Annotated in this window: 40 protein-coding genes and 1 riboswitch; of the genes, 27 read left to right on the top strand and 13 right to left on the bottom strand. The window is 73.6% G+C overall.

Features of this window, described 5'->3' with window-relative positions; all coding sequences use genetic code 11:
* Positions 1-73: 73 nt before the first annotated feature.
* The 4 genes from ACR9ZK_RS05015 to ACR9ZK_RS05000 form a co-directional block, all read right to left on the bottom strand.
* Positions 74-1,792: a DUF885 domain-containing protein gene (locus ACR9ZK_RS05015; protein WP_481340780.1), complete on the bottom strand. Its 1,719-nt coding sequence runs from the start codon at positions 1,790-1,792 to the stop codon at positions 74-76.
* 60 nt (positions 1,793-1,852) lie between these two features.
* Complete coding sequence (locus ACR9ZK_RS05010; protein ID WP_481340779.1) at positions 1,853-3,475, bottom strand: protein kinase domain-containing protein; 1,623 nt, start codon at positions 3,473-3,475, stop codon at positions 1,853-1,855.
* A 137-nt stretch (positions 3,476-3,612) separates the two neighbouring features.
* Positions 3,613-3,888, bottom strand: coding sequence for an acyl-CoA carboxylase subunit epsilon (locus tag ACR9ZK_RS05005; protein WP_481340778.1), 276 nt, complete (start codon positions 3,886-3,888; stop codon positions 3,613-3,615).
* On the bottom strand, positions 3,885-5,561 hold the full coding sequence (locus tag ACR9ZK_RS05000) for an acyl-CoA carboxylase subunit beta (RefSeq protein ID WP_481340777.1): 1,677 nt from the start codon (positions 5,559-5,561) through the stop codon (positions 3,885-3,887). Before ACR9ZK_RS05000 ends, ACR9ZK_RS05005 begins: the two co-directional genes overlap by 4 nt.
* 23 nt (positions 5,562-5,584) lie before the next feature.
* Between ACR9ZK_RS05000 and ACR9ZK_RS04995 the strand changes: the two genes are divergently transcribed.
* The 8 genes from ACR9ZK_RS04995 to purE all read left to right on the top strand — a co-directional run bounded on the left by ACR9ZK_RS04995 (position 5,585) and on the right by purE (position 13,030).
* Positions 5,585-6,496 carry a biotin--[acetyl-CoA-carboxylase] ligase gene (locus ACR9ZK_RS04995; RefSeq protein WP_481340776.1) on the top strand — a complete coding sequence of 304 codons (912 nt, stop codon included), beginning with the start codon at positions 5,585-5,587 and terminating at the stop codon, positions 6,494-6,496.
* Positions 6,497-6,524: 28 nt separating this feature from the next.
* Positions 6,525-7,757: an adenylate/guanylate cyclase domain-containing protein gene (locus ACR9ZK_RS04990; RefSeq protein ID WP_481340775.1), complete on the top strand. Its 1,233-nt coding sequence runs from the start codon at positions 6,525-6,527 to the stop codon at positions 7,755-7,757.
* Between the two features lie 106 nt (positions 7,758-7,863).
* Positions 7,864-8,679 (top strand): enoyl-CoA hydratase-related protein, encoded by an 816-nt coding sequence (locus tag ACR9ZK_RS04985; RefSeq protein WP_481340774.1) that lies wholly within the window; start codon positions 7,864-7,866, stop codon positions 8,677-8,679.
* 192 nt (positions 8,680-8,871) lie between these two features.
* Positions 8,872-9,549 (top strand): response regulator transcription factor, encoded by a 678-nt coding sequence (locus ACR9ZK_RS04980; protein ID WP_076259350.1) that lies wholly within the window; start codon positions 8,872-8,874, stop codon positions 9,547-9,549.
* A 1-nt stretch (position 9,550) separates the two neighbouring features.
* On the top strand, positions 9,551-10,579 hold the full coding sequence (locus ACR9ZK_RS04975; RefSeq protein WP_481340773.1) for a sensor histidine kinase: 1,029 nt from the start codon (positions 9,551-9,553) through the stop codon (positions 10,577-10,579).
* A 40-nt stretch (positions 10,580-10,619) separates the two neighbouring features.
* The gene (locus ACR9ZK_RS04970; RefSeq protein ID WP_481340772.1) at positions 10,620-11,264 is read left to right on the top strand and encodes a GtrA family protein; all 645 of its coding nucleotides are present in this window, start codon (positions 10,620-10,622) and stop codon (positions 11,262-11,264) included.
* 25 nt (positions 11,265-11,289) lie between these two features.
* Entirely contained in the window at positions 11,290-12,480 is a 1,191-nt protein-coding gene (locus ACR9ZK_RS04965) for a 5-(carboxyamino)imidazole ribonucleotide synthase (protein ID WP_481340771.1), read from the top strand.
* 55 nt (positions 12,481-12,535) lie between these two features.
* On the top strand, positions 12,536-13,030 hold the full coding sequence (gene purE, locus ACR9ZK_RS04960; protein ID WP_481340782.1) for a 5-(carboxyamino)imidazole ribonucleotide mutase: 495 nt from the start codon (positions 12,536-12,538) through the stop codon (positions 13,028-13,030).
* 53 nt (positions 13,031-13,083) lie between these two features.
* On the opposite strand, the gene ACR9ZK_RS04955 is transcribed toward purE, so the two are convergent.
* A complete protein-coding gene (locus tag ACR9ZK_RS04955) occupies positions 13,084-13,548 on the bottom strand; it encodes a CoA-binding protein (protein WP_481340770.1) in 465 nt (154 codons plus the stop codon).
* 75 nt (positions 13,549-13,623) lie between these two features.
* Here ACR9ZK_RS04955 and ACR9ZK_RS04950 point away from each other — a divergent pair, with 75 nt between their 5' ends.
* A complete protein-coding gene (locus tag ACR9ZK_RS04950) occupies positions 13,624-14,643 on the top strand; it encodes an LLM class F420-dependent oxidoreductase (protein WP_481340769.1) in 1,020 nt (339 codons plus the stop codon).
* A gap of 21 nt (positions 14,644-14,664) precedes the next feature.
* Here ACR9ZK_RS04950 and ACR9ZK_RS04945 read toward each other — a convergent pair whose 3' ends face one another.
* The 3 genes from ACR9ZK_RS04945 to ACR9ZK_RS04935 are packed head-to-tail and all read right to left on the bottom strand — an operon-like array spanning position 14,665 to position 17,308.
* On the bottom strand, positions 14,665-15,495 hold the full coding sequence (locus tag ACR9ZK_RS04945) for an SDR family oxidoreductase (RefSeq protein ID WP_481340768.1): 831 nt from the start codon (positions 15,493-15,495) through the stop codon (positions 14,665-14,667).
* The gene (locus ACR9ZK_RS04940) at positions 15,492-16,322 is read right to left on the bottom strand and encodes an acylneuraminate cytidylyltransferase family protein (RefSeq protein ID WP_481340767.1); all 831 of its coding nucleotides are present in this window, start codon (positions 16,320-16,322) and stop codon (positions 15,492-15,494) included. Before ACR9ZK_RS04940 ends, ACR9ZK_RS04945 begins: the two co-directional genes overlap by 4 nt.
* Complete coding sequence (locus ACR9ZK_RS04935; RefSeq protein ID WP_481340766.1) at positions 16,319-17,308, bottom strand: Gfo/Idh/MocA family protein; 990 nt, start codon at positions 17,306-17,308, stop codon at positions 16,319-16,321. The genes ACR9ZK_RS04940 and ACR9ZK_RS04935 overlap by 4 nt, the downstream gene beginning before the upstream one ends.
* A 44-nt stretch (positions 17,309-17,352) precedes the next feature.
* Here ACR9ZK_RS04935 and ACR9ZK_RS04930 point away from each other — a divergent pair, with 44 nt between their 5' ends.
* The 9 genes from ACR9ZK_RS04930 (at position 17,353) to ACR9ZK_RS04890 (ending at position 28,796) form a co-directional block, all read left to right on the top strand.
* The gene (locus ACR9ZK_RS04930; protein ID WP_481340765.1) at positions 17,353-18,870 is read left to right on the top strand and encodes a lipopolysaccharide biosynthesis protein; all 1,518 of its coding nucleotides are present in this window, start codon (positions 17,353-17,355) and stop codon (positions 18,868-18,870) included.
* Between the two features lie 103 nt (positions 18,871-18,973).
* The gene (locus ACR9ZK_RS04925) at positions 18,974-20,395 is read left to right on the top strand and encodes a hypothetical protein (protein ID WP_481340764.1); all 1,422 of its coding nucleotides are present in this window, start codon (positions 18,974-18,976) and stop codon (positions 20,393-20,395) included.
* A gap of 1 nt (position 20,396) precedes the next feature.
* Positions 20,397-21,101: a NeuD/PglB/VioB family sugar acetyltransferase gene (locus ACR9ZK_RS04920; protein ID WP_481340763.1), complete on the top strand. Its 705-nt coding sequence runs from the start codon at positions 20,397-20,399 to the stop codon at positions 21,099-21,101.
* Positions 21,098-22,186 (top strand): N-acetylneuraminate synthase family protein, encoded by a 1,089-nt coding sequence (locus ACR9ZK_RS04915; RefSeq protein WP_481340762.1) that lies wholly within the window; start codon positions 21,098-21,100, stop codon positions 22,184-22,186. Before ACR9ZK_RS04920 ends, ACR9ZK_RS04915 begins: the two co-directional genes overlap by 4 nt.
* 1 nt (position 22,187) lies before the next feature.
* A complete protein-coding gene (neuC, locus tag ACR9ZK_RS04910; protein WP_481340761.1) occupies positions 22,188-23,411 on the top strand; it encodes a UDP-N-acetylglucosamine 2-epimerase in 1,224 nt (407 codons plus the stop codon).
* Positions 23,408-24,463 (top strand): sugar phosphate nucleotidyltransferase, encoded by a 1,056-nt coding sequence (locus ACR9ZK_RS04905; RefSeq protein WP_481340760.1) that lies wholly within the window; start codon positions 23,408-23,410, stop codon positions 24,461-24,463. Before neuC ends, ACR9ZK_RS04905 begins: the two co-directional genes overlap by 4 nt.
* A gap of 148 nt (positions 24,464-24,611) precedes the next feature.
* On the top strand, positions 24,612-25,649 hold the full coding sequence (locus tag ACR9ZK_RS04900) for an SDR family NAD(P)-dependent oxidoreductase (protein ID WP_481340759.1): 1,038 nt from the start codon (positions 24,612-24,614) through the stop codon (positions 25,647-25,649).
* The gene (locus ACR9ZK_RS04895; protein ID WP_481340758.1) at positions 25,646-26,842 is read left to right on the top strand and encodes a DegT/DnrJ/EryC1/StrS family aminotransferase; all 1,197 of its coding nucleotides are present in this window, start codon (positions 25,646-25,648) and stop codon (positions 26,840-26,842) included. Before ACR9ZK_RS04900 ends, ACR9ZK_RS04895 begins: the two co-directional genes overlap by 4 nt.
* A 67-nt stretch (positions 26,843-26,909) precedes the next feature.
* Positions 26,910-28,796 (top strand): Na+/H+ antiporter, encoded by a 1,887-nt coding sequence (locus tag ACR9ZK_RS04890; protein ID WP_481340757.1) that lies wholly within the window; start codon positions 26,910-26,912, stop codon positions 28,794-28,796.
* Positions 28,797-28,818: 22 nt separating this feature from the next.
* Here ACR9ZK_RS04890 and ACR9ZK_RS04885 read toward each other — a convergent pair whose 3' ends face one another.
* Positions 28,819-29,862, bottom strand: coding sequence for an LD-carboxypeptidase (locus tag ACR9ZK_RS04885; RefSeq protein WP_481340756.1), 1,044 nt, complete (start codon positions 29,860-29,862; stop codon positions 28,819-28,821).
* A 54-nt stretch (positions 29,863-29,916) separates the two neighbouring features.
* Complete coding sequence (locus ACR9ZK_RS04880) at positions 29,917-31,263, bottom strand: bifunctional o-acetylhomoserine/o-acetylserine sulfhydrylase (RefSeq protein ID WP_481340781.1); 1,347 nt, start codon at positions 31,261-31,263, stop codon at positions 29,917-29,919.
* A 55-nt stretch (positions 31,264-31,318) separates the two neighbouring features.
* Positions 31,319-31,437, bottom strand: a riboswitch (SAM riboswitch).
* A gap of 204 nt (positions 31,438-31,641) precedes the next feature.
* Between ACR9ZK_RS04880 and ACR9ZK_RS04875 the strand changes: the two genes are divergently transcribed.
* Complete coding sequence (locus ACR9ZK_RS04875; RefSeq protein ID WP_481340755.1) at positions 31,642-32,808, top strand: acyl-CoA dehydrogenase family protein; 1,167 nt, start codon at positions 31,642-31,644, stop codon at positions 32,806-32,808.
* A 13-nt stretch (positions 32,809-32,821) separates the two neighbouring features.
* On the opposite strand, the gene ACR9ZK_RS04870 is transcribed toward ACR9ZK_RS04875, so the two are convergent.
* Positions 32,822-33,304 carry a MarR family winged helix-turn-helix transcriptional regulator gene (locus ACR9ZK_RS04870; protein ID WP_481340754.1) on the bottom strand — a complete coding sequence of 161 codons (483 nt, stop codon included), beginning with the start codon at positions 33,302-33,304 and terminating at the stop codon, positions 32,822-32,824.
* Positions 33,305-33,800: 496 nt separating this feature from the next.
* Here ACR9ZK_RS04870 and ACR9ZK_RS04865 point away from each other — a divergent pair, with 496 nt between their 5' ends.
* The 8 genes from ACR9ZK_RS04865 (at position 33,801) to ACR9ZK_RS04830 (ending at position 41,981) form a co-directional block, all read left to right on the top strand.
* Complete coding sequence (locus ACR9ZK_RS04865; RefSeq protein ID WP_481340753.1) at positions 33,801-34,781, top strand: glycosyltransferase family 2 protein; 981 nt, start codon at positions 33,801-33,803, stop codon at positions 34,779-34,781.
* 39 nt (positions 34,782-34,820) lie between these two features.
* Complete coding sequence (locus tag ACR9ZK_RS04860) at positions 34,821-36,026, top strand: CDP-glycerol glycerophosphotransferase family protein (RefSeq protein ID WP_481340752.1); 1,206 nt, start codon at positions 34,821-34,823, stop codon at positions 36,024-36,026.
* 133 nt (positions 36,027-36,159) lie between these two features.
* Positions 36,160-36,960, top strand: coding sequence for an ABC transporter permease (locus tag ACR9ZK_RS04855; RefSeq protein WP_481340751.1), 801 nt, complete (start codon positions 36,160-36,162; stop codon positions 36,958-36,960).
* Positions 36,960-37,709, top strand: a complete 750-nt coding sequence (locus ACR9ZK_RS04850) for an ABC transporter ATP-binding protein (RefSeq protein WP_481340750.1) — start codon at positions 36,960-36,962, stop codon at positions 37,707-37,709. The genes ACR9ZK_RS04855 and ACR9ZK_RS04850 overlap by 1 nt, the downstream gene beginning before the upstream one ends.
* Entirely contained in the window at positions 37,706-39,628 is a 1,923-nt protein-coding gene (locus ACR9ZK_RS04845; RefSeq protein ID WP_481340749.1) for a DUF5941 domain-containing protein, read from the top strand. Before ACR9ZK_RS04850 ends, ACR9ZK_RS04845 begins: the two co-directional genes overlap by 4 nt.
* Entirely contained in the window at positions 39,625-40,437 is an 813-nt protein-coding gene (locus ACR9ZK_RS04840) for a CDP-alcohol phosphatidyltransferase family protein (RefSeq protein WP_481340748.1), read from the top strand. Before ACR9ZK_RS04845 ends, ACR9ZK_RS04840 begins: the two co-directional genes overlap by 4 nt.
* A 9-nt stretch (positions 40,438-40,446) precedes the next feature.
* On the top strand, positions 40,447-41,421 hold the full coding sequence (locus ACR9ZK_RS04835; protein ID WP_481340747.1) for a glycosyltransferase family protein: 975 nt from the start codon (positions 40,447-40,449) through the stop codon (positions 41,419-41,421).
* 158 nt (positions 41,422-41,579) lie between these two features.
* Positions 41,580-41,981: an FAD synthase family protein gene (locus ACR9ZK_RS04830; RefSeq protein WP_481340746.1), complete on the top strand. Its 402-nt coding sequence runs from the start codon at positions 41,580-41,582 to the stop codon at positions 41,979-41,981.
* A 33-nt stretch (positions 41,982-42,014) separates the two neighbouring features.
* On the opposite strand, the gene ACR9ZK_RS04825 is transcribed toward ACR9ZK_RS04830, so the two are convergent.
* Both ACR9ZK_RS04825 and ACR9ZK_RS04820 read right to left on the bottom strand, forming a co-directional pair.
* Complete coding sequence (locus ACR9ZK_RS04825) at positions 42,015-45,101, bottom strand: SpoIID/LytB domain-containing protein (RefSeq protein WP_481340745.1); 3,087 nt, start codon at positions 45,099-45,101, stop codon at positions 42,015-42,017.
* A gap of 219 nt (positions 45,102-45,320) precedes the next feature.
* Entirely contained in the window at positions 45,321-45,950 is a 630-nt protein-coding gene (locus tag ACR9ZK_RS04820) for a 3-oxoacid CoA-transferase subunit B (RefSeq protein WP_481340744.1), read from the bottom strand.
* Positions 45,951-46,014: the final 64 nt, after the last annotated feature.

Raw genomic sequence — 46,014 nt, 5'->3', positions numbered from 1 at the left:
TCCGTCGTCGGCAGCGTCAGATGTGTATAAGAGACAGACGAGGGAGCGGCCCGGTGCCGGCGAGCTCGGCCGCTCAGGCCCCGTCCAGCACGGCCTCGCGGAGCGTGTCGAGACCGACGCCGCCGAGGTCGAGCGCGCGGCGGTGGAAGGCCTTGAGGTCGAACGAGTCACCCTCGCGCTCCTTGACCTGGTCGCGCAGCTGCAGCCAGAGGCGCTCGCCGATCTTGTAGCTGGGCGCCTGGCCGGGCCAGCCGAGGTAGCGGTTGAGCTCGAAGCGCAGGATCTTCTCGTCCATGAACCCGTAGCGGGTCAGGTAGGCCCACGCCTTGTCGTAGTCCCAGGCGCCACCGCCGACCTCGTCGGGCGCGTCGAAGCCACAGTGCACGCCGATGTCGATGACGACCCGGGCGGCCCGCAGCGACTGCCCGGCCAGCCAACCCATCCGGTTGCCCGGGTCGTCCATGTAGCCCAGCTCGGCCATGAGGCGCTCGGCGTAGAGGGCCCAGCCCTCGCCGTGGCCGGAGACCCACGACTCGAGCCGACGCCACCGGTTCAGCAGCTCGGAGCGGTAGACCGTCTGCGCGACCTGCAGGTGGTGGCCCGGGACGCCCTCGTGGTAGACGGTCGTCAGCTCGTTCCAGGTGCGGAACTCGGTGTTGCCCTTGGGCACCGACCACCACATCCGGCCCGGTCGGCTGAAGTCGTCGGACGGGCCGGTGTAGTAGATGCCGCCGGTCTGCGTCGGGGCGATCATGCACTCGATGCGCTGCACCGGGCCCGGGATGTCGAAGTGGACGTCCTTGAGGTTCGCGATGACCTCGTCGGCGCGCTCCTGCATCCAGGCCTTGAGGGCGTCGGTGCCGTGCAGGGCGTAGCGGTCGTCGGCGTCGAGGATCTCGACCCCGCGCCGCACGGACGCGCCCGGCTCGAGCCCCTCGGCGATCTGCGTCATCTGGGCGTGCAGGTCTGCGACCTCCTGCTGGCCCCAGCGGTAGGTCTCCTCGAGGTCGACGGTGGCGCCGAGGAAGTAGCGCGACTCCAGCTGGTACCGGTCGCGCCCGCACGCGTCGGCCTCGGGGGCGTGGGGGAGCAGCTCGGCCTCGAGCCAGTCGGCGATCCCCGCGTACGCGTCGGCCGCCGCCCGGGCGTTGGCCTCGAGCAGCTCCCGCTCCTCGTCCGCGAGGGGACGCCCACCCACGGAGGCGCCGGCCACGAAGGTCGCGAAGTACCCGTCGTCGCCCACGAGGTCGCGCGACTGCTCGGCGCACGCGACGACCTGGCGACGCGGCGACACCTGTCCCCGGTCGCGGGCCACGAGCAGGGACTCCTTGTACTGCTCGAGCGCCGTCGGGATGCGCCCCATGCGGACGGCCAGGGTGCGCCACTGCTCCTGCGTGTCGGTGGGCATGAGGTCGAAGACGTCGCGGACCGCCTGCAGCGGCGAGGCGAGGACGTTGAGCGACATCTCGTCCAGGCCGGCCGCGTGGCGCTCCTCGGCCAGGCCGAGGCGCTCCCGCATCGCGGCGACCGTGACGCGGTCGACGTCGTCGGCCGGCGTCGCCGACGCGAGGGCCTCGAGGGTGCGGCGGCGCAGGGCCGACAGGGCGGCGTTGCCGGCCGGGGACAGGTCGTCGAGCTCGTCCTCGCGCCCCGGGACGCCGAGGCTCGTGGCGCTGATCGGGCTCAGCTCGACCATGGCGTCGAAGTAGGTCTCGGCGATGCGGTCGACGTCGGTCTGCGGGCGCGTCGTGGGCGCCGCGGCGGTTGCCGGTGTGGGTGCGGTGTCAGTCACCCGCCGAACGTATCCCACGCCGGTGGCGGTGGGCCCACCCGTTTTCGGCGGGCCCACGCCTCAGTCGGAGCCGTGCCCGTCGGAGACGAAGAGGACGAGCTCGCCGCTGCGTGTCGTCGCCCCGGACCCGGGGTAGGTGCCGACGACGAGGCCCCGGTCGGCATCGGCGGCGAGCTCGACGCGCAGGACCTTGACGCCCTGCTGGTCGACCCATGACTCGACGTCGTCGGCGGGGGCACCGACGAAGCCGTTGGGGACCGTCCACGGCTGCGCGTCCTTGCCCCGGACGCCGCCCTTGCTGACGACGACCGCCACGGTGGAGCCCTGCTGCACCGTCCGGCCGGCACGCGGGAACGTCGCGAGGACCTCGCCCTCGGGCGCCCGCGAACGGACCTCGACGCCCTTCACGGTCAGGCCGAGCTGCTCGAGGGCCGCCCGGGCGAAGCCGGGGTCGCCCCCGACGAGGTCGGCCGGCACCCGCACCTCGTCGCCCTCCTGCCCGTCACCCCGGCCGGTGGTGTCCGCGGGAGCCGGCTCGGTGGTGACCGGTGCGGCGGTCTGGGTCGGCGGGGCGGTGCTCGGGTCCGGCGCGCTCGTCGTCACGACGGCGGGTGCGGGCCGTTTCGTCGACGAGGCCGAGGCCGGGCCCTGGGAGCCGGAGGTGAGCGCGGAGACGACGGCCCCGACGAAGACCGTGGCGAGCACGGCCGCGACCGCGCCCCAGAGGAGCAGAGCCCGACGCCGTCGAGGCGGGTCGGATCGCACGACCCGCGCCGTACTCGCCCCGTCGGTGGTCGGCAGGGCGCGCGTCGCCGCGAGGGCCTCCGAGGCGTCGGCCGGCTGGAGGGCGTCGGTGGGGTCGGCGGCGCGCACGGCGCGGGCCATCGCGTCGGCGTCGGCGTACCGGTCGGCCGGGGACTTGGCCGTGGCCCGGGCGACGACGCGGTCGACGACCGCAGGCAGACCGGGCACGGTGTCGCTCGGCGCCGGCACCGACTCCTCGAGGTGGCGCATGGCGATGGCGACGGGGGAGTCACCGGTGAAGGGCGGCCTGCCCGTGACCATCTGGTAGAGCAGGATGCCGAGCGAGTAGATGTCGGATGCCGGCGTCGCCGCCTCGCCGCGAGCCTGCTCGGGCGGCAGGTACTGGGCCGTGCCGAGCACGGTGCCGACGTCGGTCAGGGCGGTCTGGCCGAGCGCCCGGGCGATGCCGAAGTCGGTGACCTTGACCGCGCCGTCGGGGCCGACGATGACGTTGCCCGGCTTGACGTCGCGGTGCACGACACCCGCCCGGTGCGCCGCGGCGAGCGCCGCGCACACCTGTGCCGTCACCGACAGGGCTGCGTCGGCCGCGAGCGGGCCGCGGTCACGCAGCAGGTGGGCGAGGTCGGAGCCCTCGGCGTACTCCATGACGATGAAGTGCGCGCCGTCCTCGATGCCGTAGTCGTAGACCTGCGCGATGTTCGGGTGGTTGAGCCGCGCCACGACGACGGCCTCGCGACGGAACCGCTCGACCGAGTCCGAGTACTCGGAGACCGCGCGGGACATGACCTTGACCGCGACGCGTCGGCCGAGGCGCTCGTCGACGGCCAGGTGCACCTCACCCATCCCCCCGACCGCGATGAGCTCACGCAGCAGGTAACGGCCTGCGAGGCGGGTGGCGGCGGTGGGGTCGACGGACACGAGGGGACAGCCTAGGCGAGGGTCCCCCGCGGGGCCAACCGAGTTCAGGACGCCGCCGTGACGCGAACGTCGCGCTGGCACAACGGACTCGGCGACACGCCCACTCGGCTCGCCGGGCTTCGCGGGGCGTGTCGGGGTCAGCGCGGGAGGGCGCTGGCGCGCCACCCGTCGCGACGCGCGGAGGCGCCGACGAGGTGCCAGCCCGGGTCGCTCCACGGTGAGCGGCCGCGTGCCGGTTCGGGGTCGCGGGCGTCCCCGAGCGCGGAGAGGACGGCGACGAGGGCGGCGAGCTCCTCGGGGGTCGGGTCGCCGGACAGGATCCGCAGCAGCGGCGGTTGCGGCGGTTGCGGCGTCGCCTCGCCGGTCGGGTGGCCGCCGGCGTCGGGCGTGGTGGGGCTGGTGCGGGTGGTCACAGCGGGATGTTCCCGTGCTTCTTCGGCGGCAGCGTCTCGCGCTTGGTGCGCAGGGCGCGCAGCGCGCGGGTGACGTTCATCCGGGTGTTGGACGGGCTGATGACGGTGTCGATGTAGCCGCGTTCGGCGGCGATGTAGGGGTTGGCCAGGGTCTGCTCGTAGTGCGCGAGGAGCTCGGCGCGGCGGGCCTCGACGTCGCCGCCGGCGGCGGCGGTCGCGGCCAGCTCCTTGCGGTAGAGGATGTTGACGGCGCCCTGGGCGCCCATGACGGCGATCTGGCCGGTGGGCCAGGCGAGGTTGATGTCGGCACCGAGGTGCTTGGAGCCCATGACGTCGTAGGCGCCGCCGTAGGCCTTGCGGGTGATGACGGTGATCTTCGGGACGGTGGCCTCGGCGTAGGCGTAGATGAGCTTGGCGCCGCGGCGGATGATGCCGTCCCACTCCTGGCCGGTGCCGGGCAGGAACCCGGGCACGTCGACGAACGTGAGCACCGGCACGTTGAAGCAGTCGCAGGTGCGCACGAACCGGGCGGCCTTCTCCGAGGCGTCGATGTCCAGGCAGCCGGCCAGCTGCAGCGGCTGGTTGGCCACGATGCCGACCGGCATGCCGTCGATCCGGGCGAAGCCGGTGATGATGTTCGGCGCGAACAGCGGCTGCACCTCCAGGAAGTCCGGCCCGTCCTCGCCGGCGTCGACGACGTGCTCGATGACCTGCTTCATGTCGTAGGGCACGTTGGGGGAGTCGGGGATGCACGTGTCGAGCCACCGGTCGGTGTCGGTGACGGTCAGGTCGGCCTCGCCCTCGCCGTAGGTCGGCGGGGTCTCCAGGTTGTTGCTGGGCAGGTAGGACAGCAGCGCCTTGACGTAGTCGATGGCCTCCTGCTCGTCGGTGCCCATGTGGTGGGCGACGCCGGACTTCGTGTTGTGGGTCCTGGCGCCGCCGAGGTCCTCGAAGCCGACGTCCTCGCCGGTGACGGTCTTGATGACGTCGGGGCCGGTGATGAACATGTGCGAGGTCTGGTCGACCATGACGGTGAAGTCGGTGATCGCCGGGGAGTAGACCGCGCCGCCGGCACACGGGCCCATGACCAGGGAGATCTGCGGGATGACCCCGGAGGCGCGCACGTTGCGGAAGAAGATCTCCCCGTACAGGCCCAGGGACACGACGCCCTCCTGGATCCGGGCGCCGCCGGAGTCGTTGAGGCCGATGACGGGGCAGCCGATCTTCATGGCGAAGTCCATGACCTTGACGATCTTCTCGCCGAAGACCTCGCCGAGGGAGCCGCCGAAGACGGTGAAGTCCTGGGCGAAGACGGCGACCTGGCGCCCGTCGATGGTGCCGTACCCGGTGACGACGCCGTCCCCGTAGGGACGGTTCTTCTCCTGGCCGAAGTTGTTGCTGCGGTGCCGGGCGTACTTGTCCATCTCGATGAAGCTGCCCTCGTCAAGCAGCATCGCGATCCGCTCCCGCGCCGTCTTCTTGCCCCGCGCGTGCTGCTTCTCGACGGCCCGCTCGGACCCGGCGTGCGCGACCTCGGCCACGCGACGCTTCAGGTCGGCCAGCTTGCCCGCCGTCGTCGCGAGGTCCGGCCCGGACGCGGCCTCCGCGGCGCCGTCCGACGACGGGCTGGGGGTCGGCGTGGACGGCTCTGCCAGGGCGTGATCCGTTGCCATGGCGGCACTCTAGCCTTGGAGACGTGCGCAACTCGCTGGAGCCGGAGATCGTCGATGCGGCCTTGGTCACGTCCGGGCAGCCGTGGCGCGGCGTCGAGTTCCACCCGGCCATCGGGTCGACGAACAGCCGCCTGCGCGACCTCCTCACAGGGACGGCCGAAGGCCTCGGCCCGGACGCGTCGCGCCTCGCCTCGAGCGAGGGCGCGCTGTGGTGGGTCGTGCTCACCGACCACCAGACGGGAGGACGCGGCCGGCTCGGACGCGTGTGGCAGGTGCCGGACCGTGCGTCGGTCGCGGTGTCCGCCGCCGTGCCGGTCCGGGATCCCGCGGGCCTGGGCTGGCTGCCGCTGCTCGCCGGTCTCGCCCTCGCCCGGGCGGTGCGGGCGACGACGGAACGGGTGGGCCACGCGCTCACCCCGCGCCTCAAGTGGCCCAACGACGTGCTGCTGGCCGAGGACGACGACCGCAAGGTGAGTGGCATCCTCTGCGAGCTGGTCGACGTGCCGGCCGACCGGGCGAGCGGCCCTGCAGGCGACGCGGCGTCGGCGGGACAGGTGCCGTCCCGAGCGGTCGTCGTGGGCGCCGGGGTCAACGTCGACCAGGACCGCGAGGAGCTGCCCGTCGACACCGCCACCTCCCTGGCCCTGGCCGGAGCACGCGTGCGCCGCGAGGACCTCGTCGTGGCCTACCTGTGCGAGCTGGCCGCCCTGGTCGGTCCCGGGGTCGACGCCGGGCTGGGCGCCGGGGCCGCCCGGGAGGCCTACCGCGAGGCCTGCTCGACGCTGGGGCAGGTGATCCGCGTGCACCTGCCGGTCGGTGACCCTGTCGAGGGCACCGCCGTCGCCGTCGACGACACCGGTGCCCTCGTCGTCGACACGGCGTCGGGACGGCGGGCCTTCGCGGCCGGCGACGTCGTCCACGTGCGGCGGCGGTGACGGGAGGGCCTGCTGGCATGATCGGCGCATGACCGAGCCGGGCGCCGACGCCGCGGACGTCGCGGGAGCCGACGACGCTGCCGCCCCGGACGCCCCGGACGCCCCGGACGCCCCGGACGTCGCGGACGTCGCGGGCGGCATCGGCACGCCCTCCGACCCGGCGGAGCCCGCCCCGGCCGCCGACGCCGCACGCGTCGTTCGTGCCGAGGGCCGGCCGGACGGCGAGGAGCGGGCGACCCGTGACTACACCGAACAGCTGCTCGGCAGACCGCTCGAGCTGCGTCGGCGCGACGTCAGCCGTGCCGCCGAGGTGTCGTTGCTCTCGGCCCGCAGGTTCTGGCACGCGCTCGGGTTCCCCGTCGTCGACACCGACGACGAGCTGTTCACCGAGGCCGACCAGCGGGCCCTCTCGGCCGTAGCGGGCATCGTGCGCGAGGGCCTGCTCGACGAGACGACCGCCCTGGCCATGACCCGGGCCTTCGCGCGCTCGACCGACCGCCTCGCCGGCTGGCAGTCGCAGCTCATCGCCGAGGCGGTCGAGGCCGAGTGGTCGGCGGCCCAGGCGGACGAGCACGACGCCGGGGAGTCCCGCGCGGTGCCCGGCATCCAGACGGCGGAGGAGACGGCCCGGCGGCTCGCCGCGCTGACCGACCGCCTCGAGCCCCTCCTCGTCTACGCGTGGCGCCGGCACCTGTCGGCGACCGTGTCGCGCATGCTCGCCGACGCCGACCCCGAGTCCTACGGCCTGACGAAGATGCGCTCGGTCGGGTTCGCCGACCTCGTCAACTTCACGGCCCTCGTGCGGCGGATGTCCGAGCGCGACCTCGCCCGGCTGGTGTCCCGGTTCGAGGCGCTGTCGGCCGACGTCATCACGGCCCACGGCGGCCGCCTCATCAAGACGGTCGGCGACGAGGTGCTCTTCACGACGGTCGGCGTGGCCCCCGCGGCCGCCATCGCGCTCGACCTCGTCGAGACGATGACCGAGGACGACGTCCTGCCCGACGTCCGCTGCGGCATGGCCCGCGGACCGATCATCTCGCGGCTCGGCGACGTCTTCGGCACGACGGTCAACCGGGCCTCCCGGCTGACGGCCGTGGCACAGGCCGGCACCGTCCTCGTCGACGCGACGCTGGCGCGCGAGCTCGCGGCGATGTCCGGCTTCGAGCTGACCGGGCAGCGTCGACGCATCCTGCGCGGCGTCGGTCCGGTGACGCCGTCGCTCCTGCGCCGCGCGTCCGCCGCCGGACGCCGGACGTCCTGACCGCCCGGCCGTCCCACCTCACCGACGACCCCCACCCGACCACCGACCGTCCACACCGACCATCCGCACCGTCCAGCACCGCCCGCCCGTCGCCAGGAGAGCCGCCGTGACCGACCAGCCCACCCCGCCGCCCCCGCTCGTGCGCGTCGAGCGGTTCGACGAGCCGCGCCTGGCCCACGTCGCCGAGATCGTCCTCGACCGCCCCGCGGCGATGAACGCCGTCTCCACCGACATGGCCCGCGCGATCAGCGCGGCCACCGCCGAGGTGGCCGCGGACGCGTCGGTCCGCTGCGTCGTCCTCACCTCGAGCCACCCCACGGCGTTCTGCGTCGGGGCCGACCTCAAGGAGCGCAACGCCTTCACCGACGCCGACCTCATGGAGCAGCGGCCGGTGGCCCGGGCGGCGTACGGCGGCGTCCTCGGGCTGCCGGTGCCGGCCGTCGCGGCCGTCGACGGGTTCGCGCTCGGGGGCGGCTTCGAGCTCGCGCTCTCGTGCGACGTCATCGTCGCCGGCGCGGGAGCCACCGTGGGCCTGCCGGAGGTCGGTGTCGGCGTCATCCCGGGAGGGGGCGGCACGCAGCTGCTCGTGCGCCGGGTCGGCTGGTCGCGCGCCGCGCGGGCGATCTTCACCGCCGCCCGGCTCGAGGCGGACGAGGCCCTCACGCTCGGTGCCGTCGACGAGGTGGTGGCCGCGGGGACGGCACGGGAGCGGGCCCTCGAGCTGGCGGCCCTCGTGGCCGCCAACTCGCCGGTGGGCCTGCGCAACGCCAAGAAGGCCATGCGCCTGGGTGCCGACGTCGACCTCGCGGCCGGTCTCGAGATCGAGGACGCGTGCTGGCGCGCCACGGCCTTCTCCGGTGACCGGCGCGAGGGCGTGGCGGCGTTCGCCGAGAAGCGGCGCCCGCAGTGGCCGGGACGGTGAGCGCTCCCGGGGCGGCCGGGCCCTCACCGCGCGCCGAGGGCGAGCGCACGTCGTGGTGGTCGCCGCCGCGTCGACGACGCGGGTGCGTGCCGACGGTGCGTGCGAGTGCGAATCGTCCCATTGTCGATAGGCTGCCCACGGCCGGCGCGGACGACACGAGCGGCGGCCCCGAGCGATGTGAGGGACGGTGACATGACGAGAGTGCTCCTGGCGGAGGACGACCCGGCCATCTCGGAACCGCTGGCGCGGGCGCTGCGGCGCGAGGGGTACGACGTCGACGTGCGCGAGGACGGCTCGGCCGCCCTCGACGGCGCCAAGGAGAACCCCGACCTCGTCCTGCTCGACCTCGGCCTGCCGAAGATCGACGGCCTCGAGGTGTGCCGTCGCATCCGCGCCGAGGGCCGCACGATCCCCGTCCTCATCCTCACGGCCCGCGCCGACGAGGTCGACACCGTCGTGGGCCTCGACGCCGGGGCCGACGACTACGTCACCAAGCCCTTCCGGCTCGCCGAGCTGCTCGCCCGCGTCCGGGCCCTGCTGCGGCGCACCCCGACGGAGGTCGTCGCCTCGGGGGAGCTGGTCCGCATCGACTCCGACGGCCGCCGCGCCTGGTTCAAGGGCCAGGAGCTGCAGCTGACCGCCAAGGAGTTCGACCTGCTTCGGGTGCTCGTGCGTGAGCAGGGCAAGGTCGTCTCCCGCGAGCAGCTGATGCGCGAGATCTGGGACACCGCGTGGTTCGGGTCCACCAAGACCCTCGACATGCACATCTCGGTCCTGCGCCGCAAGCTCGGTGACGACGCCACGTCGCCGCAGTACATCGCGACGGTCCGTGGCGTGGGCTTCCGCTTCGAGCGTCCCCAGGCGGAGTGAGATGAGGCGCCTGCTCGACCGGATGACGTTCGTGGTCGTGGGGGTCACGGCCGGGCTGTGCCTCGTCCTGGCCACCGGCGTCCTCTGGTGGGTCCTGACCCAGCAGCGCGACGAGGTGGGCGCGTGGCTCGACCCCGACCCGCTCGTCGGCCTCGGCTGGTTCGCCGCCGCGATGGCCGGGGTTGCGGCCGTCGCCGCCGGCGTGGGGTTCCTCGCGACCCGGGCCTGGCGCCAGCGCGTCGAGGGGGCGTCACAGGAGCTGCTCCACCTCGCGGCACGCTTCGCCAACGGCGAGGCCCGGCTGACGCCGGTCCACTCCGGCATCGCCGAGATCGACGAGGTGTCCGGCGTCATGACGCGCCGGGCCCACGACATGACCAAGACGCTGGCGGCCGAGCGTGACTTCGCAGCCGACGCCTCGCACCAGCTGCGCACGCCGTTGACCGCCCTGCTCATGCGCCTCGAGGAGATCTCCGAGACCGACGACGCCGAGGTGGTCAAGGAGGAGGCGAACATCGCGATCGCCCAGGTCGAGCGGCTGACGCGCGTCGTCGACGACCTGCTGGGGCGGGCCCGCGGGTCCGGTGGTCCCTCGCCGGCGGTCTCCCTCGACTCGGTCATCGCCGCGCTCCAGCGCGAGTGGCAGCCCGCCTTCGAGCAGGCGCGACGGTCCGTGCGCGTCCGTGGCGAGCGCGGCCTCTTCGTCCGGTCGACGCCGGTGGCGCTGTCCCAGATCCTCTCGACGCTGCTCGAGAACTCCCTCGTGCACGGCCGTGGCACGGTCGACATCCACGCGCGCCGGTCCGGCCCGTCGGTCATCGTCGAGGTCAGCGACCAGGGCGACGGCGTGCCCGCGGCGATGGCGCCGCACATCTTCGAGCGCTCGGTCAGCAGCGGGGCGGGGGGCAGCACCGGCCTGGGCCTCGCCCTGGCACGTGACCTCGCCGAGTCCAACGGCGGCCGCCTCGACCTCGTCCAGGCCCAGCCGGCCCGGTTCGCCCTGTTCCTGTCCGAGGCCGAGACCGACTGAACCGCCGGGTGCTGCCCGGGGGCAGGGGTAGGGTGCGCCCGTGAGGCGCGTGCACCACTACCTGTTCGTGCGCCACCGCCACAACTGGGTGCTGCTCTTCCGGTTCGGGGCCGTGGGTGCTTCCGGCGTGCTCGTCAACATGGTCACCCTCATCCTCGTCAAGAAGCTCGGCCCCGACGAGCACCTGGCCCTGCTCGCCCTCGCCGGCACCGAGTACCACGTGCGCTGGTACCACGTGTACTCGACCGTCGCGTTCCTCGTCGCCAACCTCTGGAACTTCCAGCTCAACCGCTCGTGGACGTTCCGGACGAGCCGGCACGCCCGGTGGCTGCGGGAGTACCTGCCGTTCCTCGCCGTCGGTCTGCTCGCCCAGGTGGTGGGCCTCGTCCTGCTGACCCTGCTCATGCACCCGAGCTCGGCGCTGCACCTGCCGCAGTCGGTCTTCGACAACTCGACGGGCTTCCGCACCCGCCTCTACTGGGCCCAGCTCATCGTCATCGCGGTGACGACGCCGGTGTCCTTCGTGCTCAACAAGCTGTGGACCTTCGCCGCGGTGCGGACGCACCACCCCGACCTCGCCGACCCGCGCCACGCGGAGGCGGTGCTCGCCGAGCCGGACGGCCTGACCGCACACCCGGCGGGGGTGGCACCGGCGGCGTCGGGTGGACCGGACGTCCGGGCCTGAGGCCGCGCGGCTACGCTTGGGCGCCGTGAGCCAGCCCAAGCGCGCCCCCGGAGGATTCCCCGTCGTCGGCGTCGTCGGCGGCGGCCAGCTGGCCCGGATGATGCAGGGACCGGCCGTCGAGCTCGGCATCCAGCTGTCCGTCCTCGCCGAGAGCGACACCGCGGCCGCGGCCCTCGTCGTGCCGAGCGCCCCCGTCGGGGCGCACACCGACGTCGAGGCGATCCGCGCCTTCGCGGCCGCGTGCGACGTCGTCACCTTCGACCACGAGCACGTGCCCCAGGAGGTCCTCGCCGAGCTCGAGGCCGAGGGCGTCGTGCTCCACCCCACGCCCTCGGCGCTGCGGTTCGCCCAGGACAAGCTGGCGATGCGCGAACGGCTCGAGGCCCTCGGCGTCGCCTGCCCGCGCTGGCGTGCGGCCCGGACCGCGGCGGACGTCGAGGCCTTCGCGGCCGAGGTCGGGTGGCCGGTCGTCGCCAAGACGCCGCGCGGCGGCTACGACGGCAAGGGGGTCGTCGTGGCGCGGTCCGTCGCCGACCTCGCCGACTGGCTCACCCGCGTCGGTGAGCCCGGCGCCCTCGCGGACGGGCTGCTCCTCGAGGAGAAGGTCGACTTCACCCGCGAGATCGCCGTCCTCGTGGCACGCAGCCCCTCCGGCCAGGCGGCGGCGTGGCCCGTCGTCGAGACCGTCCAGACCGACGGCATCTGCACCGAGGTCCTCGCACCCGCTCCGCACCTCGACGCCGACCTCGCCTCGACCGCCACCGAGGCAGCCCTGCGCATCGCCGGGGAGCTCGGCGTGACGGGCGTGCTCGCCGTCGAGATGTTCGAGGTCGAGCGCGACGGCCGGCCGACGTACGTCGTCAACGAGCTGGCGATGCGCCCCCACAACAGCGGCCACTGGTCGATGGACGGCGCCGTCACCGGGCAGTTCGAGCAGCACCTGCGCGCGGTGCTCGACCTGCCCCTCGGCGACCCGCGCCCACGCGCACCGTGGACCGTCATGGCCAACGTCCTCGGCGGCGACTACGAGCAGCTCTACCCCGCCTACCGGCACGTCATGGCCCGCGACCCGGGGGTCAAGGTCCACCTCTACGGCAAGGGCGTGCGCCCGGGCCGCAAGATCGGCCACGTCAACGTCAGCTCGACCGACCTCGCCGAGGCCCGCGGGCGGGCCGGCCACGCCGCGGACTACCTGCGCGGCACCGTCACGGAATGAGGACCACGTGAGCGACCAGACCCCTGAGCCACAGCGGCCCGTCGTCGGCATCGTCATGGGCAGCGACAGCGACTGGCCCGTGATGCGCGAGGCCGCGCGGGCCCTGCAGGAGTTCGACATCCCCTTCGAGGCCGATGTCGTGTCCGCGCACCGGATGCCCGACGAGATGATCGCGTACGGGCACGACGCCGCCGGCCGCGGCCTGCGCGTCGTCATCGCCGGTGCCGGCGGTGCGGCTCACCTGCCCGGGATGCTCGCGTCGGTGACCCCGCTGCCGGTCGTCGGCGTCCCGGTGCCCCTGAAGTACCTCGACGGCATGGACTCGCTGCTGTCGATCGTGCAGATGCCCGCCGGTGTGCCCGTCGCCACCGTGTCGGTCGGTGGCGCGCGCAACGCCGGCCTCCTCGCGGCGCGGATCGTCGCGTCCGGCTCGGACGAGCTGGCTGTCGACGTCCGCGAGCGGATGCTCGCCTTCCAGGAGGACCTGCGGGACCAGGCCCACGCCAAGGGCGCGAAGCTGCGCGACGAGGTCGCACGCGGCCTCGACTGAGCCGAGCGAGCCGACCGGCTCGGCCGGGCCGACGGGACGGGTGTCGCGCGTCGTCAGCCGGTGACGGCGTCGGCACCGTCACCGGGCTGGATGCGCGGGTACTCGATCTTCGGGCAGGTGTCCATGACGACGGCCAGGCCGGCCGCCTCCGCCCGGGCTGCGGCCTCCTCGTCGACGACACCGAGCTGCAGCCACAGCGCCTCGATGCCGAGTCGCTCCCGCTGGGCGACCGCCTCGTCGACGAGCGCGCCGACGTGGTCGCTGTTGACGAAGAAGTCGACGACCCGGACGACGGTGCCGTCGGGGACGTCGGCGAGCGCGGCGTAGCCGGTGGCGCCGTGCACCGTGGCCGCAGACGGGTGGACCGGGACGAGGTGCATGCCGAGCTCGCGCTGGAGCCACAGCGAGACGCGGTGGGCGGTGCGGTCCGGGTTGTCGCCGAGCCCCACGACGGCCCAGGTCGCCGGCGTGACCAGCAGGTCGCGGATGACGTCGGGATCGTTGCGGTGCGGGGCCATGCGCCCCATCCTCACACGCAGCAGGCGCCGGAGGACCGCCGGTCCCCGGGCGGTCCGTCGTGGTTGGATGGGCGGATGCGATTCGGAATGTTCGTCCCCCAGGGTTGGCGCATGGATCTGGTCGGCATCGAGCCGGCCCAGCAGTGGGAGGCGATGGTCAACCTCGCCAAGCACGCCGACGACGGAGCCGTCTTCGAGTCGATCTGGGTGTACGACCACTTCCACACCGTGCCGCAGCCGTCCGGCGAGGCGACGCACGAGGCCTGGACGCTGATGGCGGCGTTCGCGGCAGCGACCGACCGCGTCCGGCTCGGCCAGATGTGCACGTGCATGGCCTACCGCAACCCCGCCTACCTGGCGAAGGTCGCGGCGACGGTCGACGTCATCTCGGGCGGGCGGACCGAGATGGGCATCGGCGGCGGCTGGTACGAGCACGAGTGGCGCGCCTACGGCTACGGGTTCCCCAAGGCCGGTGACCGGCTCGGTGCGCTTCGCGAGGGCGTCCAGGTCTTCCGAGACATGTGGACCACCGGGTCGGCCACGCTCGACGGGACGTACTACCAGGTGGACGGCGCCCTCTGCGCGCCCCGGCCGCTGCAGGGCACGAGCCACCCGGGCAGCGAGCGCAACGGCATCCCGATGTGGATCGCCGGCGGCGGGGAGAAGGTCACCCTGAGGATCGCCGCGCAGTACGCCGACTACACGAACTTCTTCGACGACCCCGAGACCTTCGACCGCAAGAGCGCGATCCTCGCCGACCACTGCAAGGACCTCGGTCGCGACTTCGACTCCATCGTGCGTTCGGGCAACTTCAACGTCGTCATCGGCGAGACCGAGGCCGACGTCGAGGACCGCCTCGCGTTCAACGGCGAGCTGCTGCGCAAGGGTGGCGTGCCGGACGCCAAGGTCGAGGAGCACGTCGCGGCGCTGCGACGGCAGCCGGCCGTCGGCACGCCGGAGCAGGTCGTCGAGGTGCTCAAGGACATGCAGTCGCGGGGGATGACCTACGCGATCACCTACTTCGGCGAGGCCGCCTACGACCGCTCCGGCATCGAGCTGTTCGAGGAGAAGGTCGCCTCCGAGCTCAAGGGCTGAGGTGTCGGCGGGCTGCGCGGCCTACCAGGCCGTCCAGCCGCCGTCCACGGCGACGACCTGCCCGGTGACGTACGCCGACGCGTCCGACGCGAGCCACGTGACGACGCCGCGGAAGTCGTCCTCGGTGCCCATCCGCCCCAGCGGCGTCAGCCGTTCGTAGCGCTCGACGAAGGCGTCGTCCTGCCCGCGCGCGATGCCGCCCGGGGCGAAGGCGTTGACCCGCACCTCCGGTGCGAGCACCGTGGACAGGTAGCGGGTCAGCTGCGCGAGGCCGCCCTTGCTGGCGGCGTAGGCCGCTGGGTTGCCCATGCGCGTGCCCTCGTAGAGCCCCATGTTGGGTCCGACGAGCCCGTAGATGCTCGAGACGTTGACGACGCTGCCGCGGCCGGTCGCACGCAGCAGGGGCGCGAGGCGGCGGGTCAGCGAGAACGGCGCCGTGAGGTTGAGGGCGAGGGCCATCGTGAACGCCTCGTCGGTCTGCTCCTCGAACGGCACGGCGTAGCCCGGCACGCCGGAGGTGCCGGTGAAGGCCGCGTTGTGGACGAGCACGTCACAGGCGCCGAGTGCGGTCACGGCGGCGACGACGTCCGAGAGCCCGTCGGGGTCGAGGAGGTTCGCGCCGAGCGGGACGTGGTCCGAGCCGGGCAGGGCCGTGGCGGCCTCGGCGCACGCCGACGCGTCGAGGTCGACGACGACGACCCGAGCCCCGGCCGCCGCCAGGGCGTCGGACAGCACCCGGCCGAGGGGGCCGGCTCCGCCGGTGACGACGGCGGTCCGTCCGGTCAGGTCGGTGAGGTCGGTGGGGCCGGTCGTGCGGTTGCTCGTGGCGTCGCTCGGACGGTCGGTCGTCATCGGGCGTCCTCCGTGCTCGGCTCGTCCGTGGCGTCGAGCCACGGCAGGGTGACGAGGCCGGCGCCCACGAGGGCCTCGATGAGCTGGAACTCGTACTCGTCGTCGATCGAGAACGCCTGCGCCTCGGGGATCTCGAGGCCGGCATGGGTGCCCTCGTCGAACCACGACGCCTCGAGCCGGCGGACAAAGGCGGCCCGCCACAGGTAGAAGTTGCCGTTGATCCGCAGGAACCGGGCGGCGTCCTGACGGCGGGTGATGCCGGTCCCGGCGTCGAGGAACCGGGTCAGGGGACCGTCGGGTCGGGTGGCGTCGGCCGGGCGGACGCCGACCCACACCGGGTTGAACGTCGGCTCGGAGACGCTGACCACCCCGTCGAGGCCGGGGTCGGTGGCCAGGCGGCGTGTCGCCTCGGCGAGCTGTGCGGGCACGCGGCACGGACTCGTCGGGTCGAGCAGCAGGACGGCGTCGTAGGGCCGTCCCTCGTCGGCCTCGACCCACTCGAGCGCGTGCCGCACGACGGGTGCCATGGGGGCGTCGTCGCCGGCGAGGTGTGCCGGGCGCAGGAAGGGAGCCTCGCCGCCGTGAGCCCGCGCGACCTCGGCGATCTGCTCCGAGTCGGTCGTCACGACGCACCGGGTCACCTCGGGCGTGACCGCGGCGGCGCGCACCGAGTGCGCGATGAGCGGAAGACCGGCGAGTGGCCGGATGTTCTTGCCCGGCAGGCCCTTCGAGCCGCCGCGAGCCGGGATGACCGCCAGGATGCGGGACCCGCTCGGCGGTGTCGGGGGTGGTGTCGTCGGCGGTGTCGTCGGCGGGGTCGTCGTCACGAGAGCTCCCTCGCTCGGTCGCAGAGGTCCAGCGTGGCCAGCCCCTCCGCGAGGGTGGCGGGCGCGCCCGCACGGTGACGCGTCGACGCGTCGGCGGCCGGGGCCAGCTCGAGGGCGGCGCGGGCCTGGGTGGCCATCGTCGCGTCGCGGTCCCGGTCGGCCGTGAAGGTGCGGCGCGTCACCGAGCCGTCGGCCGCGGTGTGACGCACCGTCGCGGAGGGCAGGTCCCACTCCAGGCACCCGTCGGGTCCCCGCAGCACGAGGCCGCGGGTCGCCGGGCGCGTCACGTAGTCGAGGCGGCAGGTCACGGTCGCCCTCCCGGCCGACCACAGCAGCGTCGCCGCCTGCTCGGCCTCGATGTCGAGGGGTCCGTCGTGCTCGAGCCGGGCGCCGACCAGAACCGGGGGACCGAGGAGCACGGTGAGGTAGTCCAGCTCGTGCACGAGGTCGCGCAGGACGCCGCCCTCGCCGGCGCGGGCGGAGTAGGACTGCCGGTGGTCCCGCTCGGGACGCCAGTCGGGCAGCCACGACTGCGACCAGGCGTGCGCCGACACGACCCCGCCGGGCGTGCACTCGACGACGGAGCCGGTGGAGGCGAGGACGTGGCGGAACGCCTCGTGGGCGCGCAGGGGAGCGGCGACCCACACGTCACCGGCGCGGGGATGCCCGGCGAGCGCCTCCGCGGCGGACCGCGTCGGGGCCACGGGCTTCTCGAGGAGGACGCGACGCGCACCGGCGTCGAGGGCGGCCACGGTGTCGGGGACGTGCCGCCCGGTGTCGGTCGCCACCACGACGAGGTCCGCCCCGCCGAGCGCGTCCGCGCCTGACGCGTCGTCGAGGAGACGGACGCCGGGCAGGTCGGGATCGGTGGCGCTGCCGCGCGGCCGGACCGGCCACAGCGAGACGGTGCACCCGATGCCCGCGAGGACGCGGGCGTGACGGCGCCCGATCGACCCGGCCCCTCGCACGACGACGACCGCGCTCACGTCGCGCTCACCCGGTCCTCCTTCGCCCTAGTAGGTTTCCCATCGTGGCAGACGACCGCGAGTCCCCGGCGACCGACACCGAGCCGCCCGAGCCCGCGCCCGCGTCCGTGCCGGGTGCAGCCGGTGCCCCGGCCGCAGTCGGTGCCACGGGTGCAGCCGCTGCGACGGGTGCGACGGGCGTCTCGCTCGGCGCCCACTCGGTCATCTACCTCGTCGGCACCGCCCTGCAGGGCCTGGGGGTCCTGCTCGTCCTGCCGTTCGCGACCCGGGTCCTCGGCCGGACCGAGTTCGGTCTGGTGGCCACGGGGCTGGTCGTCGTGCAGATGGTCGGCACCATCGCGGCCGCGGGGCTCCCGCAGGTCATCCTGCGCGAGCACCACCGCGGCGCCGAGGGGCCGAGGGTGGCGCGCGCCCTGGCCGGGACGATGGTCCTGCTCGCGCTCGGGCTCGGTGTCGTCGGCCTCGTCGTGGCCCTCGTGCTGTCGGCGGTGGGCCACGGTGACCTCACCGTGTGGCTGCCGCTCGTCGTCGCGTCCGTGGGGCTGACCACGGTGGTCTCCGGTCAGACCCTCATGCGGGCTCGCTTGCGGCCGTGGGGTTTTCTCGCGCTGGCGGTCGTGGCGACGGTCGGGGCGCAGGCGGCCGGGGTGCTCGCCGCTCGCGCCGAGCCGACCGCGGGTCGCTACCTCGTCGGCTACGCGGCGGTCGTCGTGCTCGCCGCCGTCCTCGCCCTCGTCGTCGGACGTCCGTTGCCGCCGACGGTCGAGCGGGCCCGTGTCCGGGCCGGCATCCGGCTCGCGGCGCCCCTGCTGCCGCAGGCCGTCGCGATGCTCGGGCTGCTGTCCGGCGACGTGCTGCTCACCGGCTGGCTCGTGGGCGCCGGCGCGGCCGGCGAGTACCAGGTGGCCCTGCAGCTGGGGAACATGCCCTTCGTCCTCGCCGTCGCGCTCTTCAACGCCTGGGGCCCGCTCGTCCTGTCGCGCCCGCTCGAGGACCGCTGGGCCTGGACCGCCCGCACCGGCACGGCCCTGACCACCGTCGTCGGTGCGGGGGCCGCCGGCGTCGCGCTCCTCGGTCCGTGGCTCGTCGCGCTCATGACCGACCAGACCTTCGACCGGGCCGGCATCGTCGCGGCCCTCGGCGTCGTGTCGACGGTGGCCGTGGCGTACATGGTCTACCAGGGTGCCTCGCTCGCCGTGCTCGACGCCGAGCGCACGGGGCGGCTCGCCTGGGCGGCGCTGGCGGCGCTCGGCGTCCTCGTCGTGTCGGCGTGGCTGCTGGCCGCGGTGGCCGGCCTCGGCCTCGTCGGCGTCGCGATCGCGAAGGCGCTGGCGTACGTCGCGCTCGTGGGCGCGACGACGTGGTTCGCCGTGCGGCACTCGCCCCTGAGGTGGCCCGGTCGGTTGCCCGCAGTGGCGCTGGCCTCGTTCGCGCTCGCGCTCGTCGGGGCCGCGCTGCCGGGCGACGGTGCGGGCGCGTGGGTGCGCGCCGCCCTCGCGGTCGCCGTCGCCGGCGGCGCCCTCGCCCTCGCGCCGGGCGTCCTCCGGAGCCTGCGCGGATAGGATGAGGCGCCCGCCGGGCGGCGCTTACCACGCCCCACCCGCTCGACCTTCCGCCCGACCTTCCGCTCGACCTTCCGCTCGACCTTTGAGGAGAGACGCTTTCGTGGTGACACCCCTCGTCCACATGGGACTGGGCTACGACGACCTCCTCGTTCCGGCGCTCGTCCACGCCGGCTTCGAGACCAAGGACCTCGTCCTCGTCGTGCGCACCGACGCCAACCTGGCATGGGTACGCCGCCACGCGCCCCGGGCCACCGTCGTGCGTCTGCCCTACGCCCGGGCGCGCAGGGCGAACGTCGTCAGCGGGCTGGCCCCGCACGCCGCCCTGAAGCGCGCCTGCGCCGGCGTGGGCCTGGACCCGCTCGACCTGCTCGTGTCCGAGCGGGCCCTGCGTCGCAACCGGGTCGACACCGCGATGAACTTCCTCAACCTCGCCGCCGAGGAGCTCGAGGCCGTCATCGCCGACCGCGGGCCGATGCTCGCGCTCGTCGAGTTCACCGTCACCTCCGAGCTGCTCACGGCCGGGCTCGTGACCCACCACGGGGGTCTCGCGACGTGGCCGCGCGGCATCCGCCTGCCCTCCGACCGGTTCGGCCTCATCGGCGCCCCCAAGGGAATCACCTTGTGGGAGAGGCAGGTCGAGGATTCCTCCGCCGTCGAGGCGGGCGAGCGGTTCATCTCCGACTGGAGGACCGAGCACGGCCGTCCCATGGGCTACGCCCGCAACCTCAAGGTCGAGACCGGCGGCGAGATCTGGCGTCTGGCCACCGACCGCGTCCGCGAGTTCGCGGTCGACCGCGGCGCGAACCTCCAGCTTCCTCGGCCCAGCGACTACGCGCGGCTGCCGTGGCTCAACCCGGTCAAGGCACGGCTCAACCTGCGCGAGTACCAGTCCCGGCGGTGGGACCCGGTGCCCGAGCGGTTCGTCTTCCTGCCCCTGCAGGTGCAGCCCGAGTCCAGTGCCGACGTCATGGGCCAGGAGTGGCGTGACCAGGCGTACACGGCCCGAGTCCTCGCCGACGCCCTCGCACCTCTCGACATCGGCGTCGCCGTCAAGGAGCACGCCCACTTCATGTGGCGACGCGACCCCGACTACTGGCCGCAGTTCGACATCCACCCGAACATCGCGACCATCGACCCGTTCGCCGACTCGCGCGACCTCATGAAGCGCGCCGTGTTCACGACGACGGCCACGGGGACCGTCGGTCTCGAGGCCGGGCTGCTCGGCCTGCCCGTCGTGTCGGGTGCACGGATGCCCTGGAGCGCGCTCGGCAACGTCGCCACCCTCGCCAGTCCCGACGACCTGCCGCAGTTCGTCGAGGACCGCGGATGGGAGTCGCTGGGCGCCGAGCAGCGAGACATCGACGACTGGTTCGTCCACTCGTACGTGCGCAACTCGTGGGAGGGCCTCGTGCTCGACCCCCCTCGCGTGCCGGCCGTCCTCGAGCCGGAGAACATCCGCAAGGTCGGCGGTGCCCTCGCCGAGGCGGCGACCTCGCTCGGCCACGTGCGGCAGGGGGCCTGACGTGGCGGGCTGGGTCGTCCTCGGCGCCGGCGGGCACGCGCGTTCGGTCGTCGACGTCCTCGAGCGCGCCGGCCACCGGGTGGTCGCCGTCGCGGGCGACGCCGGTGGGCGGGCCTGGCACGTGGAGGCGCTGGAGACCGACGTCGACGCGCTCGACCGCGCGGCCGCGCACGCCCTCGACGTCGCGGTCGCGATCGGCAGCAACCCCGCGCGCACCCGGCTGCTGAGCCAGATCGCAGAGCGCGGCCTCGCGGCACCGGCCGTCGTGGCCGCCACCGCCACGGTCGCCCCGCACGCCCGGCTCGGCGCGGGCACCGTCGTCCTCGAGCACGCCCACGTGGGGCCCGCGGCGTCCCTCGGTACCGCGGTCGTCGTCAACACCGCGGCCGTGGTCGAGCACGACTGCACGGTCGGTGACGGCGTCCACGTCGCACCCGGCGCCGTGCTCCTCGGTGCCGCATCGGTGGGCGCCGGCTCGCTGGTCGGCAGCGGGGCCCGCGTCCTACCGGGCGTCCGTGTCGGGGCCGGCGTCACCGTCGGGGCGGGCGCCGTCGTCACCGAGGACGTGCCCGACGGCTCCACCGTCGTCGGCGTCCCCGCCCGTCGGGCCGCCGGAAGCGTGGCGGCCTCCCGAACCCCGTCTGACTTTCCGGACCCCCGCACCGCCCAGACACGCCAGCCCCGCCAGACCGGAGAACGCCCGTGACCACCGACCGGCTCGACCCGCACGCACCGGCCGGAGGTGCGCCGGGCGTCCGCGCCGTCGACCTCGCCGGCACGACCGTGCCGACGCCGGGAAAGGTCCACGTCATCGCCGAGGCGGGCGTCAACCACAACGGCGACCCTGACCTCGCCCACCGGCTCGTCGACATCGCCGCGGCCGCCGGCGCGGACGCCGTGAAGTTCCAGACCTTCTCGCCGGACAAGCTCGTCTCCTCGGCCGCCGCCACGACGCCGTACCAGCGCGACCGCGGCGGCAGCTCGGACCAGCGCAGCCTCCTCGAGGCACTGACGCTGCCGGGGTCCGTCTGGGCCGAGCTGCGCGACCACGCGCGCGAGGCCGGCACGACGTTCCTGTCCACCCCGTTCGACCTCGACAGCGCCGAGCTGCTCGTCGGCCTCGGGCTCACCGCGCTCAAGGTCAGCTCGGGCGAGCTGACGAACCTGCCGTACCTGCGCGAGCTCTCGCGACTCGGCGTGACCCTCCTCGTGTCGACGGGGATGGGCACCGGGGCGGAGGTGGCCGAGGCCGTCGAGGCGTGCGCCGACGCCCCCGGCCTGGTCCTGTTCCACTGCGTGTCGGCCTACCCGGCGCCCGTCGACGAGTGCAACCTGCGGGTCATCCCCGCGCTCGCGGCCCGGCACGGGGTGCCCGTCGGCTGGTCCGACCACACGCCGGGCCTGACCACCGCCCTGGGCGCGGTGGCGCTCGGCGCGCCGGTGCTCGAGAAGCACTTCACCGCCGACCGCTCGCTGCCGGGCCCCGACCACCTCGCGAGCCTCGAGCCCGACGCCCTGAGCGAGTACGTCCGCGAGACCAAGGCGCTGGCCCGGGCCCTGGGGGACGGCGTCAAGGTGCGCCAGCCCTCGGAGGAGGAGAACGCGACGCTCGTGCGCCGGTCGTGGCACGTGGCGTCCGACCTGCCCGCCGGGCACACCCTGACCGGCGCGGACCTGCGGCTGCTCCGGCCCGAGGGCGGGCTCCGCCCGGCCGTCGACGTGCGTGGACGCGTCCTCGTCCGTGGCGTCACGGCCGGCGCGCCGCTCACCGACGCCGACCTCGAGGCCTAACGTGCCGGCTCCCGGTGCGCACTGCGGCGACCGCACGACCGTCGCCGTCTTCGTCGGCACGCGTGCCGACCTCGGCCCGCTCTCGGCCGTGCTCGAGGCGCTCGCGGCGGCCGACGACGTCGAGCTGCACGTGCTGACCGGCGTGATGTACGCGCCCGACGACCTGGCCGCGGCGCTGCCGCCCGTGCTGGCTCCCGAGGAGTGGCGCTCCCGCGTCGAGCCGCTGGCCGAACCGATGACAGCGGTCACCGTGGGGACGCAGCTCGAGCAGGGCGCGGTGATCGCCCGGGCCGCCGGGGAGGTGCTCGGCCGGCTCGACGCCGACGCCCTCGTCGTGCTCGGGGACCGGTGGGAGCTGCTCTACGTCGTGCCGCCGGCCTTCCTGCTCGGCGTGCCGGTGGTCCACCTGCACGGTGGCGAGGTGACCGAGGGTGCCGTCGACGAACGGGTCCGGCACGCCGTCACCAAGCTCGCCGACCAGCACTGCGTCGCCTCGGAGGAGGCCGCCGCGCGCCTGCGGCAGATGGGCGAGCCGGCCGACCGGGTCCACGTCACCGGGGCCCCCGGCCTCGACCGGCTCGCGGCCGCCGAGCCGCTCGACGACGCGACGCTGGCGGCCCTCGTCGGCCTCGACGCGGTGACGCGTCCCTTCGCCCTGTTCACCTACCACCCGCCGACGGCCCAGCCCGGGGCCCCGGTGGACAGGTGGGCGCGCGAGGCCCTCGAGGCGACGCTCGCCGCGTCGGGCACCGTCGTGGCGACCCACCCCGGCATGGACGACGGGCGTGAGGCGATCATCGCCGCGCTCGAGCAGGTCGCGGCCCACGAGCCACGGCTGCGCGTCGTCGAGGCCCTCGGTCGGGACTACCCGCGGGTCCTCGCGTCGGCCGACGTCGTCGTCGGCAACTCCAGCTCGGGCGTCATCGAGGCGGCCAGCGTCGGGGTGCCGGCCGTCGACGTGGGGGAGCGGCAGCGGGGCCGGCTGCGGGGCGCCAACGTCGCCCACGCCGAGGAGGGACGCGTCCCCGTGGAGACCGCCGTGCGGGCGGCGCTGACCGCGGCGGCCCGCGCGACCACCAACCCGTACGGAGCGGGTGATGCCAGCGGGCGCATCCTCGCTATCGTTCGGGGAGCGGGCACCGCCCCGCGCGTCAAGCGCTTCGTCGACCTGCCCGTCCGCGACGGAGCCGCACCAGCGAGGCCGACGGGCGAGGAGGACCGGTGACCGCCCGAGACCTGCGCGCCGCGAGCGCGCCGACGACGGCGACGATCCGGGACGCCCTCGAGGTCGTCGACCGCAGCGCGACGCTCGTCTGCCTCCTCGTCGACGACGCCGGCCGCCTCGCCGGGCTGCTCACCGACGGCGACCTGCGGCGCGCCTTCCTCAAGGGGTCCAGCCTCGACGACCCGGCCCTGGAGCACGCGACGACGAGCCCGCAGGTCGTGGCCGCCGGCTCACCGCGGGCGCTCGTCCTCGACCTCATGCAGGCGCTGCGGATCTCCGCGGTGCCGGAGGTCGCCGACGACGGCACGCTCGTCGGGCTGCACACGCTGTCCGACGTCGTCGGGTCGGCACCGCTGCCCAACGTCGCCGTCGTCATGGCCGGAGGTCGTGGCACCCGTCTCGGCGACCTGACCCGCGACACCCCGAAGCCCCTCATGACCGTCGCCGGCCGCTCGATCCTCGAGTGGATCGTCCTCGGTCTCGTCGGCGACGGCATCCGCGACATCTACGTCAGCGTCAACTACCTCGCCGACCAGATCGAGGAGCACCTCGGCGACGGCTCGCGCCTCGGCTGCACGGTCCGCTACCTGCGCGAGGAGCCCGACCTGCCGCTCGGCACCGCAGGCTCCCTCACCCTGCTGCGCGAGCAGCGCCCCGACCTCGCACACCCGGTCGTCGTCATGAACGGCGACCTCATGGTCGACTACAGCGCGGGCCAGCTCCTCGAGGCGCACCTGCGCACCGGTGCCGCCGTCACGGTGGCCACCCGCACCTACCAGCACGAGGTGCCGTTCGGCGTCGTCGAGAGCGAGGGCGGGCGGGTCACCGGCCTGTCCGAGAAGCCGACCCTCAGCCTCGACATCAACGCCGCCGTCTACGCGGTCGAGCCGCGCGCGCTCGCGTGGCTGCCCGCCGGCCGGGCGAGCACGATGCCCGAGCTCGTCGAGACGTGCCTCGAGCGGGGCGAGCCGGTGACGGCCTGGCCGATCCAGTCCGAGTGGATCGACGTCGGCACGCCCGGTGACCTCGCCCGCGCGCAGGGCCAGGGCTGAGGGCGCCGGCCTCCGTCCGAGCCCGACGTCGACCCGACCAGGCCGACGACCGACGAGCACGACGACTGACCAGCACGACGACTGACCAGCACGACGACGAGCCACGAGCATGACGAGTACGACGAACCCACACGACGAGAAGGCAGCTGTGACAACGCAACCCACGCCCCAGCCGATGACCGGGTCGATCGCCGACAAGACCGTGCTCGTGACCGGCTCCGACGGCTTCATCGGCAGCAACGTCGTCGAGCGGCTCCTCGCCGACGGCGCGAAGGTGCGGGCCTTCTGCCTCTACAACTCCAACGGCTCGACCGGCTGGCTCGACGAGTCGGACACCTTCCGCCGCGCGGTGCGCGACGGCCGGGCCGAGGTCGTCCTCGGTGACATCCGCGACCCCGAGCACGTCATGGCCAGCGCCGAGGGCGTCGACGTCGTGCTGCACCTCGCCGCGCTCATCGCGATCCCGTTCTCGTACGTGGCGCCCCGCTCCTACGTCGAGACCAACGTCATCGGCACCCTCAACGTCCTCGAGGCCGTGCGCCGCCAGGGCGTGCCGCGGATGGTCAACACGTCGACGTCCGAGGTGTACGGCACGCCCGAGTCGGTGCCGATCACCGAGGAGCACCCGCTGCGCGGCCAGTCGCCGTACTCGGCGACGAAGATCTCGGCCGACAAGATGTGCGAGTCGTACGCGTTGTCGTTCGGCACGCCGGTCACAACGCTGCGGCCCTTCAACACCTTCGGCCCGCGCCAGTCCACACGCGCCGTCATCCCGACGGTCCTGTCGCAGCTGCTCGCCGGCGCGTCCGAGCTGCGGCTCGGCGACGTGACGCCCAGGCGCGACTTCACCTTCGTCAGCGACACCGCCGACGGCTTCGTGCGTGCCGCCCTCGCGGACGTCGAGCCGGGGACGACGATCCAGCTCGGCACCGGGCGCACCGTGTCGGTCGGCGACGTCGTCGAGCTGTGCAAGAAGGTCACCGGCAACGACGCCGACGTCGTCACCGAGAGCGACCGCATCCGCCCGGAGAACTCCGAGGTGCAGGTCCTCCTGTCGGACCCGTCGCGCGCCAACGCGGTCCTCGGCTGGGCGCCGACCGTGTCACTCGAGGAGGGCCTGGCCGCGACGGCAGAATGGCTGCGCCCGCGGGTCGACCCCGAGACGGCCGGGCGGTACCACCGGTGACGACGGGCGCAGCGAGGCCGCCGGCCGGGGAGGCGCACGCGCCGGGCTCGCGCGGGCCCGAGGGCACGATCCCGCTGGCCGTCCCCAACATCGGCGAGCTCGAGCGTCGGTACGTCCTCGAGGCGGTCGAGTCCGGGTTCGTCTCGTCCGTCGGACCGTTCGTCTCGGAGTTCGAGCACCGGTTCGCCGAGCGCGTCGGGGCCCGGCACGCCGTCGCCTGCGCAACGGGGACGGCCGCGATCCACGTCGGTCTGCTGCTGCTCGGCGTCGAGCGGGACGACGAGGTGTTCTGCTCCGACTTCACCTTCGTCGGGTCGGTCAACCCCATCGCCTACGTCGGGGCGCGCCCGGTGCTCGTCGACTCCGAGGCCCGCACGTGGAACCTCGACCCCGAGCTGGTCGCCGGCGAGCTGGACCGCCGGGCCGCCGAGGGTCGCCCGCTGCCGAAGGTCGTCGAGGTGGTGCACGTCCTCGGCCAGCCCGCCGACATGGAGCCCCTCGTCGACGCGTGCGCACGCCACGGCGTCGCGATCCTCGAGGACGCCGCCGAGTCGCTCGGCGCCACGTGGTCCGGCGGTCGGTACGCCGGGTCGCACACCGGCACCGTGGGGCGGGTCGGCTGCTTCTCCTTCAACGGCAACAAGATCGCCACGACCGGTGGCGGCGGGATGCTCGTCACCGACGACGACGAGCTCGCCGCGCGGGCCCGCCACCTGACCACCCAGGCCAAGGTTCCCGACGTCGGGTACCTGCACGACGAGGTCGGCTACAACTACCGGCTCACCAACCTGGCCGCGGGCCTGGGCCTGGCCCAGCTCGAGCGCCTCGACGAGTTCGTCGCGGCCAAGCACCGGATCGCGACGCGGTACGACGAGGCGTTCGCCGGCCTCCCGCTCGTCCTGCCGCCGCGCGTCGAGGGTCTCGACGCGACGTACTGGCTCTACTCGGTGCTCGTGCCCGAGGGTGACGGCCGCGGCCGGGACGAGCTGCTCGGACACCTCCACGCGCTCGGGGTCGGCGCCCGCGCGCTGTGGCGACCGCTGCACGCGCAGCCGCCGTTCGCGACGGCGCCGGTGCTCGGCGGCGGGGTCGGCTCGGGGCTCTTCGCCCGCGGCGTCTCGCTGCCCTGTGCCACCGAGCTGACCGAGGCCGACCAGGAGCGCGTCATCGAGGCGGTCCGCTCGTTCTTCTGAGCCCCCCGGGCCGCCCACGCGGCGGTCCGATGACGCGCAGGGGGCGGCATGTTGGCAGGATGGCCCGGTGGAGATCGCGACCGGGTTGCTGGCGATCGCCGCGACCGTCCTCGGCGGCGCGTGGCTGGCTGACCGTCTGCGCCTGCCCGCACCGCTCGTCCTCATGCTCGTCGGCATCGTCGGGTCCTACCTGCCCTTCGTGCCCCAGGTGGCCCTGACCCCCGAGGAGGTGCTCCTCGGCATCCTGCCGCCGTTGCTCTACGCGGCCGCCATCCAGACCTCGCTCGTCGACGTCCGCACGTACAAGGGCACGATCGTGTCGCTGTCGGTGGGGCTGGTGCTGTTCACCGCCCTCGCCGTCGCGGTGTTCCTGCACCAGCTGATCGGCCTCGGGTTCGCCGTGGCGTTCGCCATCGGTGCCGTCGTGGCCCCGCCCGACGCGGTCGCGGCCACGGCGGTCGGACGGCAGATCGGGCTGCCGCGGCGGCTCGTGACGATCCTCGAGGGCGAGTCGCTCGTCAACGACGCGACGGCGCTCGTCGCGCTGAGCACGGCGCTCACCGCGGCCGGTCTCGCGACGGGCGACCGGGCGCAGACCCTGACCTTCGGCGGTGTCGTCGGACAGTTCCTCTGGGCCTCGGTCGGTGGTGCGGCGATCGGCTTCGTGGTGTCGCTGGTCGTCCTCGTCCTGCGCAAGCGGTTCTCGACCGAGGCCGCCTTCGACACCGTCCTGTCGTTCATGGTGCCCTTCGCCGCCTACGTCCCCGCCGAGGAGCTGCACGCGTCGGGGGTCATCGCCGTCGTCACCGCCGGCATCGTCCTCGGTCACCGGTCGCCGCGGTCGCAGACCGGCGCGTCACGGCTGTCCGAGCGGATCAACTGGGGGTCCATCCAGTTCCTCCTCGAGAACGCCGTGTTCCTCCTCATCGGCCTGCAGGTCTCGTACGTGGTCGAGAAGGTGCGCGCGTCGTCGCTGTCGTGGGGCACCATCGCGCTCGCGGCCTTCGGCACGCTCGTCGTCGTCCTGCTCGCCCGGCCGGTCTGGGTGTTCCCGTTCCGGTGGTTCAAGTCCAGCGTGCTCCGCCTCGAGGCGCCGTCGCCGTGGTCGCACTCGGCGGTGCTGTCGTGGGCCGGCATGCGTGGCGTCGTGACGCTCGCGGCCGCGCTGCTCCTCCCGGACCAGACGCCGCACCGCGACGTCCTCGTCCTCGTCGCCGTCGTCGTCACGGTGGGGACGCTGATCGTCCAGGGCACGACGCTGCCGCGCCTCGCGCGTCGGCTCGGGGTGCGCGGCCCCGACCCGCGTGAGGACGCCCTCCAGGCCGCGACCGTGCTCCAGGCCGCGACGCGGGCCGGGCTGGAGGCCCTCGACGCGATGCCCGACGTCGACGACGCGACGCGGACGACGCTGCGGGACCGCGCCGACGACCGGCTCAACCAGATGTGGGAGCGCCTCGGTCCGAGGGGCGCCGACGTCGACGAGACGCCGAGCGAGCGCTACGTCCGTGCCCGCATGACGATGCTGCAGGCCGAGCGCGGCGAGGTGCTGCGGCTGCGTGACGAGGGTCGGGCCGACCAGACCGTGCTCCGCGTCGTCCTCGGGGCCCTCGACCTCGAGGAGACGATGCTGGACCGCATCGACGACCAGCAGGAACGAATGGCAGAGAGCGAGATGTTGCCCGTGGAGACCCTCGAGAGCCCGTGCGAGCACCTGGAGGACACCGACTCGTGCGCCGAGCCGCGCACGCCCGAGGGCTGCGAGGAGTGCCTCCGCGCCGGCACGACGTGGGTGCACCTGCGCCTGTGCCTCCAGTGCGGTCACGTCGGCTGCTGCGACTCCTCGGAGTTCAAGCACGCGACGGCGCACTTCCACGACGTCGGACACCCGGTCATCCGCTCCATCGAGCCGGGTGAGACGTGGCGCTGGTGCTACCTCGACGAGGTCGTCGGCTAGCCACCCGCGGAGTCGCGCGTCGTCAGTCGAGTCGCTGCACGACCGTGTGCGTGCCGGCTGCCGGGTCGTGCTCGACGGACGTCGTGGCGCCCTGCACGAGCGCGAGGAACGGCGCGACGTGCCCGCACTCGACGTCGGCCAGGATCGGCACGCCGAGCATGCCGAGGGCGTCGCTGACGGCGTCGTGCTGGGTGAACCCGCCCGGCTCCGGGGCGTTGGTGCGTGACACGAGGATGCCGGTGGCCGCGTCGAAGAAGCCGCGCAACCGCATGGCGTGAAGGGCGCGGCAGACGTCGTACGAGGGCCACTCGGCGATGTCGAGCAGGACGACGAGGCCCTCCGGGGCGTGCCGTGCGGCAAAGGTGCTCGTGTCGCCGTAGGTGCTGCCGGCGAGGAAGCTGATCGTCTCGACGCAGCCACCGACGAGCCGCCCCGAGAAGCCCGCGGGCTCACCCTCGTGCCCCGGGTCGATGCGGGTCCACGTACCGCGTCCGTCGAGGGTCATCCGCGAGACCGTCGGGTCGGCGGCGTAGTCGTCCCAGCCGCCGGAGCGGAACCGCCCGGGGGAGCGCTGCACCAGCTCTTCGCCGGCTGAGGCCGACGCGACGTCGACCCAGTGCAGGATGCCGTCGGGCAGGACGTACGGGGTGTCCATGAGGTTCTGCCCGTGGATCGTGGCCAGGCCGGTGGTGAGGGTGAGCGGGGTCAGCCACGTCGAGGTGTCGGAGAAGCCGACGCACCACGTCGGCTCGGCGGACGAGACGGCGTCCAGGTCGAGCAGGTCGAGCAGGTCGATGCCGGTCTCACCACCCCAGGGCGGCACCACGGCCCTGATCGTGGGGTCGGTGAGCATCGACATGAGCTCGGCCGCGCGTGCCTCACGCGGCCCGCTGACGTGACTCGGTGCGTGGTTGAGCTCGCCCACCACCACGTCGAACCCGCGGTCGCGCAGGCACCGGACGGCATGGGTGAACCGACCCCACAGGCGGTCCTGGACGCCCGAGCTCGGCGAGGTGACACCGACCCGGTCGCCGGGACGCAGGGGAGCGGGGTAGCGGATCGGCATGGCCGACATGCTGCCAGCCGTGCCGACCCGCCACACCCCGGCTTCCGCCGGTGCTCAGGGCTTCGCGGCCGCGAAACCCTGCTCGAGGTCGGCGAGGATGTCGTCGATGTGCTCGATGCCCACGGCGAGGCGAACGAGACCCGGCGTGACGCCCGCCGCGAGGCGGTCCTCCTCGGGGCCCTGCGAATGGGTCGTCGAGGCGGGGTGGATGACCAGGGACCGCACGTCGCCGATGTTCGCGACGTGGCTGTGCAGGGTCAGCGCCTCGACGAACCTCTTGCCGGCATCGAGACCACCGGCGATCTCGAACGAGAGCACCGCGCCCGCGCCACGGGGCGCGTACTTCTGCGCCGTGGCGTGGGAGGGGCTGTCCGGCAGCGACGCCCACACGACCCGCTCCACCTGGGGGTGACCCTGCAGGTAGGCAGCGACCCTGGTGGCGTTCGCGAGGTGGCGCTCGATGCGCAGCGACAGCGTCTCGAGGCCCTGGGCGATGAGGAACGCGTTGAACGGTGCCGCGGCCGGCCCGAGGTCCCGCAGCAGCTGCACACGCGCCTTGAGGATGTAGGCGAGGTTGGCCCCGAGCGGGCTGCCGACGCCGAGGTCCCGGGCGAAGACGAGGCCGTGGTAGCTCTCCTCGGGGGTGTTGTAGTTCGGGAACCGCTCCGGGTCGGCGCCGTAGTCGAACCGGCCCGCGTCGACGATGACGCCGGCGATGGACGTGCCGTGACCGCCGAGGTACTTCGTCGCGGAGTGGACGACGACGTCGGCGCCCCACTCGATCGGGCGGATGACGTACGGGGTCGCGATGGTGTTGTCCACGACGAGGGGGACGCCGTGCTCGTGCGCGACCGCCGCGACCGCCTCGATGTCGAGCACCTCGGCCTTCGGGTTGGCGATCGTCTCGCCGAAGAACGCCTTCGTGTTCGGCCGCACGGCGGCACGCCACGCGTCGACCGAGCTGGGGTCCTCGACGAAGCTCACCTCGATGCCGAGCTTGCGGAAGGTGAACCTCAGCAGGTTGACGGTGCCGCCGTAGAGGCTCGGCGAGGCGACGATGTGGTCACCGGCCTCGGCGATGTTGAGCAGGGCCAGGGTGGTGGCCGACTGTCCCGAGGCGACGAGGAGGGCCCCGACACCGCCCTCGAGTGCGGCGATGCGTTGCTCCACGACATCCGTCGTCGGGTTCATGATCCGCGTGTAGATGTTGCCGAACTCCTTGAGCCCGAACAGGTTCGCCGCGTGGTCGGTGTCGTCGAAGACGTAGCTCGTCGTCTGGTAGATCGGCAGGGCGCGCGCACCGGTCGCACTGTCGGCGCTCTGTCCGGCATGGATCTGCTTGGTCTCGAAGGACCAGTTCGGCTCGGTCATCGTGGTCTGCTCTTCCTGGTTCGGGTCGATGACCGGTCGTCGTCCCGACGGCCCGGCGCACCGACGGCTCGGTGCGGGGAGAGGGTCTCCGCGCTTGCCCGCGCCGGTTGTCGACGTCGGGCCAGGTCCTCACCCGGGGCACCCCGCCGCGGTTGGGAGGGTTGCCGGCCAGCGAGCCGGGGCTTGGCGCTGGCGCTCATGACCTGCCCGCAGTGTAGACAGCGGCGTCCGAGGAGTGGGAGCCGGTGTCCGAGGGGTGGCGGCCACCTCACGCGGAAGCCGCGCCGTGGCGCGGTACTGGCGGCGTCGGGGCCGCTTCCGCGTCGGATAAGTGCGCCGTGGCGCGGTACTCGTGGCGTCGATCACGAGGACGTCCTACTAATCCGAACCCGTGAGTAGGATCGGGCCGTGAGCACGAACGCCGACTTCGACCTGTACCGCACCAGCGAGGACCATGAGGCGCTGCGGGAGGCCGTACGCGCCGTGGCCGAGGACAAGATCGCGCCCTTCGCGGCGGCGGTCGACGCGGAGGCCCGCTACCCGCAGGAGGCGCACGACGCCCTCGTGGCCTCGGACTTCTTCGCCCCCCACGTGCCGGAGGAGTACGACGGCGTCGGCGCCGACGCGCTCGCGACGTGCATCGTCATCGAGGAGGTCGCCCGCGTCGACGCGTCCGCCTCGCTCATCCCCGCCGTCAACAAGCTCGGCTCACTCCCGCTCATCCTCGACGGAAGCGACGAGCTCAAGGGACGCTACCTCCCGCCCCTGGCCCAGGGCCGGACGACGTTCTCGTACGGGCTCTCCGAGCGCGAGGCCGGCTCGGACACGGCGTCCATGAAGTGCCGCGCCCGGCAGGACGGCGACGGCTGGGTGCTCAACGGCCAGAAGTCGTGGATCACGAATGCCGGTGTGTCCGAGTACTACACGGTCCTCGCCGTCACCGACCCCGACGGTCCCCGGGGTGGCAACGTCACGGCCTTCGTCGTCGAGAAGTCCGACCCGGGGTTCACCTTCGGCGAGAAGGAGCGCAAGCTCGGCATCAAGGGCAGCCCGACCCGCGAGCTGCACTTCGACGACGTCCGGATCCCCGGTGACCGCGTCGTCGGCCAGGTCGGTGACGGCCTCAAGATCGCGCTGCGCACCCTCGACCACACGCGCGTCACCATCGGCGCGCAGGCCGTCGGCATCGCCCAGGGGGCGCTCGACGTCGCGCTGGCCTACGTCAAGGACCGCAAGCAGTTCGGCAAGCACATCGCCGACTTCCAGGGGATCCAGTTCATGCTGGCCGACATGGCGATGGAGCTCGAGGCCGCGCGCCAGATGGTCTACGTCGCGGCGGCCAAGTCCGAACGCGGTGACAAGGACCTCTCGTTCTTCGGGGCAGCGGCCAAGTGCTACGCGTCGGACGTCGCGATGAAGGTGACGACCGACGCCGTGCAGCTGCTCGGGGGAGCCGGCTACACCCAGGACTTCCCGCTCGAGCGGATGATGCGCGACGCCAAGATCACCCAGATCTACGAGGGCACCAACCAGGTCCAGCGCATCGTCATGGCACGCCAGCTGCTCAAGGGCTGACCGGCGACGAGGCTCAGTGCCGGCGCCGGTTCCCGCGGGTGCTCGAGCTGGAGGCGTGGATGTCGGCCGCGACGCCCCGCAGCGCCTCGGTGATGGTCGTGAGGACCTCCGTGACATGCGGCAGGCTCGCCGGGTCGAGCGTGTCGAAGGTGTGCGGCACCCAGTCGTGCACCTGCCCGAGCCGGCGTAGGTCGGCCTCGGGGATGCGCACCGTGCTCCGACGCCGGTCGGCCGGGTCGGCCACCCGCTCGACGAGGTGGCGGCGTTCGAGCCGGTCGACGAGCGTGGTCGTCGAGCTCGTCGTGAGTCCCAGGGCCTGGGACAGCTCGGTCTGGCCCATCGACCCGCGGGCCAGCAGGTAGCTGATGGCGCGGCTCTCGTTGACGGTGAGGTCGAGGTGCTCGGCCGCGGCGAGGCGGTAGCGCTCGCCGGCGAGGATGAGCTCGCGCAGGGCGGCGGTCGCCGCAGCCCGGTCGGCGGCACGGGTGGGGGTCATGGTCCCAAACCTACCGAGTCGCGGATCGGCGGCGGAGCAGGCCGACCGCCACGTGACGCGATGGTCGAACTGCTTGATGATCGCGCGACCCGGCCGTATGGTGGTCGTGCACCGCCGGGGGCGGCGCGGCCGTTCGCGGCTGCGACGCCCTTGGACACGAGGTCAAACAGCGTGCCCGTGTCCGCGGCGCTGCGTCGTCACCGGGGGTCCGAGTGGCGGGCGCCGCCGCCCCTCCCCGGAGGCGGCGCCCCACTCCCCGCGAGCGCCGCGAGCACGCTCGAGTGCGAAGGCCCGCTCCCGCGGCGGCACCGGGCCCGGTCGGGTCGTGGTGGGCCCGGGAGGCCCGGCGGCCGGCGCGTCCTCGTGGCTCGGGCGCCCCGCGGTCGACTCCCGACCCTCCAGTAGGCTGGTCGCCGCTCGCGCCCCGGGCAGCGGGCGGTACACGGGACCCGCGACCGGGCCCCGGGACGACGAGCAGAGGACGAGGAACACCAGCGTGGACGCGTCGACGCAGCTGACCCCGCCGGTCAGCGTCATCATGCCGCTGCTCAACGAGGAGCGGCACCTGCGCGACGCCGTCGCGATGATCCTCACCCAGGACTACGCCGGCCCCATCGAGGTCGTCCTCGCACTCGGCCCGTCGACCGACGGCACGGACGCGGTCGCCGAGGCGCTGGCCGCGGAGGACCCGCGGGTCCGTCTCGTGCGCAACCCGAGCGGGCGCACCCCGGACGGCCTCAACGCCGCGATCGGTGCGTCGACCGGCGCGGTGATCGTGCGCGTCGACGGGCACGCCGAGATCCCCGACGACTACGTCTCGCGCGCCGTCCGCGAGCTGCACCGGGTCGGCGCCGACAACGTCGGCGGCGTCATGGACGCGCGCGGCACCACGGACTTCGAGCGCGCGGTCGCGTGCGCGATGCGCAGCCCCCTCGGCGTCGGTGCGTCCCGCTTCCACACCGGCGGCGAGGCCGGCGAGGCCGACACCGTGTACCTCGGTGTCTTCCGCCGCGAGGCGCTCGAGCGCGTCGGCGGCTACGACCCGCACTTCTCCCGGGCGCAGGACTGGGAGATGAACCACCGCATCCGCGAGACCGGCGGACGGGTGTGGTTCACCCCCGAGCTCAAGGTCACCTACCGGCCGCGGGCGTCCGTGAGCGCCCTCGCGAGGCAGTACTTCCACTACGGACGCTGGCGCCGTGTCGTCGCCCGCTACCACGAGGGCACCATCAACCCGCGCTACCTCGCGCCGCCGACGATGGTCGGGGTCACGACGGTCGCAACCGTCCTCGGCTTATTCTGGCACCCGGCCTGGGCCGTGCCCGCCGCCTACGTCGCCGGCGTCACCGCGGGCGGCCTCGCCATCTCCGGCGGCGAGTCGGCCCGCACGCGGGCGAGCCTGCCGGTCGTGCTCGCGACGATGCACTGGGCGTGGGGCATAGGGTTCCTCACGAGCCCGCGGCGCCTGACGCGCTGAACCCGCCCGACACCGCTGCCACGAAGGACACCGACACCGATGGACAACGCCAAGCAGGCGGCCACTCTCGTCCGGGACGCCGTCCGGCGACAGCTCGCCAAGCGACGCCTTGCGCGCCGCCTCGCCCGTGAGGGGCTGCAGCCGGGCAGCGAGGCCCCGTTCCGCTGCGCCGTGTACTTCTCCGACGAGCCGGTCAACCTCTACCAGATCCGCCAGTGGTACGCGCCGCTGCAGGAGCTGGCGCGCACCGAGCCGGTCGTCGTCATCTCGCGGATGCCCGAGACGACCATCCTGCTCCTCGACGAGTGTCCCCTCCCGGTCCTGCACGCCCCGCGGGTCACCGACATCGAGGCGTTCATGGCCGGGCACGAGATCGGCCTGGTCCTCTACGTCAACCAGAACGTCCGCAACTTCCAGATGCTGCGCTTCGCGACGCCGGCGCACGTCTTCGTCAGCCACGGCGAGAGCGACAAGTCCTACATGGCGAGCAACCAGCTCAAGGCCTACGACCGCGTCTTCATCGCGGGCCAGGCGGCTGCCGAGCGGCTCACCGGAGCCCTGGTCGAGTTCGACGTGGCCGCACGCGCCGTCGAGATCGGCCGCCCCCAGAACGACACCACCTATCCGTCCCCGCACCTGCCGGCCGACGGGCGCACCACCGTGCTCTACGCGCCGACGTGGGAGGGCGACCGCCCGAGCATGGCCTACGGCTCCATCGACACCCACGGCGAGGCGATCCTCACCGCGCTGCTCGCCGACGCGCGCTTCCGCGTCGTCTACCGGCCGCACCCGCGCTCCGGCGCCTTCCAGCGCTCCTACGGGGCGGCGTCCGCCCGGCTCTCGGCCCTCGTCGAGCAGGCCAACGCCGCGGACCCCACCGCCCACCACCTCGTCGACACCCACACGGCGTTCGGCTGGCACCTGGCCGCCCTCGACGCCTGCATCACCGACGTGTCGGCGGTAGCCCTCGACTGGCTCGCCACCGGCAAGCCGCTCGTCCTGACGCGGCCCAGCGCACCCACCGCCGAGGTCGAACCGACCCGGCTGAACGAGAGCGTCCCGCTCGTCGACGCGTCCGAGGCCGCCGGCATCGTCAAGATCCTCGACGCGGCGTTCGCCGAGCCGGGGGAGGCGCGGGCCGACGTCGTGCGCCACTACTTCGGCGACACGTCGCCGGGCGCCGCGACGGCCCGGTTCGTCGCCGCCGCGACCGAGCTGATCGAGTCGCGGCTGGCCCGCACCTGACAGCGACCCCCGGCGGGCACCCCTAGACTGCGGCGAGAGCCGGACGGGTGCCCCGTCGCCGCGGAGGCCCCATGACGGTGCCCGCATCCCGACGAACGGCCCGAACCCACGAAGGAGAAGGTGGTCTGCGCGCATGATCGGCGTGTCCCAGTTCCGCGGCCTCATGGCCAACCGGCAGGTGCTGCGCACCCTGGTCGAACGTGACCTGCGCGTCCGCTACGCCGGCAGCTGGCTCGGGTGGCTGTGGACCATCCTGGACCCGCTGCTCATGGCGCTCGTCTACTTCGTCGTCTTCACGCTCATCTTCCAGGCGCGCCGGACCGGCAACCAGCCCTTCTTCCTGCACCTGGTCACCGGTCTGTTCCTCTGGCAGTGGTTCGCCCAGAACATGTCGGAGACCTCGCGCGCCCTGCTGGCCGAGTCACGGCTCGTCCGGTCGGCCAACCTGCCGCGCGAGCTGTGGGTGGTGCGCGTCGTGCTTGCCAAGGGCATCGAGTTCATCCTCAGCCTGCCGGTCATCGTGGCCTTCACGATCTTCTACATGATCACCGGGCAGACCCACCTGCACTGGACGATCATCCTGGCGCCGATCTCGTTCCTGCTGACCTTCCTGCTGTCGGTGGGCATCGGCATGATCCTCGCCCCGATCACCGTCCTCGTCAGCGACATGGCCCGCGTCGTGCGCATCGCACTGCGTCTCGGCTTCTACGCGACCCCCGTGCTCTACAGCGCCGACATGGCCCCGAAGACCCTGCGCGACGTGCTGGCGATCAACCCGATGAGCGGGGTCCTCGAGCTGTTCCGGTCCGGCTTCTTCCGGGGCGAGATGAACGTCCTGTCCGTCGCCTCGGCCTGCGTGCTGACCGTCGTGCTCCTGCTCGTCGGCGCCTACGTCTTCAAGCGCATGGAGCCGGCCGTGCTGAAGGAGATCTGATGGCCAAGCCGGTGATCGAGGTCCGCGACCTCGGGATCGAGTTCTACCGCTCCCGCAAGCGGCGCATGTCGCTGCGCGAGCTCGTCTTCAAGGGCCAGACCGGCGCGACGAACGAGACGTTCTGGGCGCTGCGCGACATCTCGTTCGACGTCGCCAAGGGCGAGGCCGTCGGCCTCGTCGGCGGCAACGGCTCGGGCAAGAGCACGCTGCTGCGGATGATCGCCGGCGTCATGCTCCCCGACTCCGGCTACGCCCGGGTCCGCGGCGGCGTCGCCCCGCTCATCGAGCTGACCGGTGGGTTCCTCGGCGAGCTGACCGCCCGCGAGAACGTCTACCTCGCGGCGGGCCTGCACGGCCTGACGAAGCGCCAGATCGACGAGCGCTACGAGGAGATCGTCGACTTCGCCGGCCCGCAGGTCCAGGCGGGCATGGACATGCCCTTCCGCCACTTCTCGTCCGGGATGCAGGTGCGCATCGCCTTCGCGCTCATCACGACGCTCGACCAGCCGGTCGTCCTCGTCGACGAGGTCCTGGCCGTCGGTGACCGCGCCTTCCGTGAGAAGTGCTACGAGCGCATGGAGAACATGCTCTCCGGCGGCAAGACGCTCTTCCTCGTCTCCCACAGCGAGCACGACCTCAAGCGCTTCGCCGAGCGCGGCCTCTACCTGCAGGCGGGCGAGCTCGTCGGCGACGGTCCCATCGACGAGGTCCTCGAGCAGTACAACGCCGACGCGGACGCCGGCACGTGAGGCTCGACGAGCGCCCCCTCGTCGGCGACGCTCGTGCCCGTCTCGTGGTCGGCCGCTCGGCCGGTGCCGACACCCTCGTCCTCGGGCCCGACCCGGCGTCCGACCTCGTCGAGACGCTGACCGAGCTCGGACTGTCCGTGCGACGCCCGGAGGTCCCGGCACACGACGTGCCGGCCGTGCTGGCGGCGGTCGCCGCGGTGGCCGCCGCGTCCGACACGGTGCCGCTCGTCCTCGCCGCCGCCGACCTGAGGGTCAGCCCCGTCGCTCTCCTCGACGTGCTGGACTCGCCGCGCGACGCGACGCTGGTGCCCGTCGTCGACGCCCCGGTCACCGACCTGCGCGACCCGGAGACCGGGTCCGCCGGTGCCCGTACCTCCGACCCGGGGTCGAGCGCCGGTGCCCTCGCCCAGGGTGGCTTCGCACCGGTGCGGGTCGACCGGCACACCCGCCTCGTGGTGTCGGCCGGATCGGTGGGGCACGTCGTGACGGCCCCGACCTCGTACGCCGCAGGGCTGCTCCGGGTCGCTGCCGCGGACCGGGCCGCCGTCGCGGAGGTCCTGGCCGCCGCGGCCGCGAGCGCCTCGGCGCGGCACGTCGGCGCCTCGGCCCTGGACCTCGTCGTCGTCGCGCTCGTGCGCGCGGCCGTCGTGCCCGTCGTTACGGTGCCGCTCGCCCACGTCACGGTCGAGCGGGGGCCCGCGCTGCGGCGGGGCGCGCCCGGCTCGGCCTGGCAGCAGCGCCTGCGGGCTGCCTCGCGCGGCAACGACGGCGTGTTCTCGACGCACGCGATCCGGCCCCTCTCGCGCCGCCTCACCGCGCTCGGCCTGCGCCACGGATGGTCCCCGAACGTCGTCACGGCGGTCAGCCTCGGGCTCGGCCTCGCCGCCTGCGCCCTCACGGCCGTCGACTCGTGGTGGACCTGGCTGCTCGCGGCGGTGCTGCTGCAGGCCTCGCTCGTCGTCGACTGCGTCGACGGCGAGATCGCCCGGTTCACGCGGCGCTACAGCGCGTTCGGGGGCTGGCTCGATGCCGTGAGCGACCGCGTCAAGGAGTTCACGATGGTGGCCGCCGTCGCCTGGGTGGCGGCCCGCCGCGGCGAGGACCTCTGGTGGCTCGCCGTCCTGGTGCTGGCGCTCCTGGCGGTGCGCCACGTCGAGGACCACGCCTACTCGACCCGGCAGCGCGCGTCCGCCTCCGAGCCGCGCGCCCCCCACCCGCTCGACGACCCCCGCGACGGCGGCCCGGAGCGGGCACCGACGACGGTGCCCGCGCCGCCGACCGGACGGGCGCGGGTGGTGCGCGACGTCAAGCAGGTGCTGCACCTGCCGATCGCCGAGCGCTACCTCGTCATGTCGCTCGGCCTGCTGCTCCACCGGCCGGCCCTGCTGCTGTGGGCGCTCGGCGTGGCGTCCGCCATCGCGCTCGCGTGGACGCAGGCCGGACGGCTCCTGCGGGCGCTGACCCGCACCGACGGCTTCCGTGCCGACCGCCCGGACCGCACCCTCAGGCACCTGTGCGACCTCGCCGTGCTCCCGCGACCCCGGGGCCGAGGCCGGCTCGCCTGGCAGGTGCCCGCGCTGCTCGTCGCGGTCGAGACGTCGGCCCTGCTGCTCGCGGCCGGAGCGGACCCCGCCTCACGGGCCGCCGCCTACGCCTGGCTGGCCGTCGTCTGCTGGCACCTCTACGACAACGTCTACCGGCTCCGCGAGACCGGCGCGAGCAGCACGGTCGCCCTCGTGCGGGTCACGCTCGGCGTCGAGGGACGCGTCGTGCTCCTCGGGCTGCTCGGAGGGCTGAGCGGCCATCCGGCCCCGTACCTGCTCACCGGGGCGGTCGTGCTCGCCGTCCTCTTCGGCGCCGAGTCCGTTCGGGCCTGGCGTCGACACCTCGGCGGCACACGGCAGGATGGAGCCTCATGACCCTGGCCCACGACCCGACCGACGACCGGCCGACGACCGAGCAGCTCAAGGCCGTCGCGCAGCCGCCGGAACACATCGCGCGGTACAACGCCGAGCACTGGGCCGGCGCCCTCTACATCCGCCACCTGTCGATCCACGTCACGCGGTGGCTGCTGCCCACCCACATCACGCCCAACGGCGTCACGTGGCTCATGATCGTCACCGGCGTCGTGGGCGCCTTCGCGATCCCGTTCGGTGGGGTCGTCGGTCCCGTCGTGGCCGTCCTCGCGATGCAGCTGCAGATCCTCCTCGACTGCTCCGACGGCGAGGTGGCCCGCTGGCGGCAGCGCTTCTCGCCCGCGGGGATCTACCTCGACCGCATCGGCCACTACGTCACCGAGGCCTCCATCCCGGTGGCGATCGGACTGCGCGCCGACGGATGGGGACTCGCGCACCCCGGTGACGTCGGCGGCTGGACCGTGCTCGGCCTGCTCGTCGCGGTCGGCGTGCTGCTCAACAAGGCGTTCACCGACCTCGTCCACGTCGCCCGGGCGAAGACGGGCCGCCCGCCGCTCGAGGACGTCGCGACGACGGCCCGCCCCAAGGCATCCGGCATGGCGGCGCTGCGGCGCGCCTTCGACTACGTGCCGGTGTTCCGCGCCTTCGTGGCCGTCGAGGCCTCGCTGCTGGCCCTCGCGGCCGCCGTCGTCGACGCCGTCCACGGCGACCTCATGGGCACCCAGGTGCTCGTCGTCGTCATGGTGCCGCTCGTCGTCCTCACAGCCGGCGGCCACCTGCTCGGCGTCCTGTCCAGCTCCCGGCTCGACTGAGGCCCAGGCATGTCCGCAGCCCGCCCCGTCTTCCAGTGGGCCCAGGAGCACGGCGAGGTCGGCGGCGTGCGCACGAGCCACCACCAGCTGACCGCGTCGCTGCGCGCCGAGGGCGTCGAGGTCGTCTACGTCGACACCGGGTCGGCTCCCCGGGCGCTGCGCGCCGTGCCCGGGCTGCGCCGACGCGGGCTGCACCTGCTGCACCTGACGCGGCTGTGGCGGGCGATGCTCCTCGCCCCCTGCTTCGCGCTCCTGCGCGGACGCACCGTCCTCGTCCTGCACTCGGGCTCGACGAGCGGCCAGGTGGCGCGCCTGCCGGGCTGGCGACGCCGGGCGCTCGTCGTCGCGCTGCACGCCTACGACGAGATCTGGGCCGTCAACGACGAGATCGGCGCGATCCTGCCCGAGCGGCTGCGCTCGCGCGTCACCGTCGTCACGCCATTCGACGCCTCGGCGGCGCCCGTGCCGAGCCCGTTCCCCCGTGAGCCGCACGCCCTCGCCCTCGCCACCAACGCCGGGCTGCCGCACTACAACGCCACGCTCGGCATCGAGGCAGTCGAGCTCGTCCGCCGGACCTGGCCCGACGCGACCCTCACGGTCCTCGCCTACGGCAACGACACCGAGGCCGTGCAGGACCTCCGGCACCGAGCCGGGGGGAGCGCGTGGCTCACCGTCGCGTTCGACAGCCCGTCCGCGGAGGTCAGCGCCGTCCTCTCGCGCGTCGGCACGTTCCTGCGGCCGACGAGCTGGGACGGCGACTCGGTCATCGTCCGGGAGGCCCTGGCGGCGGGGGCCCGGGTCGTGGCGAGCGACACCGCGCCGCGGCCGGCCGGCGTCGTGCTCGCGGCTCTCACGGCGGCGGACCTCGCCCGAGCCGTCCTCGAGGGCGGGCCGGTCAGCGACGGGTCCGGGCTGGCACAGACGACGCTCGCCCAGGCCGCGCACGCGGCGCTGGCGGCCCTGGAGACCCTCTCGCGGCGCTGACCCGCCTCCTCCCGGCCGGGGCGGTCCCGTCGTTTCGGCGTGGCCGGGGCAGGGCTAGTAGCCTCGCACCGACGCGGACGGCCGCCACGGGCTGCCGACCGCGTCGCCCCGGGCGGGTCGCCGAACGACCGCCCGGGTCGAGCCGCCAGAGGAGCACCGTGAGCAACCGGACCGTCATCACCTTCGGGACCTTCGACGTCTTCCACGTCGGACACGTGCGGGTGCTCCAGCGCGCTGCCGCCCTCGGTGACCGCCTCGTCGTCGGGGTGTCGGCCGACGCGCTCAACATCGCCAAGAAGGGCCGCCCTCCGGTGTTCACGCAGGACGAGCGCATCGAGATCGTCTCGGCCCTGCGCGTCGTCGACGAGGTGTTCGTCGAGGAGTCGCTCGAGCTCAAGCGCGACTACATCCTCACCCACGGCGCCGACGTCCTCGTCATGGGCGACGACTGGACGGGCAAGTTCGACTGGGTCGGCGACGTCTGCGAGGTGGTCTACCTACCACGCACGCCGTCGGTGTCGACGACCGGCCTCATCGAGCACATCGCCGGTCTCGGCTGACCCGAGGAGGCCCGCCCCGCTTCGCGACCGGCGTCACTGCCCCCAGGTCAGCGTCGACGAGGACGAGCCGGCCGGCAGGGGAGTGGTCAGCCGGGCCTCGCCGAGGACCCGGTAGACGAGCAGCGCACCGTCGCTCTTGCGCCGGGTCAGGAGGTCGTCGCGGCCGTCGCCGGTGAGGTCGCCGATGCCCCGCACGGCGCTCATCGCGGTCCAGCCCGACGAGCCGATGACGCGTGCCGGCTTGAACCCGCCGGTGCCGTTGCCGCCGTAGAGGACGAGCGCACCGTCCGAGGCGCGGACCGCGACGAGGTCACGCAGGCCGTCGCCGTCGAACTCCCCGGAGGTCACCTGGCTCAGGCCATTCCAGCCGGTGCCGACCGTCGGGCTCGAGGTGATGGCCCCGGTGCCGTCGCCCGTGCGGAGGATGAGCCGGCCGTCGCTCATGCGGGTGGCGAAGTCGGTGTACCCGTCGCCGTTCCAGTCGCCCGTCGGCACGATCATCGTCACGGCGCCCCACCCCCGGGCGAGGACGACCCGCCCGGCGTTGAGGCCGCTCGAGCCGAGTCCCGGGTAGAGCCAGGCGGTGCCGGCGGAGTCGATGGCGACGACGTCACCGAGGTTGTCGTTGCCGAAGGGTCCGACGGCTGTGGCGGCGCGCATGCCGGAGAACCCGCCGTAGAGGATCTGCCGGACGGTGAAGGACATCGAGCCGGTGTAGGACAGCGTCTTGAGCGCCGACCCCGACGGGATGATGACGTCGCCGAGGCCGTCGCCGGTGACGTCACGCGGCGAGTAGGCGGCCGAGCGGGGCGCCGGTGAGGACACCGTCCACCACGTGCTGCGCAGGCCGAGCGCCGATCGGAAGGCGTCGGCGCTGACCGCCACCGAGCCGGCCGAGCCGGTGAGCGTGACCGTCCCGACGCGACCGCCGAAGGTGCCGGTGCCGCCACCACCCGTTCGGGTCCCGACGGCGATGCTGCGCAGCGTGCCGACCACCGGGTAGCGGGCCTCGATCGCGGCGGCCGTCAGCGTCGTGTCCCAGGAGTTGGGGTTGGCCGCCGAGGTGACGGCCCCGTCGTACGGGTCGGACTGGGCGAGGAGGTAGGGCGCGCTGCCGCGCACCGTCCGGCCACCGTTCGACGAGGAGTACTGGGTGAAGGCGGGCTTGCCGCCGTAGCCGAGGACGACGCCGGCCGTCGCCCCGACCGCGGCGGAGGCGCGGCCGTCCTCGTTGCGCCTCGTCAGCACACCCGTGGCGGAGTAGTCGGCCACCCCGCGGTAGGCCTGGCAGGTCGTGTCGCACGTGTCGTAGGCGCGGCTGCCGGCCGTCGACCGGCCGTAGGCGGCGTAGGTGCGCGCGGCGACGGCCTGCGACGCGAGGGCAGCCGCGGGCCAGCTGGCCGGCATCTCGTTGGGGACGACCCCGAGCAGGTAGGACTCGGTCGGCACGACGTTGACCGGGTAGGCGCGGCCCGAGACCGGCACGACGCGCACGGTCCCGCGGAACTCCCGCTGCGAGCCGCTCGGCAGGACGAGGCGGACGGTCCCGGCCGACGGTCGGCTCAGGGTGAGGGGCACGCTCGACCGGGTCCAGCCGCTCACGGCGTTCCACCGGGCGTTGTAGTACGCCTGGAGCGACACGCCGGTGCCCTCGGGGACGACCCGCCAGCGCAGCGACGTCGAAAGGGCCGAGCTCTTCGAGCCGTTGGAGACCCACGCCCCGCTCTGGGTGACGAGCTCGGTGGACCCGGTGCCGACACTCTGGAGCAGCACGCGAAGGGACGGGTTGCCCTGCGAGGTGCGGGTCGTGCCCGGGTAGTAGAAGCCGAGGGTCTGCTGCCACGTGAGTCCGCGCGTCGCCGCGCCGTAGGCGCCCCACTGGGACAGGCCGATGCCGTGGCCGTAGCCGCGGCCGGTCAGGGTGAACGAGCCCGTCGCCGGACGCGCGTACGTCTCCGACACGGTCGTCGGCTTCTGGACGGACCACTGCCCGGCTCGCCAGATCGAGCCGGCGCCGCTGCGGATCGAGGCCACCTGCGGGTAGGCCTGGTCGCCGGGGCAGTCCGTCAGGCTGAGGTCGCGATGGCCGATGAGCCGGGGCTTGGTGACCCGGACGCCGGCCGCGTAGCGCGTGCCCCCGGCGGAGGTCAGCACCACGGACGTCGACGGGTCGAAGAGGGAGCGGTCGCCCTCCCAGGCGGCCACGCGCGTCACCATGGACTTGGCGGCCGAGCTCATCGGCGTCGACGTGAAGTCGCCGATGACCGAGATGCCGGTGGTCTCGGCGTTGAAGCCCCCGGCCTGCGCGCCCATGACGAAGGCGGCCGTGCTGCCCTTGCGGCCCTCGTACGCGCGGCCGAAGCGGTCGACGAGGATCTGGTAGCCCAGGTCGCACCAGCCGCGGCTCTGGACGTGGAAGGCGTACATCGAGCGCAGCAGCGCGGGCACCTGGTCGGCCGTGTACGTGTTGGAGTTGACGGTGTGGTGCACGACGACCGCCTTGAAGCCGCTGAGCCGCTCGCCGTCGCACGTCCGGATGCTCTCGTCGGCGCCCCACTCGGCGCGGCTGATGATCGTCGGACGGGTGACGGCCGCGACGGCCGAGCCGGCGGGCGGGTCGATCGACGCGTCGGCGGGGGAGTCGCCACCGTCGACGAGGCTCGCGCGCAGCCCGCTGGGCACCGAGCCGTCGGGCGTCGTGACCCGGATGTCGGCGGCGTCGGAGTCGGCCGCGGCGAGCGGGGCCGTGCCGGGCCGCGCGTGCCGCGCGTCGGCCGAGCCGGGGTCGGGCGCGTCGTCCTCCTCCAGGTCGAGGGAGACCCAGTCGCTCCAGCCCGACGCGTCGTGCGTGCGCACCTCGACGCGCGTGCCGGTGGGCGGCGTCCGGTCGAAGGTGACGCCGGCGACGTCGAAGTCCACGCCGGCGACGTGGGTCGCCGCGACGACCCTGCCCGGACTGCCGGCTCGGGCGGCGGGGCGCGCGCCGGCGACGGCCGGGACGGCGACCTCGTGGACCGTGGGGGCGACCGGCCGGGGCTTGGCCCCGGAGGACATCGTGGGGGCGACGACGAACGTGGCGGTCAGCACGGTCACGGCGACGGTGGTGGGGACGAGGCGCATCGCAGGACTCCTGGCAGGAACGGGCAGCACACCCATTGAGTCCCAATTGTCCCAACCACCACAGTGCGTCACGAATGATCGTTATCATCCCGTGACCGCTGGATCGTCCCGGTTTGGTAGGGCTGGCCGAGCCCGCCGACCCCGCCGGATGCGCACCCGGCGGCGCGGACCCCCAGGGTGCCGCGCCGCCGGTTCGACGGGGTGTCGGGGAGTTTGCCCTCAGCCGTGCGTCGGGGCCGGCTGGAGGTCGACCGTCAGCTCGGGCTCGGTCCTGTCCCGCACCTCCTCCTCCGTGACACCGGGGGCCAGCTCGCGCAGCACGAGGCCGGCGTCGGTGACGTCGAGGACCGCGAGGTCGGTGATGATCCGCTGGACGACGCCGCGGCCGGTGTAGGGCAGCGAGCAGTCCTTGACGATCTTGTACGAGCCGTCCCTGGCCGTGTGCTCCATGAGCACGATGACCTTCTTGGCTCCGTGGACGAGGTCCATCGCACCGCCCATCCCCTTGACCATCTTGCCGGGGATCATCCAGTTCGCGATGTCGCCGCCCTCGCTGACCTGCATCGCGCCGAGGATCGCGGCATCGACCTTGCCGCCACGGATCATGCCGAAGCTCGTCGCCGAGTCGAAGAACGCCGCCCCCTTGCGCAGGGTGACGGTCTCCTTGCCCGCGTTGATGAGGTCGGGGTCCTCCTCGCCGTCGAGCGGGTAGGCACCGACGCCGAGGATGCCGTTCTCGGACTGCAGGACGATCTCGACGTCGTCGGGCACGTAGTTGGGCACGAGCGTCGGCAGGCCGATGCCGAGGTTGACGTACGCGCCGTCGGCCAGCTCCTGTCTCTTATACACATCTCCGAGCCCACGAGACGGAGCTACATCTAGTGTGGCGTTTTCTTCTTTAAGAAAGGGGGGG

It is taken from the genome of Monashia sp. HAY1-5C, assembly GCF_056755255.1.
Note: the sequence above shows the minus strand (reverse complement) of the source record. Positions and strands in the feature narration are given on the sequence as shown.

What these genes read in the sequence shown, in the direction of transcription:
- ACR9ZK_RS05000 (WP_481340777.1), bottom strand. Translation starts at nt 5,561, where the DNA reads ATGGCAACGGATCACGCCCTGGCAGAGCCGTCCACGCCGACCCCCAGC.
- ACR9ZK_RS04990 (WP_481340775.1), top strand. Translation starts at nt 6,525, where the DNA reads ATGACCGAGCCGGGCGCCGACGCCGCGGACGTCGCGGGAGCCGACGAC.
- ACR9ZK_RS04980 (WP_076259350.1), top strand. Translation starts at nt 8,872, where the DNA reads ATGACGAGAGTGCTCCTGGCGGAGGACGACCCGGCCATCTCGGAACCG.
- ACR9ZK_RS04975 (WP_481340773.1), top strand. Translation starts at nt 9,551, where the DNA reads ATGAGGCGCCTGCTCGACCGGATGACGTTCGTGGTCGTGGGGGTCACG.
- purE (WP_481340782.1), top strand. Translation starts at nt 12,536, where the DNA reads ATGGGCAGCGACAGCGACTGGCCCGTGATGCGCGAGGCCGCGCGGGCC.
- ACR9ZK_RS04955 (WP_481340770.1), bottom strand. Translation starts at nt 13,548, where the DNA reads ATGGCCCCGCACCGCAACGATCCCGACGTCATCCGCGACCTGCTGGTC.
- ACR9ZK_RS04950 (WP_481340769.1), top strand. Translation starts at nt 13,624, where the DNA reads ATGCGATTCGGAATGTTCGTCCCCCAGGGTTGGCGCATGGATCTGGTC.
- ACR9ZK_RS04945 (WP_481340768.1), bottom strand. Translation starts at nt 15,495, where the DNA reads ATGACGACCGACCGTCCGAGCGACGCCACGAGCAACCGCACGACCGGC.
- ACR9ZK_RS04885 (WP_481340756.1), bottom strand. Translation starts at nt 29,862, where the DNA reads ATGCCGATCCGCTACCCCGCTCCCCTGCGTCCCGGCGACCGGGTCGGT.
- ACR9ZK_RS04870 (WP_481340754.1), bottom strand. Translation starts at nt 33,304, where the DNA reads ATGACCCCCACCCGTGCCGCCGACCGGGCTGCGGCGACCGCCGCCCTG.
- ACR9ZK_RS04860 (WP_481340752.1), top strand. Translation starts at nt 34,821, where the DNA reads ATGGACAACGCCAAGCAGGCGGCCACTCTCGTCCGGGACGCCGTCCGG.
- ACR9ZK_RS04855 (WP_481340751.1), top strand. Translation starts at nt 36,160, where the DNA reads ATGATCGGCGTGTCCCAGTTCCGCGGCCTCATGGCCAACCGGCAGGTG.
- ACR9ZK_RS04850 (WP_481340750.1), top strand. Translation starts at nt 36,960, where the DNA reads ATGGCCAAGCCGGTGATCGAGGTCCGCGACCTCGGGATCGAGTTCTAC.
- ACR9ZK_RS04840 (WP_481340748.1), top strand. Translation starts at nt 39,625, where the DNA reads ATGACCCTGGCCCACGACCCGACCGACGACCGGCCGACGACCGAGCAG.
- ACR9ZK_RS04835 (WP_481340747.1), top strand. Translation starts at nt 40,447, where the DNA reads ATGTCCGCAGCCCGCCCCGTCTTCCAGTGGGCCCAGGAGCACGGCGAG.
- ACR9ZK_RS04825 (WP_481340745.1), bottom strand. Translation starts at nt 45,101, where the DNA reads ATGCGCCTCGTCCCCACCACCGTCGCCGTGACCGTGCTGACCGCCACG.